Source organism: Flavobacterium algicola (genome assembly GCF_022399565.1).
GTDB classification, from domain to species: domain Bacteria; phylum Bacteroidota; class Bacteroidia; order Flavobacteriales; family Flavobacteriaceae; genus Flavobacterium; species Flavobacterium algicola.
Genome location: NZ_JAJTUT010000002.1, coordinates 922,744 through 980,414, shown reverse-complemented (window position 1 = coordinate 980,414; position 57,671 = coordinate 922,744). Strand labels below are relative to the sequence as shown.

The 57,671-nt window shown below is 33.1% G+C and carries 53 protein-coding genes (1 of these 53 running past the window's edge); 29 read left to right on the top strand and 24 right to left on the bottom strand.

What is annotated here, in order from left to right; genetic code table 11:
• The first annotated feature begins 26 nt into the window (after positions 1 to 26).
• From LXH21_RS10735 to blaOXA, 4 genes are all read left to right on the top strand, one after another.
• On the top strand, positions 27 to 935 hold the full coding sequence (locus tag LXH21_RS10735) for a hypothetical protein (RefSeq protein WP_239865606.1): 909 nt from the start codon (positions 27 to 29) through the stop codon (positions 933 to 935).
• 73 nt (positions 936 to 1,008) lie between these two features.
• A complete protein-coding gene (locus LXH21_RS10730) occupies positions 1,009 to 1,947 on the top strand; it encodes a hypothetical protein (protein ID WP_239865604.1) in 939 nt (312 codons plus the stop codon).
• 450 nt (positions 1,948 to 2,397) lie between these two features.
• The gene (map, locus tag LXH21_RS10725) at positions 2,398 to 3,162 is read left to right on the top strand and encodes a type I methionyl aminopeptidase (RefSeq protein WP_239865602.1); all 765 of its coding nucleotides are present in this window, start codon (positions 2,398 to 2,400) and stop codon (positions 3,160 to 3,162) included.
• Positions 3,163 to 3,341: 179 nt separating this feature from the next.
• Positions 3,342 to 4,163, top strand: coding sequence for a class D beta-lactamase (gene blaOXA, locus LXH21_RS10720; protein ID WP_239865600.1), 822 nt, complete (start codon positions 3,342 to 3,344; stop codon positions 4,161 to 4,163).
• A 326-nt stretch (positions 4,164 to 4,489) separates the two neighbouring features.
• Here blaOXA and LXH21_RS10715 read toward each other — a convergent pair whose 3' ends face one another.
• Positions 4,490 to 6,091 carry an aryl-sulfate sulfotransferase gene (locus LXH21_RS10715; RefSeq protein ID WP_239865598.1) on the bottom strand — a complete coding sequence of 534 codons (1,602 nt, stop codon included), beginning with the start codon at positions 6,089 to 6,091 and terminating at the stop codon, positions 4,490 to 4,492.
• A 424-nt stretch (positions 6,092 to 6,515) separates the two neighbouring features.
• Here LXH21_RS10715 and LXH21_RS10710 point away from each other — a divergent pair, with 424 nt between their 5' ends.
• From LXH21_RS10710 to LXH21_RS10680, 7 genes are all read left to right on the top strand, one after another.
• A complete protein-coding gene (locus tag LXH21_RS10710; protein ID WP_239865595.1) occupies positions 6,516 to 7,313 on the top strand; it encodes a hypothetical protein in 798 nt (265 codons plus the stop codon).
• Between the two features lie 10 nt (positions 7,314 to 7,323).
• A complete protein-coding gene (locus tag LXH21_RS10705) occupies positions 7,324 to 7,887 on the top strand; it encodes a hypothetical protein (RefSeq protein WP_239865593.1) in 564 nt (187 codons plus the stop codon).
• A 296-nt stretch (positions 7,888 to 8,183) separates the two neighbouring features.
• Entirely contained in the window at positions 8,184 to 8,534 is a 351-nt protein-coding gene (locus LXH21_RS10700; protein WP_239865591.1) for a DUF5763 domain-containing protein, read from the top strand.
• A gap of 364 nt (positions 8,535 to 8,898) precedes the next feature.
• Positions 8,899 to 9,843, top strand: coding sequence for a sugar phosphate isomerase/epimerase family protein (locus LXH21_RS10695; RefSeq protein ID WP_239865589.1), 945 nt, complete (start codon positions 8,899 to 8,901; stop codon positions 9,841 to 9,843).
• A 36-nt stretch (positions 9,844 to 9,879) separates the two neighbouring features.
• Positions 9,880 to 12,132: a heparinase II/III family protein gene (locus tag LXH21_RS10690; protein ID WP_239865587.1), complete on the top strand. Its 2,253-nt coding sequence runs from the start codon at positions 9,880 to 9,882 to the stop codon at positions 12,130 to 12,132.
• The gene (gndA, locus tag LXH21_RS10685; RefSeq protein WP_239865585.1) at positions 12,119 to 14,002 is read left to right on the top strand and encodes an NADP-dependent phosphogluconate dehydrogenase; all 1,884 of its coding nucleotides are present in this window, start codon (positions 12,119 to 12,121) and stop codon (positions 14,000 to 14,002) included. Before LXH21_RS10690 ends, gndA begins: the two co-directional genes overlap by 14 nt.
• A gap of 35 nt (positions 14,003 to 14,037) precedes the next feature.
• Positions 14,038 to 15,312, top strand: coding sequence for an Nramp family divalent metal transporter (locus tag LXH21_RS10680; RefSeq protein ID WP_239865583.1), 1,275 nt, complete (start codon positions 14,038 to 14,040; stop codon positions 15,310 to 15,312).
• A gap of 179 nt (positions 15,313 to 15,491) precedes the next feature.
• On the opposite strand, the gene LXH21_RS10675 is transcribed toward LXH21_RS10680, so the two are convergent.
• Both LXH21_RS10675 and LXH21_RS10670 read right to left on the bottom strand, forming a co-directional pair.
• Positions 15,492 to 16,586, bottom strand: a complete 1,095-nt coding sequence (locus LXH21_RS10675) for a S41 family peptidase (protein ID WP_262916198.1) — start codon at positions 16,584 to 16,586, stop codon at positions 15,492 to 15,494.
• Between the two features lies 1 nt (position 16,587).
• Positions 16,588 to 17,025 (bottom strand): MarR family winged helix-turn-helix transcriptional regulator, encoded by a 438-nt coding sequence (locus LXH21_RS10670; RefSeq protein ID WP_239865579.1) that lies wholly within the window; start codon positions 17,023 to 17,025, stop codon positions 16,588 to 16,590.
• 360 nt (positions 17,026 to 17,385) lie between these two features.
• Between LXH21_RS10670 and LXH21_RS10665 the strand changes: the two genes are divergently transcribed.
• On the top strand, positions 17,386 to 18,756 hold the full coding sequence (locus LXH21_RS10665; protein ID WP_239865578.1) for an aldehyde dehydrogenase: 1,371 nt from the start codon (positions 17,386 to 17,388) through the stop codon (positions 18,754 to 18,756).
• Positions 18,757 to 18,878: 122 nt separating this feature from the next.
• Here LXH21_RS10665 and LXH21_RS10660 read toward each other — a convergent pair whose 3' ends face one another.
• On the bottom strand, positions 18,879 to 19,922 hold the full coding sequence (locus LXH21_RS10660) for a YHYH protein (RefSeq protein WP_239865577.1): 1,044 nt from the start codon (positions 19,920 to 19,922) through the stop codon (positions 18,879 to 18,881).
• A 488-nt stretch (positions 19,923 to 20,410) separates the two neighbouring features.
• On the opposite strand from LXH21_RS10660, the gene LXH21_RS10655 reads away from it, so the two are divergent.
• Positions 20,411 to 21,187: an SPFH domain-containing protein gene (locus tag LXH21_RS10655; RefSeq protein ID WP_239865576.1), complete on the top strand. Its 777-nt coding sequence runs from the start codon at positions 20,411 to 20,413 to the stop codon at positions 21,185 to 21,187.
• A 147-nt stretch (positions 21,188 to 21,334) separates the two neighbouring features.
• Here LXH21_RS10655 and LXH21_RS10650 read toward each other — a convergent pair whose 3' ends face one another.
• The 6 genes from LXH21_RS10650 to LXH21_RS10625 all read right to left on the bottom strand — a co-directional run bounded on the left by LXH21_RS10650 (position 21,335) and on the right by LXH21_RS10625 (position 25,962).
• Positions 21,335 to 22,780 carry an amidohydrolase gene (locus tag LXH21_RS10650; protein WP_239865574.1) on the bottom strand — a complete coding sequence of 482 codons (1,446 nt, stop codon included), beginning with the start codon at positions 22,778 to 22,780 and terminating at the stop codon, positions 21,335 to 21,337.
• Positions 22,781 to 23,462: 682 nt separating this feature from the next.
• On the bottom strand, positions 23,463 to 24,014 hold the full coding sequence (locus LXH21_RS10645; RefSeq protein WP_239865572.1) for a DinB family protein: 552 nt from the start codon (positions 24,012 to 24,014) through the stop codon (positions 23,463 to 23,465).
• 51 nt (positions 24,015 to 24,065) lie between these two features.
• Entirely contained in the window at positions 24,066 to 24,572 is a 507-nt protein-coding gene (locus tag LXH21_RS10640; RefSeq protein WP_239865570.1) for a Crp/Fnr family transcriptional regulator, read from the bottom strand.
• Between the two features lie 175 nt (positions 24,573 to 24,747).
• Positions 24,748 to 25,353, bottom strand: coding sequence for an LbetaH domain-containing protein (locus LXH21_RS10635; protein WP_239865568.1), 606 nt, complete (start codon positions 25,351 to 25,353; stop codon positions 24,748 to 24,750).
• A gap of 13 nt (positions 25,354 to 25,366) precedes the next feature.
• Positions 25,367 to 25,546 carry a DUF2071 domain-containing protein gene (locus LXH21_RS10630; protein ID WP_239865566.1) on the bottom strand — a complete coding sequence of 60 codons (180 nt, stop codon included), beginning with the start codon at positions 25,544 to 25,546 and terminating at the stop codon, positions 25,367 to 25,369.
• A gap of 92 nt (positions 25,547 to 25,638) precedes the next feature.
• Positions 25,639 to 25,962: a DUF2071 domain-containing protein gene (locus LXH21_RS10625; protein WP_239865564.1), complete on the bottom strand. Its 324-nt coding sequence runs from the start codon at positions 25,960 to 25,962 to the stop codon at positions 25,639 to 25,641.
• Between the two features lie 733 nt (positions 25,963 to 26,695).
• Here LXH21_RS10625 and LXH21_RS10620 point away from each other — a divergent pair.
• The 5 genes from LXH21_RS10620 (at position 26,696) to LXH21_RS10600 (ending at position 31,557) form a co-directional block, all read left to right on the top strand.
• On the top strand, positions 26,696 to 27,502 hold the full coding sequence (locus LXH21_RS10620; protein ID WP_239865562.1) for an enoyl-ACP reductase FabI: 807 nt from the start codon (positions 26,696 to 26,698) through the stop codon (positions 27,500 to 27,502).
• A gap of 109 nt (positions 27,503 to 27,611) precedes the next feature.
• Positions 27,612 to 28,616, top strand: a complete 1,005-nt coding sequence (locus LXH21_RS10615; protein WP_239865561.1) for a glycosyltransferase — start codon at positions 27,612 to 27,614, stop codon at positions 28,614 to 28,616.
• On the top strand, positions 28,613 to 29,209 hold the full coding sequence (coaE, locus tag LXH21_RS10610; protein WP_239865558.1) for a dephospho-CoA kinase: 597 nt from the start codon (positions 28,613 to 28,615) through the stop codon (positions 29,207 to 29,209). Before LXH21_RS10615 ends, coaE begins: the two co-directional genes overlap by 4 nt.
• Before the next feature lie 59 nt (positions 29,210 to 29,268).
• A complete protein-coding gene (locus LXH21_RS10605; protein ID WP_239865556.1) occupies positions 29,269 to 30,849 on the top strand; it encodes a sensor histidine kinase in 1,581 nt (526 codons plus the stop codon).
• A gap of 3 nt (positions 30,850 to 30,852) precedes the next feature.
• Positions 30,853 to 31,557, top strand: a complete 705-nt coding sequence (locus LXH21_RS10600) for a response regulator transcription factor (RefSeq protein WP_239865555.1) — start codon at positions 30,853 to 30,855, stop codon at positions 31,555 to 31,557.
• Between the two features lie 383 nt (positions 31,558 to 31,940).
• Here LXH21_RS10600 and LXH21_RS10595 read toward each other — a convergent pair whose 3' ends face one another.
• The 9 genes from LXH21_RS10595 to LXH21_RS10555 form a co-directional block, all read right to left on the bottom strand.
• The gene (locus tag LXH21_RS10595) at positions 31,941 to 32,444 is read right to left on the bottom strand and encodes a MepB family protein (protein ID WP_239865554.1); all 504 of its coding nucleotides are present in this window, start codon (positions 32,442 to 32,444) and stop codon (positions 31,941 to 31,943) included.
• 17 nt (positions 32,445 to 32,461) lie between these two features.
• Positions 32,462 to 33,199 carry an acyl-[acyl-carrier-protein] thioesterase gene (locus LXH21_RS10590; RefSeq protein ID WP_239865553.1) on the bottom strand — a complete coding sequence of 246 codons (738 nt, stop codon included), beginning with the start codon at positions 33,197 to 33,199 and terminating at the stop codon, positions 32,462 to 32,464.
• A gap of 374 nt (positions 33,200 to 33,573) precedes the next feature.
• The gene (gene miaA / locus LXH21_RS10585; protein WP_239865552.1) at positions 33,574 to 34,497 is read right to left on the bottom strand and encodes a tRNA (adenosine(37)-N6)-dimethylallyltransferase MiaA; all 924 of its coding nucleotides are present in this window, start codon (positions 34,495 to 34,497) and stop codon (positions 33,574 to 33,576) included.
• 162 nt (positions 34,498 to 34,659) lie between these two features.
• Positions 34,660 to 35,493, bottom strand: a complete 834-nt coding sequence (locus LXH21_RS10580) for an ion transporter (protein WP_239865551.1) — start codon at positions 35,491 to 35,493, stop codon at positions 34,660 to 34,662.
• Between the two features lie 3 nt (positions 35,494 to 35,496).
• Positions 35,497 to 36,858 (bottom strand): exonuclease domain-containing protein, encoded by a 1,362-nt coding sequence (locus tag LXH21_RS10575; RefSeq protein WP_239865550.1) that lies wholly within the window; start codon positions 36,856 to 36,858, stop codon positions 35,497 to 35,499.
• A gap of 186 nt (positions 36,859 to 37,044) precedes the next feature.
• Positions 37,045 to 37,704: a YggS family pyridoxal phosphate-dependent enzyme gene (locus tag LXH21_RS10570; protein WP_239865548.1), complete on the bottom strand. Its 660-nt coding sequence runs from the start codon at positions 37,702 to 37,704 to the stop codon at positions 37,045 to 37,047.
• Between the two features lie 233 nt (positions 37,705 to 37,937).
• On the bottom strand, positions 37,938 to 38,828 hold the full coding sequence (locus tag LXH21_RS10565; RefSeq protein WP_239865546.1) for a 3-hydroxyacyl-CoA dehydrogenase family protein: 891 nt from the start codon (positions 38,826 to 38,828) through the stop codon (positions 37,938 to 37,940).
• Between the two features lie 3 nt (positions 38,829 to 38,831).
• Complete coding sequence (locus tag LXH21_RS10560; RefSeq protein WP_239865544.1) at positions 38,832 to 39,428, bottom strand: hypothetical protein; 597 nt, start codon at positions 39,426 to 39,428, stop codon at positions 38,832 to 38,834.
• Between the two features lie 2 nt (positions 39,429 to 39,430).
• Complete coding sequence (locus tag LXH21_RS10555) at positions 39,431 to 40,396, bottom strand: Gfo/Idh/MocA family protein (RefSeq protein WP_239865542.1); 966 nt, start codon at positions 40,394 to 40,396, stop codon at positions 39,431 to 39,433.
• Between the two features lie 389 nt (positions 40,397 to 40,785).
• On the opposite strand from LXH21_RS10555, the gene LXH21_RS10550 reads away from it, so the two are divergent.
• Complete coding sequence (locus LXH21_RS10550; RefSeq protein ID WP_239865540.1) at positions 40,786 to 41,427, top strand: protein-L-isoaspartate(D-aspartate) O-methyltransferase; 642 nt, start codon at positions 40,786 to 40,788, stop codon at positions 41,425 to 41,427.
• 125 nt (positions 41,428 to 41,552) lie between these two features.
• On the opposite strand, the gene LXH21_RS10545 is transcribed toward LXH21_RS10550, so the two are convergent.
• Entirely contained in the window at positions 41,553 to 42,620 is a 1,068-nt protein-coding gene (locus tag LXH21_RS10545) for a Fic family protein (protein ID WP_239865538.1), read from the bottom strand.
• Between the two features lie 121 nt (positions 42,621 to 42,741).
• On the bottom strand, positions 42,742 to 43,197 hold the full coding sequence (smpB, locus tag LXH21_RS10540) for an SsrA-binding protein SmpB (RefSeq protein WP_239865536.1): 456 nt from the start codon (positions 43,195 to 43,197) through the stop codon (positions 42,742 to 42,744).
• Positions 43,198 to 43,267: 70 nt separating this feature from the next.
• On the opposite strand from smpB, the gene LXH21_RS10535 reads away from it, so the two are divergent.
• On the top strand, positions 43,268 to 43,492 hold the full coding sequence (locus LXH21_RS10535; RefSeq protein ID WP_239865534.1) for a VF530 family protein: 225 nt from the start codon (positions 43,268 to 43,270) through the stop codon (positions 43,490 to 43,492).
• Here LXH21_RS10535 and LXH21_RS10530 read toward each other — a convergent pair.
• Positions 43,489 to 44,343 carry an aldose 1-epimerase family protein gene (locus tag LXH21_RS10530; protein WP_239865532.1) on the bottom strand — a complete coding sequence of 285 codons (855 nt, stop codon included), beginning with the start codon at positions 44,341 to 44,343 and terminating at the stop codon, positions 43,489 to 43,491. The genes LXH21_RS10535 and LXH21_RS10530 overlap by 4 nt on opposite strands.
• A 120-nt stretch (positions 44,344 to 44,463) precedes the next feature.
• Here LXH21_RS10530 and LXH21_RS10525 point away from each other — a divergent pair, with 120 nt between their 5' ends.
• Positions 44,464 to 46,716, top strand: a complete 2,253-nt coding sequence (locus LXH21_RS10525) for a M1 family metallopeptidase (protein WP_239865529.1) — start codon at positions 44,464 to 44,466, stop codon at positions 46,714 to 46,716.
• 58 nt (positions 46,717 to 46,774) lie between these two features.
• Here the strand turns inward: LXH21_RS10525 and LXH21_RS10520 are convergent, their stop codons facing one another.
• Positions 46,775 to 47,821, bottom strand: a complete 1,047-nt coding sequence (locus tag LXH21_RS10520) for an agmatine deiminase family protein (RefSeq protein WP_239865528.1) — start codon at positions 47,819 to 47,821, stop codon at positions 46,775 to 46,777.
• Between the two features lie 353 nt (positions 47,822 to 48,174).
• Here LXH21_RS10520 and tgt point away from each other — a divergent pair, with 353 nt between their 5' ends.
• The 8 genes from tgt to rplT all read left to right on the top strand — a co-directional run bounded on the left by tgt (position 48,175) and on the right by rplT (position 57,205).
• Positions 48,175 to 49,305 (top strand): tRNA guanosine(34) transglycosylase Tgt, encoded by a 1,131-nt coding sequence (gene tgt / locus LXH21_RS10515; RefSeq protein WP_239865527.1) that lies wholly within the window; start codon positions 48,175 to 48,177, stop codon positions 49,303 to 49,305.
• 21 nt (positions 49,306 to 49,326) lie between these two features.
• On the top strand, positions 49,327 to 50,415 hold the full coding sequence (locus LXH21_RS10510) for an LptF/LptG family permease (RefSeq protein ID WP_239865784.1): 1,089 nt from the start codon (positions 49,327 to 49,329) through the stop codon (positions 50,413 to 50,415).
• Complete coding sequence (locus LXH21_RS10505) at positions 50,402 to 51,319, top strand: DMT family transporter (protein WP_239865525.1); 918 nt, start codon at positions 50,402 to 50,404, stop codon at positions 51,317 to 51,319. The genes LXH21_RS10510 and LXH21_RS10505 overlap by 14 nt, the downstream gene beginning before the upstream one ends.
• A gap of 197 nt (positions 51,320 to 51,516) precedes the next feature.
• Positions 51,517 to 53,451, top strand: a complete 1,935-nt coding sequence (locus LXH21_RS10500) for an LTA synthase family protein (protein WP_239865524.1) — start codon at positions 51,517 to 51,519, stop codon at positions 53,449 to 53,451.
• Positions 53,452 to 53,847: 396 nt separating this feature from the next.
• A complete protein-coding gene (thrS, locus tag LXH21_RS10495) occupies positions 53,848 to 55,794 on the top strand; it encodes a threonine--tRNA ligase (protein ID WP_239865522.1) in 1,947 nt (648 codons plus the stop codon).
• Positions 55,795 to 55,810: 16 nt separating this feature from the next.
• A complete protein-coding gene (infC, locus tag LXH21_RS10490) occupies positions 55,811 to 56,368 on the top strand; it encodes a translation initiation factor IF-3 (protein WP_394799572.1) in 558 nt (185 codons plus the stop codon).
• 115 nt (positions 56,369 to 56,483) lie between these two features.
• Positions 56,484 to 56,681: a 50S ribosomal protein L35 gene (gene rpmI, locus LXH21_RS10485; protein ID WP_022827375.1), complete on the top strand. Its 198-nt coding sequence runs from the start codon at positions 56,484 to 56,486 to the stop codon at positions 56,679 to 56,681.
• 179 nt (positions 56,682 to 56,860) lie between these two features.
• Positions 56,861 to 57,205, top strand: coding sequence for a 50S ribosomal protein L20 (rplT, locus tag LXH21_RS10480; protein WP_108740913.1), 345 nt, complete (start codon positions 56,861 to 56,863; stop codon positions 57,203 to 57,205).
• A 250-nt stretch (positions 57,206 to 57,455) separates the two neighbouring features.
• On the opposite strand, the gene LXH21_RS10475 is transcribed toward rplT, so the two are convergent.
• Positions 57,456 to 57,671 carry the final stretch of an LTA synthase family protein gene (locus LXH21_RS10475; protein ID WP_239865521.1) on the bottom strand. It continues 1,878 nt past the right edge of the window, so only the last 216 of its 2,094 coding nucleotides appear in the window; its start codon lies off the right edge, out of view; it ends in the stop codon at positions 57,456 to 57,458.

Here is a 57,671-nt window from a genome sequence, read left to right as displayed (position 1 = left end):
TAAATTCATAATCAAAATAACAGGAAATGTCAGATGATTTAAGAAGGGTTGTTTATTATTCAAATGATGATTTAGGCAGTGGAATAAATTTAAAAAATGCAGAAAAAATAATTCAATTATTTGATAAGAACAATTCCTTTGTGATCAATGATTTATTAGAACTGTATAATATTCAGTTATACTTTAAAAACAATCTTCGATTACCTACGTGGTCCGATGAAAAATTCCAAAAATATAAAAATATAGCAGATGAGTTTTGGGAATTAATAAAGAACTTTTTTTTAACAATCGACAACTCAAATTTCATTAAAATTTTTAAAGAAATAAATTTTCAGTATACTCATAATTTTTGGGAATTATTCAACAAATTAAGTCTATTTAAAAAAATTGATTCTAGTCTGATGTCTACTTTATTGACATCCAAAAAATATATATTCCAAGACGTTTTATGTAATCAAGAATTAGTAAATTACTATTCAAAAGTAATTTTAGAGCATTTTGAGAAAAATCCCGAAACTGCTGAAATAATTTTATCTCACTACGAGGAAATTTCATTAAGTAAGAAGAAAAAAATTTACATACCTAAAATTTTTTCATCTGCTAAAATTGAATTATTGATTAATCGATATATTTCACTTTCGGAACCGAACTTAAATTACATTAATCTCATTGTAAATTCTCAAAATTTAAAACTGGATTATAAAACTAAATTTAGAGCTTCTAAAAAAGAGCGTGAAATTACAAAATCATTTTTCGAGAAGAACAATGGTATATCTTATGGTGTTGAAATAGGAATTTCTGGAGAACAAATAGAACTTAAAAGATTAGAATACAATGAAGTACAAAATAGATTAACCTATACTTATAGCGAAAATCATCTCAATAACACAACAGATTTTTTTTCTATATTTAAAAATTTCACTCTGTTATTTTGAATATGTCAATTTTCAAGGCTGTATGAATTTAGTGCATCGCAATTGCGAATTGGATACGATGGATAGAATTTTTATGCGTTCAAAAGGAGAATTTTTAAAATATATAAAATTTACTCAAAAAGAACTTCTCTCTAATGGACAATTTGCTTTATATAAGTATTACTTAAAAAATAAAAATATTGACATTGAAGATACCATTTCTTTTGTCGTTTTAGAAATTCTACAAAAAGTCTATGGTATTGAACAATTAAAAATATCAATACCTTCAAAAGAAACAGAATTTTATGAAAAAGTGCGTATTCTAGCACCTGAATTAGAATTTCTATTAAAACAATACCATACATTTATTGAAGACGGTGAAATAGATTTTGAATTGTTACGATTTAACTCTTCTCCTATATATTTTAGCAAACTAAAAAGCAAAGTAGCGATTAAATATGTATATCCTAAAGGCGAGAATATTAATCGCATAAAATATGGTTTATATTCGACACACTCATTTTTAACTTATATTGACCCATTTAAAAAAAAATATAATTTTCTGTATGAACTGCTTTCAAATGAAAATGTCACCTATGACATATTTGAAGGGTTTCAAAAACGTGAAATTGATTATTTATTAGAGAAGAAAATCATTTTTTTTGACATCAATAACTTTATTAGAGTTGACAGAATTATGTCTCTTATTTTTAGTTCATTTTACTATGAAGAGGTTATAAGTTTTTGGCATTTCCCTTTAGAAATACAAAAAATTTTAATTGAGTTAGAAAAGCAGAATGAAGTGGAATTTGAAAATTCTTTGTTTACTCGAGAAGAAATACGCTATTTAAATTATAATTTAAATAAGAAAGAATTTTCTAATGGTTTAGATTTACGAAATAAATATATTCACGGTTCAAACTCTGAATCAAAAGATGTTCAAGAAAATGATTATAATGTAATTTTGAAAATTTTTATATTAATTCTTCTGAAAATTGAAGACGATATATTATTAAGTAAGAGAGAAAACTAAATAAAAAAAACTGCAGGTATTAACCGTTCCTATGTAATGCATCGTCCCCAGTTCGCGCGAGCGTCCCGCTCGTGCTTACAAATTATAAAAATAAATATTAATAATTTGTCTCGTCCTAAAAATAAGTCTACCCCAAACCTATACTAGCGTTCCGCTAATGTATAAAAGCAGAAACCTAATCTAAATTTTTATGCTATAAGTCATGTGATTGTAGCCTAAATCTACTATTTTTACTCTCAAGTTAGTTAAATTAATGTAGGGTGTAGGTTGTAAGACGTACAGACATTAGCAGTCTTATAAAAAAAATAAGGAGCATGTATGTAAAAAACGATTTTATAATAGAAGAATTTGTACATATTTAAAAAAAAGCTCGGAACTTTATCCCAATCCTATTTTAATATAAGGAAATTTGAGTTAGAATTTAATTTAAAATTTAAAAAGTAAAATATTATGTCTATAACAAGTGAATTAGAATTAATTGGAATGAGAAAAGTAAGTGATGCTGTTGCTTACACTCTAAAAGAAATGAAAAAATTTGCGCAAGTTGGTATGACTACTAAAGAAATTGATGATTTTGGAGGAAGTATTTTAAAGGATTTGGGAGCCAATTCAGCACCTTTTGTGACTTATAAATTCCCTGGATTTACTTGTATAAGTGTAAATAACGAATTTTGTCACGGAATTCCATCGAACAAGAGAATACTTTGTGAAGGAGATTTGATAAATATAGATGTTTCAGCAGAACTTGATGGTTTTTGGTCTGATAATGGAAATTCATTTGTCCTCGGACAAGATATTCATCAGCACCAAAAGCTAGTTGATGCCTCTAAAGAGATCTTAAAGAAAACAATTGACAATATTAAAGGTGGAGTAAAAATTGCAGACATCGGTTTTCTGATGGAAAACGAAGCGAAGAAAAGAGGTTATAAAGTCATTAAAAATCTTGGTGGACACGGTATTGGAAGGAGTTTACACGAAGAGCCAGATGAATTATTAAATTACAGAAACCGATATGACCAACGACGATTTAAAAAAAACGCTGTTGTTGCCATAGAAACTTTCATTTCAACAACATCATCACAAGCTGTTGAACTAAATGACGGCTGGACAATGGTTGGTAATAAAGGTGGTTTTATGGCTCAACATGAACACACAATCGTTATTACCGATGGGAAGCCGATTATACTAACAGAAATGAATGGGGTTTGGAATTAAATAGAAACTCAAAATTCTAACCCATATTTGTAACAATTCCGACATTTACTGGAATTGCTGCTTGATATTAAGTTTTCGTCAAGTTCTAAGTTGAACGATCACAATTTTCCAGCTATTTCGAAATGGCAAAATATGCTGTTACAACTTAGAAAGAATCCTCAAAATAAATAAAATTAAAGATGCGAAAAATAGCTTTACTTTTAAATCTTCTACTATTAGTTAATTTTAGTGCAAACTGTCAAATAAAAAATCTAAAACCAAGTGAAATTAAAAAATCTGAATTTGGAAATGTTTTAGATAGTCTGAAGGTTACAGGAGCAATTTTAATTTACGATGTAGGAAATAAAAAGTATTATTCGAATGATTTTGCATGGACAAAAACAGGAATTATTCCTGCATCTACTTTTAAAATTCCAAATTCTATTATTGCATTAGAAACTGGAATAATTAAAAGTGATTCCACAGTTTTTAAATGGGATGGAGAAAAACGTAGATTTAAAAAATGGGAAGAAGATTTAACTTTCAAAGAAGCTTTTCAAGTTTCTTGTGTTCCTTGTTACCAAGAAATTGCTAGAAAGATTGGTGTAAAGAGAATGAAATCTTATTTGAAAAAGTTGAATTATAACGGAATGGTAGTAGATACTTTAACAATTGATGATTTTTGGTTACAAGGAAAATCAAAATTTTCGCAGATGCAACAAATTGACTTTTTAGAAAGATTATATTATTCAAAACTACCGATTTCAAAAAGAACAGAAAATATAATGAAAGACATAATGCAGATTGAAAAAACTGAAAATTATGTTTTAAGTGGAAAATCGGGTTGGGGTATGAGAGGTGAAATAAATAATGGTTGGTTAGTTGGATATTTAGAAACCAATAATTCTGTTTATTTTTTCGCCACTAATATCGAAAAACAAAATACAACTATGGACGAATTTCCAGCAATACGTCTAAGTGCAACTAAAGAAGCCTTTATAAAACTGAAAATTATTAATTAAAATCACAGCCATCGATAGTCATTTATACTGACTATGAATACAACAGACCTATTTACTGGGATGCGAAAAAAACTAAAGAATTTAATGATAGCATAACCTTTGACCCTAATAAAACCATTGTAAAAGAAGACCGCTACTATTTCCATAAAGAAAAACTCATCCGTTGGCTTGACAATAACAAAAAAGGAATTGATCTTTCAGTTGCAAAAAATTTTACTGTTGGAAAAGAACTAATAACAAATGCTCATAAGATGAAAGACGAACTAAAAAAGTGAGAAGCATCGCTATTAAAATATTTTTAGTAAAGTAGGGAACTGCACTATGAATTATTTCACTAAAATTTTTATTCGTTTGATGATTTTTTCTTTTTCGAATTCGATAATATATAGTCCTGATTTTACATTAAGTCGTATATGATCGTTAATAAAGTTTTTGGTTTTGAATACTTCTTTACCATTAACATCAATAATTTTTATCACATCCAGCTTGATATTTTGATTGAATCTTAAGATATTTTCAATAACGGGATTTATTATCTTAATAGTATTTATTTCGTTTTGAACTATGCTTAGCGTTGCACAAGTGTTTGAAATGGAATTTTCATTTTCAATAGTACCTTTAGGAGTCAAGTCTTTTCCTGAAAAACCTTTATAATTAATGGGATATTTTTCGGCTCTAAAGATGGAGTTAAAAAAAGGGGAAACACTTTCGAATTGATTAAAAAGGCTAGTTCCGGATGGATTTTTATAAGTCCAAACGTGTTTACCCGTTTTTGTAATTTCAGAAACCTGTCCCAATGAACTTTCGCAGATAATAAAGTTACCATTTGGAAGACTATGCGTTCCAGATTTTATTTCTTCGTACATGGTTTTTTCTAAAATTGTGCCACCCCAAGACCAGTTGAAATTTGATGGTATAAAAGTATTGTTTTCTTTGGTGTATGCATTGTTAGAAATTTCAGGTTCTATCAAGTGCACTGTACTGTAAGCCCTGATTTCGTATGCTCCATTGTTGAAAACAGATATTTTACCTTCATCCAAATATCCAGGTTCTACCCATTTAACATCATGCTGTTTAAATAATTTTTGATTTTCAGCTCCTCCTTGTTTGTAAACTCTTGGATTGCCCCATCTCCACAAAATAGCTCCGCCAAGATTAGAATTACCTCCAGTATCACTTGCAGCTTCGGCGGTTGTAGTACTGTGATCTATAATATAAATTTCATTTAGATTTCTTGCAGAGATAATAATTTGATCCAGCTTTGCATTATAATCAATACCATTCACGTGAGTGTAACTTCTCTCGAAACTTTCAATATCAGAATCAACATAGTTTAAATCGATACGTTCAGGATGATTTTGAATAGTACCAAAATTTGGTTTTGCATTGTCGTAATCTTGAATTAGGTGGTCTATAAATTTCCATTCCCAAACAATCTCAGCACTGTTAATCCCCACTGGTTTTAACTCAATTATTTTATCCAAATCAATTTCTTGATCTACATTAAGGGGATTTTTCCCTTTAGCAATAATGTTTGTGCTAGTATAACTATCTCTAATAATGCATAAAATATTTCCATTAGGAAGTGGTTCAATATCATGGTGTTGATTTAATCCATTTGCGTTCATCTCATAATTCCAAAGCACTGTATTATTCCAATCTCTAATTTCTAATTTATCTTTGCCTGCTCGTAGCAGAGTTCCATTTTCTAAAAGATAGCATGTTGCTCCCGGTAAGTCTGTAAATGTCCACTCATTTATCTTTTGACCACAATTGTTGATTAAATACACTGCATTATTTACTTCTGGTGAAAATAGCGTATAACCTTCAGAGACATCGTTATCTAAAAAAAGCAACCCAACTGTCGGAGTTTGTGACCTAACGACCGAAAAAGTTAGAAGAAAGAGGAGGGTAATTTTTCTTATCATGGTATTATTTTAAATAATTGATTTTCAGCGCGTAATATAAAAGAGGAAATCAAAAATAAAAAATTAATAATAGATATGCAAACGTTTGCAGAATAGTTTGATTTAGATATGAAATCTGCATTTGTACTAATTAAATTTTGGGTAAAATTTCTATTTTGGTAAACATTGGTGAGCAATTTTGAAATGCATTAATTTCGTCTTTGCATGACTAAATTTACAGAAAGAACATTTTTAAATTTTCCTTTTTGTTATATTTGGCCATTGTCTAACAATGCAGCAGCTTGTTAAAATTGCAGCATATGTAATTGATTCAAGGCTATCTTTTTTGTCAAATTTTCGATTGATTGAAAATTTAGTAATTGCGAATTTCTAGCAATATTTACTGTACAAAGCCTTGGTTAATATTAAAAAAATATTGAGAATAATGAGAAGAATATTGTTTTTAACATTGATAGTTTTATCAGCATCTTGCAATGACAAGAAACCGAAAAAAAATATCACGGCAAGAAAAACGGATATAGCCTACCAGAAAAAAATAATATCTGCAAAACATGATTTGAAAGTTGACAGTGTTAAAAAAGTTGAAATCGGTTACTATGACAACTTTGAAAAACTACCGAAGTTAAGTTTTGAAACTGTTACTGAAAGTGAATTTTTATCGATAGAACCGAAAAAATACATCGAAACTACAAAGCCAGTTCAAAACAATGATTTTTTTTATATCCAAACAGCTTTAAGAAAACATAAGTTTAAAAATTACCGTGATTATGGTGGTGAAGAAAGCTGGAGCGGATTTAAGTATCTAGGGTATTATTCGAACTTAAAACTTTTTGCTATTCAAGAAAATTCAACATCTGATAATTTAGGTTTTGAACAATTATTTTTACTGGATAGCGTGAATGATTATGAGTACCATATTATATCATTTGGAGATGGAGCAGTAAAATTACAAATACCATCTATTAACAACAGATATTTTGTTTATTTCTACAATTCCGTTTACGAACATAAAAACTGTGACATTGGAATTTTGAAAATTAACGATAGTAGTTCTCGAGAGAAATATTTAAGTGAGTATGCAAGTTATAGTTCACAAGACTTTGCAATCGATAAAATTGCATGGAAAACGGATAACATTTTTTATGTAAAAGGATATGAGGAAGTCAACGAAAATGGGGAATGGCTAAAAAAGTATACATATTATAAGACAGAATTTAAATAATAAATAACCTATGAACAAAACAATTTTGACTTTAGTAATGATCAGTTTATCATTAACTGCAAAGTCTCAAAATACAAGCGTTGAAAAAAGTGTCTCTGGTATTCAAATAGGACTACTTGGTATTTGGGCACACAATGAAGCTAAATTGTCTAATCAGATTGCACTACGCACCGAAATAGGGCTCGATAGCGGAATTTGGAGTGGAGATTATTACGACGGTACAGGTTTTTTGATGACTCCAGTTCTTACTGTTGAACCAAAATGGTATTATAACCTGAATAAAAGAGAGCGAAAATCAAGAAGAACTGACGGAAACAATGGGAATTTTGTTTCACTCAAATTAACATATCATCCAGACTGGTTTGTAATTTCTAATTACGACAATATTAATATCATCAATGATGTATCCATTATACCAACTTGGGGAATTAGAAGAAACATTGGAAATCACTTTAACTATGAAACAGGAATTGGAGTAGGTTATAGGTATGTTTTTGCAAAACAAGCAGGTTATTTAGAAAATGAAAGTGAGACAGCTGTAAATCTACATTTACGAATCGGTTACCGGTTTTAAAACCTGATGCATAAAAATCATCTAATAAGAGTAGAGTTTCATAGTAATTTCTCACTTATAACATAAATTCACTTCTTGCATCTTTCATTTGTTTGAAATAAATAAGCAACCTAGATAGAATCGCTATATTTGTATCGACTGCATTATCATAGATTTTAAGAGCAGTCGTTCACTACCTCCATAAATTGGTTATAAGTAACCTCAAATAGCTTTAACAACAATTGAAAATGATGATAAAGATCACTAAATCATGTAATTTATTATTGTTTATCACTAGCTAGAAAAGAAAATTAATCATGAAGTTTATAAAAATAGTTTTTCTTTTACTAGTTTCATTTGGAGTGAAAAGCCAAAGCGTTTATAAAACGCCTTCAGGTGCGAAATACCATTTGGCTAGCTGTAGAATGGTAAAAAATGTTTCCAAAGTAATGAATATAAGTAGTGCTGTCCAAATAGGATTGACAGCTTGTAAAATTTGTAAGCCACCAACAGCTTCAGTTTCTAACTTAGTATCAAAAAAAAGAGTAAGCGGACAATCTACCACTGTTCAATGTAGAGGAACTACAAAGGCCGGCTCCAGATGTAAGCATCAAACTAGTATAGCAAATGGATACTGTTTTCAGCACAACCCAGATAAAAACAAATAGATATTTGAATGGCTTATTTGATTTTTTAACTCTTTTATACTCTTTCTCTAGATTAGCAATTCACCAAAATTCAATGGGACTATAGCTTAGATTTTCTTGTAAGTTAGCTTCAGTTCCACCTTTATTAGAATCAGTTAAATTCTCCAGAACTCTTGACTCTACCCATTTTACTTAATATAGGCTAAAAAGATAGTTGTAGTGTTCACTTTCGTCTATAATTATAAAATTTCGCAAATATTAGGCAGAAACTGATTTTAAAGTTTTATTTCGAAAAATAACTTATATTTGGAAAACCAATTTGGTGCTCCAATTTGTTTAGGCTTTTTTAGCAGAGCAGATAAGTGCATTTTTAACCAGTAATACCATGTCTACACGAAGAGAATTTATTTCAAAATCAGCTTGTGCCGCTGGAATGCTACCGTTGTCAACATTTTCTTTTCCAAGCATATTTGATTTTGATGACCATGACGTACTTGATGTAAGCATATTTTCTAAGCATCTCCAATTTTTAGATTACAAGGCAACTGGAGAAATAGCAGCCGAAATGGGTTTCGCGGGTGTCGACTTAACGGTGCGTCCCAATGGTCACGTACTTCCTGAACGTGCAAAATTGGATTTACCATTAGCTATTGATGCGATTAGAAAGAGTAGTGTTCATTGTAAAATGATTACAACTACGGTCGAAAGTGTCAATAACCCGATTGATATTGAAGTGCTAGAAGCCGCAGCGGCAGCTAAAGTTAATTTCTACAGAACGAACTGGTTCAAATACAAGGATAATTTATCGATGCAAGATTCGCTTATTTTCTACCAAGAAGAAATAAGAAAGCTGGGCGACATCAATAAAAATTTGGGTCTTGTAGGATCGTATCAAAACGTTGATGGAGTAGTGGTAGGTTCCTCTTTTTGGGAAGTAAAGAAAATAATGGAAACGGTAAACCCCAATTACTTTGGCTCACAATTTGACATTCGACATGCTGTGGTCGAAGGAGGAAATTCATGGGAAAATGCTTTTCGACTTTTAAAGGAAGATATTAAAATCATTGTTCTTAAAGATTTTAAATGGGGAAAAGTAAACGGAAAATGGGAAGCCATTAATGTACCTATTGGCGAAGGTATGGTTGACTTTACAACCTACTTTAAATTACTAAAAAAGAACAATTTAAAACCACCGGTGTCCTTGCACATAGAATATGATCTAGGTGGAGCAGAACAAGGTATACGAACAATTACTGTTGATAAAAAAGTAGTTTTTGATGCTATTAAAAAAGATTTAAAAAGCATTCAGAAACTATGGAAAGAAGCATAATACAACTATAACTAACCAAATAATTATTGCTAAAAAATGAAAAGAATAGCCTCTTTATTACCACTATTTATCTTATTTCTATCCCACATTCCGCAAGATGTTTTTTCTCAAAAGATACCTGCAGAAAGTAGTATGGATACAAAAGAACTTTTTTCTTATTTAAAACCAGAAGTACAAAAAGAACTTGGCGGATCTAACGGTGTTACGCCAGCCAAGTTGGCCGAATATTTTAGAAATAAATTTTCGGAACGCTACTTTTATGATTGGAAAAATAATGATGCTCGTTTCAAGCAGTATGCTGCTACTTACCCAGAAGCAAAAAGCGGCCATGTTGAGAGAGCGCTAGATCATTTGACTAAATTTCCTGCAGTCGCACAGTGGAAATTACCATACCAATATCAAAATGGTGATCCTGTGAATGCGTATGCAATGCGTCATTTAGCTCGTCAGCACAAGATGGTAGATATTGCATTCTATTACAATTATCAAAACAAAGACGCGCAATATTTAAATTACTTCAAAAATCAATTGAAGTCGTTGAATACAGCATTAAATGCCAATAAATATGAGACGATCGAGGATGGTAACGGAATTTATGAAGCGTTTCGATCAGGATATCGCATTTTAAACTGGTTGGAAATTCATAACATGTTCTTGGGGGAAAAAGCCTATTCAGACGAAGACCAGCTGATTACCATTGCAACTTTATTGCAGCATGCTTCAAGTCTTTATGAAACCAACGGCGAATTTGTATCGGGTAATCACCAAACACGAGGAATGTCGGCACTTGCAATGTTATCTATTTTATTTAAAGATTTTAAAGATTCAGATCAATGGTATGATCATTCGATGGGAATGCTGAAACAGCATCTTACACAAGAAATCAATAAAGATGGTTTTCAGTTTGAACGCAGCGTTCATTACCACATTAGTGATATTGATACATACTATTTTGTTTACCAATTAGCAAAAAACAGTAATATCAAAGTAGATGAATTTTGGGAGAACAAACTAAAGTCATTGTTTGTAACACTTACAAAAATTGGATTCCCAGATAAATCAGCACCTGTTTTCTCTGATGATACTGATCAGCCTTGGGCAGAAAAAAACAATATTTCTGGAGCTTTGACGTTGGGTTACTTGTTATTCTCAGATCCTGCGATGGGGTATTTTGCTAATAATTTTGTGGCATCGGATATGTTTTGGTATCTCAACGACAACCAATTAAAAATGTTGGATAACATTAAATCCAAAGAACCGCAGTTCACTTCAGTCGCTTTTCCAGAAACGGGTTACTACTTTATGCGTGACGGTTGGAAAAAAGAAAATATGATGATGGCAATTTCCAACGGATTAGATCCTGAGAAACCTGATCATCAACATGGAGATATGTTGGGTATTCAAGCTATGGCAAATGGTCAAGTTATTTTGCCTAATTATCAAGTGCGATATTCACTTAAAGATTATGAGTTCTTTAAAAACTCAATGGTCAAAAATGTTGCTTTGGTTGATAACGAAATGCAAGGAAAAGAATATGGTGGTAACCAGGGAGGTAGTGGTTTCGGAAAGTTTAAAGTTTTACCAAATCCGAAGACGATTGGTTGGAAAGCTGGTGATGATGTCGATTTCTTTGCTGGTAGTCATGATGGTTTTGAGAATATAGGAGTACACTATTCAAGACAAGTAATTTATTTGAAAGGGGATCTATGGATTATAAAAGACAACTTTAAGTCTGATGCTCCTCATACATACAAGCAAGTTTGGCAGGGACATTATAGTTTAGAAAAAGCACCCAATTTATTGCGTTCTACTTTTAATGATGGCTCTGGAAGTGATATTTACCAATTGATCGCTACAGATAATGTGATTACAGATGGGAAGGATGGTAAAGAATGGTCAGTAATTTCGAAAGAGAAAAAGGAAAATTTTAGTTTTATCACTGCAATTGCTCCTTTTAAAAAGTTTGATGATCGAATTGATGAAGACAAAACGAATCCAGATGTAAGAGGTTGGGCTGTTAATAAGTCAAATTGGACGATGGAAGGAGAGGAGTCTGTATCTTTGACTAAAGAGAATGTAACTGCATTTTTCTCTGTGAAGAAAGTAGTTTCAAATGCAATTCAAATTCAGTTTTCTACACCTTCAGATGTTTATGTGAAAAATGAAAAGAATAAAATTACGATACAGTCGTTAAGTAAAACTGACGTACAGTTAAGCTATACCAATAAGAAAACCAAAAAAACTACACTACTTAAACCAGGAGAAACAATTGTTTATGAAATCAAATAAAATAATATATGTTATGGGTGTCTCTGGTGTTGGTAAAAGCACCATTGGAGAATTGCTATCTCAAAAATTAGGAATTCCCTATTTTGACGGTGACTATTATCATTCGAAAGCAAATGTGGACAAGATGACTGCTGCAATTCCTCTGAATGATGACGATAGGCAAGCTTGGTTAGAAACACTTAATAATTTAGCAAAAGAGCAATTAAAAACGAACAGTTGTATTATTGTTTGTTCTGCTTTAAAACAAAAATACAGAGTAATATTAAATGCTGGTATTGATGAACCGATTCATTGGGTTTATTTAAAAGGTTCCTATGAGCAAATCAAGCAGCGTATTGAAGCTCGCGATGACCATTATATGTCTTCAAAATTACTAGCATCGCAGTTTGAGATCTTAGAAGAACCCAAAGATTGCATTGCGATTGATATCACATTAAGTCCCACTGAAATTGTAGAAAAATTGAAAAAACAGCTGACCGAAAAAACAGAATTTGGATTATTTGGATTGGGAGTAATGGGAAAAAGTTTGGCTAGAAATCTAGCGCAAAAAGGATTCAGTATTTCCGTTTTCAATAGACATGTGGCAGGAATTGAAGAGAATGTAGCAGTGAACTTTAAAAATGAGTTTGAAGAACTTTCTGATTCGTTGGCTTTTGATGATTTGCAGTCTTTTGTAAATTCTATGGAGCGACCTAGAAAAATAATGTTAATGGTCAATGCAGGGAAAATTACCGATGCCGTGATTGGAGATTTATTACCTTATTTATCAGAAGGTGATATTTTGATCGATGGTGGGAATTCGAACTATAGAGATACCAAAGAAAGAGCAGATTATTTAAAATTAAAATATATTTACTTCGTAGGAGCAGGTGTTTCAGGTGGAGAAGAGGGAGCATTAAAAGGGCCATCGATTATGCCTGGAGGTGAACTAGCCGCCTACAAAAAAGTGCAACCTTATCTAGAAGCTATTGCTGCCAAAGACAAAAACGATTTACCGTGTTGTACTTACATAGGTGAAGAGGGAAGTGGTCATTTTGTAAAAATGGTGCACAACGGTATAGAGTATGTCGAAATGCAACTTTTGGGAGAAATATACAGTGTCCTTACTGCAATGGGTAATAATCCAGATGAGATTGCTGCTATTCTAGAAAGTTATAAATTGACTGCTAATAGCTACTTACTAGAAATCACAGAAGCTATCTTTCGAAAAAAAGAAGGCAACGATTGGCTTGTCAACAAAATCATGGACAAAGCAGGAAATAAAGGAACAGGAAATTGGACTACAATTACAACTGCCGAATTGGGAATTCCGAGTACATTGATTGCTTCTGCATTGTTTGCTAGGTACACTTCATTTTATAAAGAAGAACGAATTGAAGCACACTCTAATTTTGGATCCAATATACAGCCAGATTTAGATATCAAGGCAATTCTAGACGCTTATCAGTTTGCTAGGATTATAAATCATTATCAAGGTTTCAAATTAATTTCTGAGGCAGGAAAAGCACATAATTGGAATTTGAACTTGAGCGAGCTTGCCAGAATTTGGACAAATGGTTGCATTATCAAATCGGATCTTATGGTTGATTTGGTAGAAGTTCTTAAAGAATCAGATAACATATTGACCCATTCTAAAATAGTTGAGCTAGTAAAAACTTTGAAGCCTAGTGCAAATAAAGTAGTATCTGAATGTGTTTTGGCTGAATTACCAATTACGAGTTTAAGTGAAGCCTTGCAATTCTTAAACAGTTATGCAACTGCCAATTCTTCTGCAAACATTATACAGGCGCAGCGTGACTTTTTTGGCGCACATACGTACCAACGCATAGATGATGCCTCGGGTAAATTTCATCATACCAACTGGAAATAACCACCACTAACTAATCAAAAACAAACCAACAAACCATGGAAACTATTAAGACAAATAAGTCTATTACAAAAAAATTAATTGCGCTCATTCTCAGTTTTGGTCCCGGAATATTTGCCATTGGCTACACAATAGGTACAGGAAGTGTTACCTCGATGATTGTTGCAGGAAGTACTTATGGAATGCAATTATTATGGGTTTTATTATTGAGCTGCTTGTTTTCTGGAGTATTAATGTTTGCCTACGGGAACTATGCGCTAATCTCTGGAGAAACTGCACTTTATGGTTTTAAAAAACACATTAAAGGAGGCAAGTATTTGGCATTAATTATCATCATCGGTATATCATTTGGACAGTGGAATTCATTAATGGGAATCCTAGGAATTTCGGCCAATATCATCTATGAAATTCTGGCGATGAATTTTAAGGGTCTCATAGGATACAAATACGAAACAGTACTTGGTGTTGCAATTTTAATTATTGGTATTTTCTACGCGCTGATGCTAGTAGGGAAGTATGCTTTTTTTGAGAAGATACTGGTGATTTTTGTAACTTTTATGGGATTGTCGTTTATACTCTCTCTGTTTTTTGTATACCCTTTACCAGCTGATGTTGTTATGGGATTAATTCCGTCAATACCAACTGTTCCGGGAGGTAAAATGATGGTTGCCGCATTTGTGGGAACCACTATGGCGGCAGCTACATTTTTATCACGTCCTCTTTTTGTAAGAGGTAAAGGTTGGACAATTGCAAATCTCGACCAACAAAAGAAAGATTCTATCACAGCAAGTATTTTTATATTCTTGATAAGTGGTGCTGTAATGGCAGTTGCTTGTGGGGCACTATACCACCAAGGGCACCCTGTTACAAAAGTGCTAGATATGGCCAATACGTTAGAACCTGTAGCAGGTAATTTGGCAGTTTCTATTTTCTTTTTTGGCACATTGAGCGCAGGTTTGTCTTCTATTTTTCCTTGTTTATTGATTGCACCTTTATTGTTGGCTGATTATCAATCTGGAATCTTAGATACCGATTCACGCCAATTTAGAGTAGTAACATTTATTGCTTGTCTGGTTGCTTTGATTGTTCCGATTTTTGGAGCGAACCCAATTGAGATGCAAATTTTATCGCAAGTTTTTAATGTGTTTGTATTGCCAATCGTTGTTTTCGGAATTATATTAATGGTCAATAATAAAAAAGTAATGAAGGGATACAAAACAAGTTTGTTTGTAAATATCGGTTTATTTTCTGCACTGTTATTTTCACTAATCATATCCTACACAGGTATATTGGCTTTATTAGAATACTTTTGATTAACAGTCCTATAAATTAGTCCGCTTTGTGCGTGTAGTTAGTTTTTAAGAATGAAATGGTGTCCCATATGATTTTAGGGAAATTTGCTTTCATTCTTAAAAACAATTATTACAGTTCTTTTTGATTCGATACTTCTATTTTGGGTATGCAATAAATACTTTGGTAACCATAGGGAAAGCTATAAATCTTTCTCTAAACTTTTGATTAGTTCTCGAATTTCCTCTTCTTTTAATTCGGTTTTAGAGCTGTTTTTTAATAGTTCATTCAGCGCCATACAGTAAGTATTCGTGAATGCTTTTTCTTTACTTACAATTATATCTGGAGTTACACCCAATTGTTCCCAGCTGTTTTTCGTTAAGGTTGCAGTAATTTTTCCACTCGGAATTAAGACTAAAAATTGATTATCAATAATAAAATGATCAACGGGATTGGCAGCACCCCCAGTTTGCTCCCCGATTACCTTTGCCAAATTATAAGATTGTAGAAAGTAAGATAAGCCTTCTCCCGCTGAAAAGGTAGTTCCACTCGTTAATATGTAGATTGGTTTGTTTAGGTATTTCAATCCTAACACCTTATTTTTCGTCCAATCTTCAGTACTATGATCTGTATTTCGAAAGTAAGTATCATAAAGCTTTGTTTTTACTTTAAAAAAATAACTACAAAACTGAAGCAACGTATTTCCATCACCACCTTTGTTTTCTCTTAAGTCAATTATTAATGAATTGGTATTGGCTACAAAATTCATCGCAGCAGCCATTGCAATTTCGCTTGATTTTGGCTCAGCAAAGCCTTTGTAATTGATATAACCAATATTTCCTTCAAGACGTTTTACACTTTCAAAGCCATAATTTTCGAGACTATTCAAATAGTTATAGATCTTTTGCTGCTCTTTGTCATTTGGAACTTTAGAATTTACTTGAGTATTGCCAATGTATTTAATAAAAAAATGTTTGTCTTTGGTGACTGATTTCAAGTAAGTAGTGAGTTGTTTCGCAAAATCTTTATTGTCTAAAAGGGCAAATTTATCTTGAATATTTTTTTGTCTTAGTAAAGAATCCGTTTGAATCGCAATATCTTTAAATATATAATGATTTTTTACTTTTGCTGCTATTTGATTCATAATATGCAGTCTGTTTTTTTGAATGCTGTCTGTATTTTGACCAAAGGAGAAAGTCGTAATAAAACAGAATAGTATAATTAATGTGTGATGTATTTTGTTTTTACTGTAATCGTAGGGTATACAGATTAGCTTTTGTCGATTTAATTTTTTCATCTTAGTTCTTACAATTTATAATTATCTTATTCAAAATTTCATCAAGAGTTTCAATTTCGTTCAGCGATAAGCCTGCAAGAGCAGTTTGTCTGTTTTGGGTTATCACGGGGGATAGTAGTTCAATGGTTTTGGTTCCTTTTTCGGTTATTTCCAGCGTGTATTTTCTTCTGTCTAATTCGTTTATCTGTCTGGTTAGATAATTTTTTTTTACCATTAACTCGATAATTCGAGTAATCGAAGCATTGTCTTTAAATATTAATTTTGCTATTTCTTTCTGCGATAAAAAAGCATTTTTACTAAGAATAATTAATAGCAAGCACTGGTCTACAGTGATGTCTGTAACAACAGCAGCAATATTTTTTTGTGATAGTTTTCGGTACTCTTTAATTGTTTGCTCAATTGTATAGAGTACAGTTCCTGTTGGATTATTTGTTTTCATAATTTAATATTTGACACAAATATAATTGATATATCAATTACTTTTTAAAAAAGTGTACTATTTTATTTTTCAGCTATATTTAGTTAGGAGACTAATAGGCTAGTGGTGTCTCTTAGCTTTTCTTACTCATCAAATAAAATTCAGTGTTTAGTCAGTTTTTGGACGTAAAGGTGCAGTTTAATGCGATTGCATTCAAAATAGAATGGAAACCAATCTACTTATTGAATGTAGGGTCGTAGATTTGTTTGAAAGGATTATTGAAACGGAAGCGATAGTACAAGATTTAGCTAAAAGTCACTACATATTTTAGTTCTTTTTGTTGCTTCAAGATTCTCAAACACTAATCAAAAACAATTACAGATGGAAATTCAAGAAATACTGGCGAGTCAAAAAGCTTTTTTCAATTCAAATGCAACCAAGAGCATTGACTTTAGGATCGCTCAATTGACCAAAATTAAGAAGGTTTTAAAAGACAATGAAGCGTTACTTTACAAAGCGATTTACGATGATTTCGGAAAGTCAGAATTTGAAACCTATTTGACAGAACTATCGTTATTGTATCACGAAATAAACAATTCAATTGATAATATCGAAAAATGGAGTAAACGAAAAAAAGTTTCCACAGGATTTGTAAATTTTCCTGCCAAGAGCTATATCATTCCAGAACCTTTGGGTTCAACACTAATTATTGGAGCTTGGAATTATCCTTATCAACTATCCTTGGTACCAGCAATAACTTCACTAGCCGCTGGGAATACAGTCATCTTGAAACCAAGTGAACTTCCTGCTAGAACATCGGCAGTTATGGCCAAATTGATCAATGAGAATTTTGCCTCTGAATATTTTTGCGTGGTCGAAGGTGGGATTGAAGAAACTACAGAATTACTTAATCAGAAATTTGATAAAATATTTTTCACAGGTAGTACTACCGTTGGTAAAATCGTTTACCAAGCAGCTGCAAAGCATTTGACACCTGTTACATTAGAACTAGGAGGAAAGAGTCCCACTTTTGTACTTGCAGATACAGATATTAAAATGACAGCAAAGCGAATTGTTTGGGCAAAATTTTTAAATGCTGGACAGACTTGTATTGCACCAGATTACATTTTGGTCGACAAAGCAATTGAAAGTCGTTTTCTACAAGCATTAAAAGAGGAAATAAAAGCAAATTACAAAGAAAAAGACGTTAAAGCAGAAAACTATTTGCAGATTATCAATTCCAAAAATTTTGACCGCTTGATCAAACTACTAGACAGTAATAAAATATATCATGGCGGAACTACAAATGAAGTAGAGCGATTTATAAGTCCGACTATTATGCATAATATCACATTTGAAGACGAAGTCATGGAAGATGAAATTTTTGGTCCCTTGCTTCCTGTATTGTCATTTACCAATCTAGATGAAGCCATTAAAAAAGTCAAGAGTAGGCCAAAACCTTTATCGTGTTACATATACACGAAGAGCTCAAAAAGCGCTGATAAATTGTTGAGTGAAATATCATTTGGCGGCGGTGCTGTAAACGATAGTTTAATGCATTTGTCAAATAGTAAGCTGCCTTTTGGTGGTGTGGGCGGAAGCGGAATCGGGAACTACCATGGTAAAGCTGGTTTTGATTCATTTACCCACTTCAAAAGTATTTTAGATAAATCATTTTTGTTGGAACCCTCAATTAAATATGCTCCATATTCTGATATGAAAAAGAAAATTATCAAGTGGTTTTTAGAATAATAAAAAAATCCCGACTCCTGCATAAAATAGCAATAGTCGGGATTTTCTTTATACGATTAATAATCGAAGATATTATAGCAATTAAGCTAAAGAAAAGTGATTAGGAGTAATCATACTTGAACCTACTCAGCAAATTCACCGCGTAATCCATTTATAAAATTATTATTTCCTGCTTTGTCTACGTGGTAGTGATATCCTCTCACTGAATCGTAGTGACCTCTTAAGGCATCTAGATCTTTGTAATCTGTTCCCTTGCTATCTGTATTTTCATACAATCCGTATCCATCCATGGCGTACCCTATCATGGCTGCATGCTGATCTGTTTGTGCGATTCTTGTCGAAAGACCAGTTGCTGCATGATAATGATAACCAGCATTCAAATTAATATGTCCACCAGCATCATCAAAAGGAGCCAAAGTGTAGGCGCCTAGAATACGATCAGTTGGTGCAGGAGCATCAAAAACAATTCCGTTAAAAGCCAACCCACGGGTAGACGGTGTACTATCATGAGATGGTTTAGGGCCCCTTTCGCCATCAGGCTTTGGATGACCTTCTGGCCCGTCAGGTCCGCCTGGTCCTCCGGGACCTTTTGAAAATTCATAAGGCTTAGCAGCTGCTTTTGGACGTACAGGAATATAATAAGTATGGGATAGATTGGCTACGTAAGAAGGCAAACATTCTACACAATAATTTTTATATTCTTCCCCTACATTAGGATTGGCAGCCTCGCGGCAATCCGCTTCCGTTTTGGTCTTAGTAATGGCTCCAGTGGCTTTGTTATACATAGCCCAAGTAGAATCTTTATAAAACTGCGCTAAGTTTTTTACAAAAGCTCCATCTACATCATAAACTTTACCGTTTTCTAACCAAATACCACCAGCAGAAGCATCATCAGAAATATTGGTAGGGCACCAAGGTCCCATGGCGTGATCAGTTGGCGTACTTTTAACTACAATTTTATAGCAATCGGCACTTGATCCATCTGATAGTGTCCTGGTTTCGATAGTAATAGGTTCTGCTAATCCTCCATTCAAAAACTTAGCCTTGTCAACGGGAATTACAAGCTTATCTTGTGGAGCAGCTGTAGTCGTGTTTTTACAAGAGAAGGTAAGTAGGCTAGTGGCAAGAATGCAAAAACCTATTGTGATTATTTTTCTATTCATCATGATAATTTTTTAAGGGCTTTATTTCTTTAAGAAGGCAATTTCTTACAATCTATGTAATGAAACCTGAGTCTCTTACAAGATACAAATAATTGACAAAAGAATGTTTTTTTTAATGTATTAGAGCATTTCTATTTCTTCTAAAGTGATAGTTGACACTTTTGTGGAGATAAATTTCAGCTTGCAAGGAATAAATAAATATTTTAGATTTTAAAAAAATAGTAATTGAACTCGTAAATTTAATATATCTTACAAATGTATTTAAGCTCTTGCTAAAATGATCACAATTATTGAAAATAAATTAGAATGAAAAACACAATTTTGAAAGTATTAATTTTTATAGTTTTTCTGATTGCACTCTTAAAATTAAACCAAATTGCATTTAGAAGTGAGACTCCAAGCCTTACCATCATTACATTAATAGGGAGTGTTATAGCACTAACACTTTTCCCATACAATAAATTTTTTAACCGCAAAAAGCAAAATTAATTATGAAAAAATTTCTACTTATCGGACTCGCAATTGTGAGTCTTACCTCTTGTAACCGCCCCGAGCCCAACTACGAGGGGGTATTAATGACAGATTACGGAAGAAATGGATTAGAAAGCTTTAAAACAGTTACGGGAGCACAAGGCCCATTAGGTCCAGGTTCTGAATTGTATCAAGTACCAATGTTTGAACAAAAAGCAGACTGTGATGCGATTAGTGTTTCGGCTCGCGATGCCGGATTATTCACTATTGACCCATCTTATACTTACCAAGCAACAAGGGGGCAGGCGCCATCAATCGTGCTTAATTACAAGCACCTAGGTACAGGAGAGGAATTTCTAGACAATGTAGAAAACAACACCTTAAATAAGTTAGTCACAGACTCATATCGTGAAGAAGCACGTAATTACACGACCGATTCTTTAATGAATAATTTAGGTAGTTTTGAAAAATCAGTAGAAGTAGTGCTGGCCAAAAAATTTAAGGATAAAGGTTTTTCACTAAACACACTTACGTCTGGATTAACGCCGCCAAAATCTATGGCAAACGCAATTGAGCAGCGAAATAATGCTGTGCAGCAGGCCAATCAAGTAAAAAATGAACTCGAAACATCTAAAATGTATTTGGAAAAAGCTAAAATTGATGCAGAGACCAACCGAATGAAATCTAGTGGTTTGACAAAAGAAGTTTTACAACAGCAATACATCGAAGCACTACGAAACACACAAAACAAAGTGATCATAACCGATGGTAGAACACCTTTGATTTTAAATCCATAAACAAATAAGCCGCGTAGTAATACGCGGCTTTTGTTTTTTTAAGACTTGTTTAAAATTTCGAATACCAAGAATAGCAATTGTTTTTTGTCGAATAGCAATCTACTGTATCCGAGCAAAATAATTAAATACTGAGAAGAAATTATCTATTTAATCTCTGTAATTTAAAGCTGGTTCCCGGTCACCAAGTAATGCTTTGTATTGATAATCGCCTTTAGCTTCAATAAATTCTTCCTTTGCTTTTTTAATTAAGTCAGGATTAGTAAATAAATCAATTGCAGTAAATGCCAATGTTTTGGAGGCTACCATCATTCCTTTAATTCCAATTTCAGTACCACCAGAAGCAACAGCTTGCCAACTATGAGCGCTTGTACCAGCAACCCAAGTGGCAGCTCTAAGTCCTACTGTTGGAATAGCATAACTTACATCACCAACATCTGTAGACCCAAGTGTTTTTGCTATGCTAATAGGTTTTACAGTCGCGACAGAATTAATTGGAGCATACTTATCTGTAAAGGTTGCTTGCATTTTCTTTGCATAAGCAACTTCGTCGTCTGTGTAAGTAACACCGCCTACTTTTTCTAAATTTATTTGCATGTTGGCCACCAAAGTTTTGTTTATTAGTAAGTCATGGGCACCACCAATGATTTCAAAATCCATTTTGGTTTCTGTACCCAAGGCAGCACCTTCTGCAGCTTTTTTAATTCGCTCAAATGTGGAGACTACTTCTGTTTTGGCTGGATTTCTCACATAGTAATACACTTCGGCAAAATCGGGTACAACATTAGGTGCTTTACCACCGCTTGTGATTACGTAATGTATACGAGTTTCTTGCGGTACGTGTTCTCTCATCATATTGACCATATGATCCATTGCTTCGACTGCATCTAGAGCAGAGCGTCCTTTTTCTGGCGAACCAGCAGCATGAGAGGCAATACCATGAAATCTAAATTTAGCCGATATGTTTGCCAGTGAACTTGAATTGGTAACCAAGTTATCATCGCTTGGATGCCAGTGTAATGCTACATCTACGTTATCAAACAAACCTTCACGTACCATATATACTTTTCCGCTTCCACCTTCTTCGGCAGGGCAACCAAATATTTTAATTGTTCCTTTTAATTTTCCTGTTTTCAATAATTTTTTGACAGCAATACCTGCCGCAACCGATCCTGTACCAAACAAATTATGTCCACAAGCATGTCCACTTGTATGATTGGCACTTGCTGTTTTGGTAGGAGAATTATCTTGTGATAAACCGGGTAAAGCGTCGTACTCTGCCAAAATTCCAATTACGGGTGAGCCGCTCCCATAAGTTGCTACAAATGCAGTCGGTATTCCAGCTACACCTGCTTCAACGGTAAAACCATTATCTTTTAAAGTATTCTGCAACAATGCAGCACTTTTTTCTTCCTTAAATCCTAATTCAGCATAATCCCAAATAGTTAGGGCGATCTTTTTATACTCGCCATAATTAGATTGCATAGAGGCCGCAGTTTCTTTTTTTAACGCATCAGTTGCTTTATTATTTTTGCTTTGAGCAATACAACCAAATCCAATTGTCAGTGAGACAATAGAAGTAAGAATTAATTTCATATTATTTTTTTAATGATGATTTATTTTAATAATGATGTACTGAGAAATAGAAATCCATTAGTCCGTCATTTAAGAATAGGATTAAAGTAAAAATGTATCTTCTCGGTTTTACGAAAATACAATATTACCACTAGACATCAGCCATAACAAGGTAATTAGCAAGTAATTTTTCTTGGGTCTGTCATCAATATGGTTTTTTTACAAAAATATCTTTGCAATAAAACAGGAAATGGAATCAATTGAATTGTTTTGAATGGTAAAATTTAATGAGGTTTTTTTATCAACGGGAAAATTAAAGCACTTTCAATGTTATAAATAGTCATACTAGAATCGAAAACTACAGCCTAAATAGCGAAAAAAAGAGGCAGAATTGCCTCTAATTTTTTTTTAAGTTTTCAATGATAAAAGATTGAGTTGTGAAATTAGTAACAGCTCTGATCAATAAGGTTTCATCGTTCAGAAACGAACGAGGTGAAGCTTTCACATTTAGCAGATGTATTAATTTACGTTGTATAAATATTATATAATAGACAGGCTTTTAGCAATAGATAAAAAATTTTTCACATTAAATAGTCTGCAGACAAAGATCAAGTTATAATACACAAATCTTCATGTAATTTTTTGATACACAGATCAGATTAGTATGCATTTACAATAAAAATAATAATAAAACTGCCGTTTTTCAATGAATTATAATCATGCTTTGTATTCTCTCGATTTGTATAAAATGTCTAATGATATGATTTATAAAAAATTGAAATGTGTCACCTAAATTTATTTTAATTAAACTAGAAATTGAGGTTTCAATTTTTATTTTTTTTAAACTAACGTGTCTTGAACATTCTAACAACTGTAAAAGCTTAATTTGCTGATTTATAAATGTATCTATAACAGATGTATTAAGGTTTACATTTATAGGGTCTTTACTTTTAAACGTCTTTATTTTATTGATTTTTTTTTGAGGTAACATACTTTTTGCAAAATAACTACCTAAAATTCCGCTTGTAAATTCTAGTTCAGGTCTAGTTTTAGAATCATTTATTTTAGTTTCCATTTGCTGCAAATAGAAATTACCATATAAATTCAAATGTTCTAGACATTCTAAAATATTCCAAGATGTCTCACATTTTCTCCAAGTCAGTGTGTTTAAATCAGAATATTTTAATTTTTCTGCCTTCTTTAAAACTTGAAGAGTATATTCTAAATGTATTTCGATAAATTGTTTGGATTGCATATTTTTTTTATACAAAGTTCTCAAAACATATTGCAAAATTCTTGATGAAGGTCAAGATTTTTTTAATCTAGATAAAGTTTCGGCACTCATTCTTAAATAATTTGCAATATATCTGTTTGGTATTTCTTGAAATAGTAATGGACTTCGCTTTAAAACTCTTTTATATCTTTCTTTTGGGGAACTAGTTAAAACGTCAATTTCACGTTCCATTTGTTGAAGAGCTAAATTTTCTAAAATTTTGGTCCACTCTTCTCTGTTACTTTCAAGTTCCAGAAATTTGTCGATTTGTATTCTGTTCACAACTTTTACTACTGTTTTTTTAATTGCTTGAATTAATAAATCAGAAGGTTGTCTCGTTAGAAATGAATCTAATGAAACAATTAAATTTTCTTTGTAACCAAATCGAATTGTTTGCTCGACATGATCATCTAAAAAATAAACTCTTAAACTTCCACTTACGATATAATATAAATTTGTATCAACACTACCTTTTATTTTTAAGTATTCGTTTCTCTCAATTACAATTTCTTTATTTGAAAGTTCTATAATTTCATCCATTATTTGTTATGTTATTAAAATTTTGAATTTGTCGTAATTCTGTTTTAATGCGACTTTAAAGATAAAAGATAATAATTTCTAATTTTAATTTACGCACTGTATGTAGTTAAGTGCTAAGTCCATTTTCTAAATCAGTTATTTACAATTATTTTTCCCCAAAGTATATTTCTAGAGATTATTTTACTTGCTCAATTAATTCAAGACGCTTTACAACAGCATACTTATCTAAAATTGTTCCTGGAGATAAAACTGCATTTGCTCCAATTTTTGAAAAATCACCAATCAATGAGCCGAACTTTTCGAGTTTAGTGTCAATAATTTTATCATTATGTTTTACAAAAATTCTTTTGTCTTGTCTTTCATTGAAGTGATTGGCACAGATTGAACCCGCTTCAAAATTTGTATTATGTCCAATAATACTATTTCCTATATAGTTGAAATGGGCAACTGCAGTATAATCAAATATTATAGACTGCTTTATTTCTGAACTTGGTCCGATTTTTACAGAGTTACTTAAAAATATAGGTCCTCTCAAATAAGCGTTTGCACCAACAAAGCAATTCTCAGAAATGATAATTGTTCCTTTCAAAATCACACCTTGTTCAATAGTTGCCGTATTGTGTATGGCAATATTATTTTCAATTTTGTAGTTACTATCCAAGACTTGAATTCTCTGTGATAAAATATCTTCTAAATTGTCAATTATTTCCCAAGGCTGTAAGTCTTCAGTATGTGGGAACTTTGTTTTTATATTTTCGATGTAATTTTCAAGCTTTAACATAATACTTAAATTATTATTTTCTTTGGTTATGTTTTCCCCAAGCAATTATTTTAACACCTTTTGAGTACTGAATTATGTTGGGTTCTTCTTTAATTAGTTTACTAAATCTTGGATAATTGAATTCTAATTTTTTTACTTCAATTTGACTAATGGGCCATTCTAAATGGTGAATTTCAACTTCGTTAATAGCCATTTATTTATCTTGGAAAAGTACGTATCTTTCAGTAAGCCACTTTTCCAATAACGTTTTCTTCGAAATTTCATTTCCAATCTCAAAATGAATATCTAAATTATCATTAAATTCTGAGTTAGTGGATTCGAATTGATTTGCAGTTCGTTTGATTTTGAAAATCGATAGGGAAGATTAGATATTCCTTTTGCAATTTTGCAAGACAAACTTTCTCCTCCCTCAATGCTTAAAACGTACACACCAGTTTTATACTTTGATTTTACATATGTTCGAATATTAATTTCATCAAAATCTGAAATTGGAGGAAAAGCAGGTAAGTTTTTTGGCCTTATTTTTTCCATTGTACAAGCTCCGACCGAAATCCAGGCTTTGCCATCAATAAGATCGATTTCTAATTCTTTTGGGACAAATTTTTCCAACTCGGATAATTCAACTTGCCAATGCAGAAATATGGCATTATTCCATTCTTGATATAATTTTCAACTTCCCGTTGGCATTTTCCACGGCCTGTGGTCGGTGGTGTTTAAAATTTCTTTAATTGTCATTTTTAAATTTGGATGTAACATTTTGATGCTATGAAACGGCTGGAAGTATTTAATAACTCAAATTTGCACATAACAAAAATTTGATGCGAAACGGTAAATCCATTAAACTCCATATAGCTCAAAACATCTATGTAAAAGTATAATTTTTAGTGTATTAAAACTAAGTTTATACAATAACAAGATGCCTTTTATAATTAAAAGATATTCACTGGTGTAGATATTCATAAAAAAAACTTGAACAGTTTTATTCAATAAAGCTTATTCTTTTAATCTAATATTATTCTGTAGAATTTTATATAATTCAAATTTGAGTAAATATATTAATCTCTAGAATGTGTAATAGCGGAGAGTCCTTATAGTGTTCAGGACTAATTTTGAGGAGCAACTTGCAGCTATTTGGTTATTTGATTGAAACACCTAATTTATTATGAGCCCCGATAGAAACGGCATCCTGTTGTGTTGCTATTGCAAAAACAACAGATACAGTGTATAGCGGGACCAATGGTGTGCTGAAAAACGAATTTTTTGCTCCTTAAAAAAAAGCGAAGAATAATTTCATCAACTCTGACGATTGTGTATTTTTGGGCTCTCACAAAAAAAGACTAACATGTACAATTTATTGAAAGGTAAAAGAGGAATTATTTTTGGCGCTTTGGACGAAAGTTCGATTGCCTGGAAAACGGCAGAACGCGTACATGAAGAGGGGGGCGTTTTTGTTCTCACCAATGCTCCGGCCTCGATACGATTGGGAAATATTAATGCTTTGGCAGAACAAACGAATTCGCAAGTGATTGCTGCAGATGCTACTTCGGTTACTGATCTGGAAAATCTTGTGGATCAAGCGGTAGAGATACTGGGCGGTAAGATCGATTTCGTTTTACACTCTATCGGAATGTCGGTCAATGTGCGCAAAGGCAATCATTATACCAACCAAAACTATGAGTTTACAGAGAAAGGTTGGAATGTTTCGGCAGTTTCTTTTCATAAAGTAATGCAGGTTTTGTACAAGAAAGATGCTATGAACGAGTGGGGGAGTATTGTAGCTTTGTCGTATATGGCCGCGCAACGTGTGTTTCCTGATTACAACGATATGGCCGATAATAAAGCATTTTTGGAATCGATAGCCCGCAGTTTTGGTTACTTTTTTGGACGTGATAAAAAGGTAAGAGTCAACACCATTTCACAATCACCTACAGCTACTCGTGCAGGTACGGGTGTAAAAGGTTTTGATGGATTTATCGCCTTTGCCGAAAAGATGTCTCCACTAGGGAACGCGACAGCAGACGACTGTGCCAATTATGCCTTGACACTTTTCTCTGATTTGACCAAGAAGGTAACCCTTCAGAATCTATTGCACGACGGTGGATTCTCGAATATGGGTGTGAGTCAAGAGGTGATGGAGATGTTTGAATAATACACTAGCTTGCAAATTACTAAAAAACACAAAAATAGAGTCGATTATCATTGGCAAGGTCTATATTTGCGCCTTGCTATAAATTCTGTTTAATCCCAATTGCACTGTTATGCTATTTTCATTAATTATACCGGTCTATAATCGTCCTGATGAAGTCGATGAACTTTTGGAAAGTTTGGCCAAATCAACTTATCAACATGACTTTGAAGTGGTATTGGTTGAAGATGGTTCAGCGCTTCCGTGTCTTGAAGTTGCCAATAAGTATGTGGGTCAGTTGAATATTTCGTACTTTTTTAAAGAGAATTCAGGACCTGGTGATTCAAGAAATTACGGAATGAGAAAAGCGAAAGGTGATTATTTTATCATCTTTGATTCTGATTGCATTATTCCAGCTCAGTATCTGAATGAGGTCGAAAAAGCATTAAACAAAGATTTTGTAGATTGTTTTGGTGGTCCAGATGCTGCGCTTGATAGTTTTTCGAGTGTTCAGAAAGCTATTAATTTTACTATGACTTCCTTTTTAACTACAGGCGGAATACGTGGTGGTTCTGAAAAAATCGGAAAGTTCCAACCTCGTAGTTTCAATATGGGGTTGTCGCGCAAAGCATTTGAAGCATCAAAAGGTTTCGGAAACATTCATCCCGGTGAAGATCCCGATTTATCCATTCGATTATGGAAAATGGGTTTTGAAACACGATTGTTTACTGAGGCTTATGTGTACCACAAACGCCGAATAGATTGGGATAAATTTACAGTGCAAGTGAGTAAATTTGGAAAAGCGAGACCGATATTAAATAGTTGGTATCCTAAATATACCAAATTGACTTTTTTATTTCCTTCCTTATTTGTGATAGGTTTTTTTACTGCTGTAATTCTATTACTTTTTAACAATGATTATTTTTTATTACTATATTTAGTATATTTCGTTTTAATATTCCTGGTGTCAACTATCAAAAATAAAAGTGTTTTAATTGGTTACTTATCTGTAATAGCGGCTTGGAAACAATTTTTTGGCTATGGTTTGGGTTTTATAAAATCCTATTACAAAGTCATACTATTAAAACAAAAACCAGAAGTGGCTTTCCCAGAATTATTCTTTAAAAAACACATATGACAAAAACAATTGGATTGACAGGTGGTATAGGTAGCGGCAAGACAACAATTGCACACTATTTTCAATCCAAGGGGATTCCGATTTACATCGCAGATGATGAGGCACGAATAATTATGCAATCAGAAGCGATAATTGAGGCAATCAAAAATAGTTTTGGAAAAGATCTTTTTGAGAATAATGTACTGAATAGACAAAAATTGGCAGAAATTGTGTTTAACGATGCTGACCAATTAAAGCGCCTTAATGGCATTGTTCATCCCGCAGTAAAAAATCATTTTAAAGAATGGTTACAAACAAAAAGCCATTGTCAATTTATTATTTATGAGTCGGCCGTTCTTTTTGAAAATGATAGTTATAAAAATTTTGACTATATTATTGCTGTTACAGCACCTCTAGAGGAGCGTATACAGCGTGTCATTGCTCGTGACGCTACTACAAGAGAGCAAATACAACAACGCATCGTCGCGCAATGGACAGATGAACAACGCGTTTCTAAAAGTGATTATGTGATCGAAAACTCTAATCTCGAGACTGCAAAACGTAAAGTTGACGAAATTCTTAAAATTTTAGAGATTAAACAAAAAGAGTCTTAAATGTTAATCTTTGGTTAATGCATATTTAACTATACTGTTAAAATCTTAATTTTGATGCGATGAATAAAATGTTTTTTAGATTATTGGTTTTAATGATGAGTATGTCCTTAATTGGGATAATACTTGTACAAGTGTATTGGTTTAATACCTCATTTAAGAACAACGATGAGCAATTTAAATTCCACGTAAAGCAAGTTTTGGGTAATGTAGCCGATAAATTGCAAAAACAAGAAGCATATAGTTTTTATGCAAAATACAATCAATACAAAGATAGTACAGGTAAAATTCCTGAAAAAGATGACTTATTAGAGTTTTCATACATTCAGAGGAATCCAAAAACGAATGAAACCATTATTTATACAAATAGCTTAGTATCTGAAGATTATAATATTTCAGCTTCAATATTTGATAAAAAATTTAATACCGATAAGTTTAAAAACTTTAGCAGTCGCAGAACAACTGAGGTTTACAATCAAAACGGAATTGATAAGTCGGGTTTACAACAAAGCTTAACACCAGATGTAAAAATACAGAAGAGTGGTAATCTAGATATTTTAGACAATGCCCAATTTGAAATATTTTTTAAAGACATTGCCTCGGTAATGCCAATAAATGAAAGAATTTCTGGAGATAAGCTAGAAAAATTAATCAAAAAGGAATTAGAGCAATATGGAGTTAATACCAAATTTGAATATTCGATATTCAATAATGGTGTTCAAACAAAAATATTGTCAAAAGGATTTTCACATAAAGAGGAGGGATATTCTATTCCGATTTTTACAGATAATGAAGGAAACGAAAAGTATAAGTTATTTATAACATTTCCTTACAAAAAGAAGTTCTTATTATCAGAGTTGGTAAGTATCACAATTCTTTCGATCATATTTACGTTAATCATCGTAATTGCTTACAGCAGTGCTTTGAATCAATTAATAAGACAACGTCAAATTTCGGAAATCAAAACCGATTTTATTAATAATATGACGCACGAGTTCAAAACACCTATCGCTACAATTAATCTAGCGTTAGATGCCATACGAAACCCGAAGATCATTGACGATAAAGAAAAGGTATTCAAGTACTTGCAAATGATACGTGATGAGAACAAGCGTATGCATGCTCAAGTAGAGAATGTGTTGCGAATCTCAAAACTAGAGAAGAAAGAATTAGATATAGAAAAAGAATCTACTAACATAGATGAAGTAATTGAAGATGCAATTGAGCATGTAAGCTTGATTCTTGAAGATAGAGAAGGGTCGATTACTAGTCACCTAGATGCAAATCGCAACTGCGTATTGGTAAACGAAGGGCATTTTACAAATGTTATTGTAAACATTTTAGAAAATGCAATTAAATACTCTCCTGAAGCTCCTGTTATTGATATTTACACAGAAAATATCAAAGACATGATTTTGATAAAAATTCAAGATAAAGGTTTAGGAATGAGTAAAGTGGCTCAAAAAAGAGTCTTTGAAAAGTTTTATAGAGAACATACGGGTGATATCCACAATGTAAAAGGCCACGGTCTAGGATTAGCGTATGTGAAAAGAATAGTTGAAGACCATAATGGTCAAGTTTATGTAGAAAGTGAAAAGGGAAAAGGAAGTACCTTTATAATAAAAATACCCCTAATAAATTAAGATATGGAAAGTGTAAATAAAAGAATACTCTTGGTGGAGGACGATTTGAATTTTGGAGCCGTTCTAAAAGATTATTTAATGCTAAATGACTTTGATGTTACCTTAGCTAAAAATGGTATGGAAGGTTTTGAAAAATTTAAGAAAGACGCGTATGATTTGTGTATTCTTGATGTTATGATGCCTTACAAAGATGGTTATACATTGGCAAAGGAAATTAGAGAAAAAAATAGCGAAGTGCCTATTATTTTCTTGACAGCTAAGTCAATGAAAGAAGATGTATTGAAAGGGTACAAAGCAGGAGCAGATGATTACTTAAATAAGCCATTTGATTCTGAAGTGTTGTTGATGAAAATCAAAGCAATCATTCAAAGAAAATCTTCAGATGTAAAACCAGAACAAGTACAGTTTGAGTTTAATGTTGGTAAATTCCACTTGAATTCAAAACTTCGTTTCTTGAATATAGAAGGGCAAGAGCAAATCAAATTATCTCCAAAAGAGAACGAGTTGTTAAAAATGTTGATTCTTCACGAAAATGACTTAATGCCGAGAGAATTGGCCTTGACAAAAATTTGGAGAGATGATAATTACTTTACTTCTCGTAGTATGGATGTTTACATCGCAAAATTACGTAAATATTTAAAATTAGACGAAAATGTTGAAATCCTAAACATTCACGGTGAAGGATTTAGATTAGTAGTTAAAAAATAATACGCAGTGCATTTATCTGCACAAAGAAGCTTCGAGAAATCGAGGCTTTTTTTATGGAAACTATTTCCTGCTTTCCGCTGCAAGATTTCTCATAAAAGCGTCCATTTCTATTAGTGTAGCAAGAGCTTCCGTTGGTCGCTTTCCTACACTAAGAAATGGGCGCTTTTATTTCAAAACGCTTTCCACTTCAATCAGGGTTAGGAGTTAGGAATTTAAGAATGATAATTTATATAGTGAAGAGGGATTTTTTTATAGGTTCGTGCAAACAACCACAATTGTCTTTATTAGATTGAATTGATTTGCATTAATATTATCTTCAAAATTACTAATAGCAACATCTGCTGATTTTGAAACAATTAATTTAAATAGACAGCTATAAGGTATTATAAATCAATTTGTAATAACTTATTTAATTTATCTGTATCGATACGATTATCATGAGGTAAACTAATAAAAAAATGGGATTGCCACAGCTGAGTTTTCTGTGCTTGATTATTGGTAATTGTACTCCAAGGTGGATATATTCTAAAACCTCGTTTACCATCTCTAAAATCATCAGATAAAATTTTGTTATGATGCAAGACAGTTTTAGGGAATATAAAAACACCGAAATTGCTCCCTTCTCTAGTAGCTATTAAACAGTAGTCGAATTTATCTGAAAGTTCGTATGCTGCAGTTATTCCGCTTACATTACGTTTCCACAATGTAACAAACTGCCCTGTTTTGGTTGGAGTAATTTTTGCGGTTCTAAATTTTACTGTAAAATTACCAAGTTCAAAAGAATGTGCAGAGTATGCTTTACTCTCTGATTCTGCTACGACATGCGAAAGCTCCAATCCAATAGATTTGAATAGTAAATCTTTAATGATTTGGAGCTCCTGATGCATAAGATAATTATTTAGAATTACAGGTTGAGTTGTAATGCAAAACAGTTTTTATTTTCTTTTGTTATACTAAAAACAATTGATTCGTCAGAGATATTTTCGTGTATCATTACAAGATCACGCAGAGAAAGTTCTTTCATGAAATTCATTTCAAAACTCTTAATTTTCTGATTCAAAATAATTTTCTCATCTACGACGTCCATACACCATTCTAGGTACTTCACGTGATTCACATGATTTACAATATCCAAATCAGATAAAATTACCTTCTTTTCAAAAACTTCTTCTTTTTCGGGGTCAATTACGATTTTAGAAAAACTTTCTTCGGTAGCTTTCATCTCTGGAAACAGCTCAAAGTGTTCGTGATCCAAAGCTAGTGCTTCAGGACGACGTTTTACCGTATTGAAAACGGCCCAAAAAGTTTCACCTCCGATAATTTTCTCTCCGTTAAGGTAAATTTCTAACGCTCGAATCGAACGAGAGTTTTCTAAGGTGTTAATCCAAGTCTTTACAACTACTTTATCCTTCCACCTTGGCAATGCTTTAATTTCGATGCGCATGCGGCTTAAAACCCATGCTTGATTGAACTCTTGCATGTCTGTAAAGCTTATTCCGCCTAAATCAGCATGAGTAGAAGCTGTTAGTTGTAAGAGATTGCATAATTCGGTATATTTCAAATGCCCAGAAGGTAGGCATTGTGTAAAATTGATTTCGTATTCTTTTTCTAATATAGAAGAAAAGTTAGGTTCTAGTGGCATTTCTGAGTGCTATTCGGTTTTTGATTGATAAAGTAAATCTGTACTTATATCGCATTAGGTTCATATTATTGCTGTCTGCAAAAATAGTGAAAACAAATCATTTTGACTGATTTTCTTTCACAGATTTAATAGAAAATCTTTATTCTGTTAAATTATTCGAACCATATTGTAGTATATAATGGTTTAAATTTAAAAAAAAATATATATCGAGAGGGATTGTATGGATGAATTTTTGAAGATTTATAATAGCTACCAGCTGCACCAACTTATGCAAATACTGAATTGAGTACTTTGAATAAATTTTTAATAAAATTGAGACATGTAAATTATCGCAATTACTATCATGATTGCAATTGCTTCATAATACTTAATTTCTATTCTTTCATTTGACTAGTTATATAACTGATGATTACTGGTACTGGCGTTTCAAAATCGAACCATTTCGTATTTTCATCTCGCTTAAACCAAGTGAGTTGCCTTTTTGCAAATCGACGTGTATTTTTCTTAATTTCTTCTACAGCAAAATCCAAAGTAATCTCTTTAACAAAGTATTGAAATAACTCTCTGTAACCGACAGTCTGCAAAGCATTTAAGTCCTTTTTTGGAAATAATGTTTTGGCTTCATTTAAGAGACCTTCGTTCATCATAATATCAACGCGCTGGTTGATACGGTTGTACATTACAGATCGTTCTGCTTCAAGTCCAATGAGTAGAGGAGTAAAAGAACGTTGGTTCTTTTTTTGATTTAAAAAAGAGGAGTATGGCTTTTGGGAACCTATACAAACCTCGATAAAGCGCATCATGCGCTGTGGGTTCATCAATGTTTGTGGGTTCTCTTTGCTGAGGATTTCAAAATAATTAGGATCTAAAATTTTTAACTGTTCTTGCAAATAGCCAATTCCAAGCTTTTCATACTTGTCATTAATAGCAGTTCGTACTGCGCCATCAATTTCAGGAAAGGAGTCAAAGCCTTTTAAAATTGCATTTACATACAAGCCTGAGCCACCAACGAGCACAACATAATCATTTGTTTGAAACAGTTCCTCTATTTTTGCAATCGCTTCCTTTTCGTAATCACCTACGGTATAATTTTCCAAAATAGATTTATTTTGAATAAAATGATGATTTGCTGCGGTTAGTTCTTTTTCATTTGGTACTGCGGTACCTATTGTCATCTCTTTAAAAAACTGACGGCTATCGCAAGATACTATGTCGCACTTAAAATGTTGTGCAAAATGTATGCTCAAGGCAGTTTTGCCGATTGCTGTTGGGCCGATAATAGTGATTAGGTACTTCATGCTTTTTGTTTTAGCCCAGATAGAAACGAAAACCCCGGACGGCTGCAAGTTAGTATTTCTTGACATAAAAGAGCGCCTTTATAAGCTCCTTTTATGGCTTAGAAATACAAGTTGTAGCAGGAGGAGTTGTAGTGTATAGCTGGAAATAGCTCTAAATATATCTTAAATGTCTAGAGTATGCCCACATTTGTGACAAAAGTTAGCGTTTTGTGGGTAATCATCTGTTCCGCAACCCGGACAAGGTGTTTCGGGATGTGCGCTAGTTTTTTGATGTGATTTAGCAATTTCAGCAGTTACGATTCCGGTAGGTACTGCAATGATTCCGTACCCTAAAATCATAACAAAAGAAGCGATAAACTGACCGAAAGGTGTGATAGGAGAGATGTCTCCATAACCAACTGTAGTTAGGGTTACAATTGTCCAGTAAATACCAGCAGGAATACTTGTAAAGCCGCTCTCGCTGCCTTCAACTACGTACATGATTGATCCAATGATGATGGTTATGATCAGAACGAAGTAGATAAATACTATAATTTTACCGCGACTAGCGTTGATAGCACGCTTTAATTGCACCGATTGACTATTAAATTGTGGGTGATTTAGAATTTTGAATAATCGCAAAAGACGCAATGCACGAACAACGGTAAAAACATTTGATCCTACAAGTACCAAACTTAAATACATGGGGAATATGGATAAAAAATCTATGATTCCGTAGAAACTAAAGATATATTTCCAGGGTTTACTAATACTGATAATTCGCATTAGGTATTCGATTGTAAAGAAGACCGTAATAATCCATTCTAGAGTTATAAGCTGAGAATGGTATTTAAAATTAAATTCTGCCACGGTTTCCATCATTACCAGAAGCACGCTTAACAGAATCAAGCCGAGTAAAACCAGATCAAATAAGCGTCCCGCCTTGGTGCTAGTACCATAAATGATGATATAAGTACGCTGTTTGAGTAGAGCAAATTTTGATTTAATATCTGGCATCCTCTAGAATTTTTTTATTTTGTGAGTTTTACTTTTCTTGAGATAGGATTGTAATGTGTGTTTTGTGTCCCGATTGTTTGGCATCGGAATTAAGATGTTTTTTAAAATATCAATATTGGTGATTTGGTAATTTAAGTCATAAAAAGCATATCCTTTTAATTGTCCGTTTTCGATTAATATAGCAGAGCGTTCGCTTACTGATCTTCCACGGTCGATAATCACCATATTAGTGTTGTCAAAATTATTTTTTTCGATGAACTTCTTTACTCGTTCGTTGTATTCAACTGCTGTAACTTCCCCTATGCAAGCACCATCACATTCCTTAATCTTATGCTTGAAGCAAGCTGCTTTAGTTGCATATAAACCAGTGAATTTTTGGCACAATTGATAATCATCTGTGATGCGAAAAAGAGCATTCTTACCATCGGTTTCGTTATTATAAGAACTAACTTCTTTTTTACGTCCGTCTGTTTTTCTAAGTTTTAAATTTAGGTATCCGTTATTGTCTTTTTCCGAGTAAATAGACCAGGGCAACGTATTGCGACGCGGAATACGATTGTAAACCGGACGATTGGTTTTTACTGCCTCTGTCTCTTTTAGTGTTGCTATTAATTCGTTTCCAGTTTCCTCAAAAGTGACTTCAAAAACCTCTTTTTGTATTTTCTTTGCTGTATTGGTAATACCAGTGAATACTTGATTAACGCGTTTTTTTATGTTTCGGCTTTTACCTATGTTGATAATGTTTCCTTCTTTGTTATGTATGTAGAAAATTCCAGTTTTAGCAGGTAGCTTATTTATTATGTCTTGAAGTTTGGGTGCAATTCCTTTTTCGATCTCCATTTTAATAAAATCTTTGACAATTTTTTTCTCCACATCCTTTTCAAGTAACATCTTAAAAAGTTTGACTGTCGCCAGTGCATCACCACTCGCACGATGCCTGTCGGTTACGGGGATGCCTAATGCTCGCACTAGTTTGCCAAGACTGTACGAAGGTTGGTCTGGAATAAGGTTTTTGGCCAATTCTACCGTGCAAATAGTTTTAGATTGAAAATCATATCCTAGGCGACGAAATTCTGTACGAAGGATGCGGTAGTCAAAACTAGCATTATGAGCCACTACAACGCAGCCTTCGGTTATTTCTACGATGCGTTTGGCTACCTCGTGAAACTTAGGAGCCGATTTTAGCATGGCGTTATTGATTCCGGTAAGCTGAACCACAAAAGGCTGAATCGGAATTTCAGGATTAACAAGACTTATAAATTGATCCACGACCTCGTGACCGTCAAATTTATAAATTGCGATTTCTGTAATTCCTTCTTCATTGAACTGTCCTCCAGTTGTTTCTATGTCAAGTATTGCGTACAAAATAGGTGTTCTGTTATAAATAAATTAATTATGCAATTTCAATGGGTTCAATTTTAACATCAAATAATCAATATCAAATTTCAATAAAGCCATTTGCAATGTAGCGAAGCGTTTTCACCACCATTGTTACTTTTTTATGGAAATTTTATATTGCCCCCTATCATTGTATTTTTGAAATTGTACTAGTTACCTGCCGCCAAAGATACTACTTCCGATTCGAACCATATTGCTACCGCATTCGATAGCTAACGGGTAATCGCCCGACATTCCCATAGAAATTGTTTTGAAGTTGCTATGTGCAGGATTTAAAGCTTTTAAGTTCTCAAATATTGATTTTAAATGTGTGAATTCCTTTTTTACCTGATTTTGATTATCAGTAAATGTGGCCATTCCCATAACACCTAATATTTGTACATTCTTAAGTGCAGCAAAATCGTTTGAAGTTAGTAATTCAATACCTTCTTTTTCATCAAGACCAAATTTTGTTTCTTCCTCAGCAATATGAAATTGCAAAAGACAATCGATTACTCTGTTATTTTTTTCAGCTTGTTTGTCGATTTCTTTTAAAAGTTTAAAGCTATCAACTCCATGAATCAAGCTAACAAATGGCGCCATGTATTTGACTTTATTTGTTTGCACGTGACCAATCATGTGCCACTGAATATCCTTTGGCATTTCTTCCCACTTATCCGCCATTTCTTGGATTTTATTCTCTCCAAAAATACGTTGACCTGCATTGTATGCTACTGTTAAGTCGCTTACAGGTTTAGTTTTAGATACTGCAACCAAAGTAACAGTTTTAGGTAATGTAGTTGTTATGTTTTGTAAATTGTCTGCTATGTTCATAGGTCTAAATTATATTTTCTATGCCGTTAAATGGAAAGAAGTTTTACAATTGAAAGCTTTTTACTTCAATTATAGAATGTTCAGTTTCTGTGCTTCCTTCGTAAAAATAGGAATAGAAAAGGAGATAAACGAATTATTACGAATTAAGATAAAAACAATTTCTATCGGTGCTTTTCCCGCAGCAAAATTTTATAGTATTTAGTGTCTGTAACAGTAAATAATAAGATTCTATACTATTTAGAAAATTGTTTCGAAACTATTTCTGCTTTTTTACTGCTCTTGTAATCATAGAAACCTTCTCCAGATTTCACACCCAATTTCTTTGCATTGACCATATTGACAAGTAGGGGGCAAGGAGCATATTTTGGATTTTTAAATCCATCATGCATGACATTTAAAATCGAAAGACATACATCGAGACCAATAAAATCTGCCAATTGTAGCGGGCCCATAGGATGGCTCATACCAAGTTTCATCACTGCATCAATTTCTAAAACGCCTGCGACTTGATTGTAAAGCGTTTCTATAGCCTCATTGATCATCGGCATCAAAATTCGGTTGGCTACAAATCCTGGATAATCTTGAACTGTTACAGGTGATTTTTGTAGTTTTTTGGCCAACGCCAATGTGATATCAACCACTTCATTACTAGTATCGTACCCTTTAATAATTTCGATCAAAGGCATTAGCGGTACAGGGTTCATAAAATGCATTCCGATTACACGATCGGGATGCGCAACTACGGCTGCAATTTGCGTTATTGAGATAGAAGAAGTATTTGTTGCAAAAATGGTGTTATGAGGACATAGATCATTTAATTGTTTAAAAATTTTCAGCTTTAAATCTAGGTTTTCAGTTGCTGCTTCAATGACAAAATCAACTCCTGTAACACCGTCCTTCATATCGGTATAGGTAATAATATTGGTAATTGTTTTAGCAAAATCATCAGCGCTGATAGTTCCTTTGGTAATCATTCGATTCAGATTATTGGCAATAGTGTCCATAGCTTGGTCCAATGCTTTCTCTGATACATCAATTAATTTGACTACAAAACCATTTTGCGCAAATGTATGTGCAATACCATTGCCCATCGTTCCTGCGCCAATTACTGCTACTGTTTTCATAACTTATATTCTGGGGTTAAAATTGGTATATCGATCCAGATCATCCTTAAATACTTCATATTCAGATTCAGTAATGTATTTACTGGTATACAACCATAAAATTCTTTCTTCTTGAACATATGTAGGAATAATTGGGTCGATTTTTAAATATTTATTTTTAAAAAACTGATTACGATGCTTGAAAATTGACTTAATAAACAACTCAATTTGATCTGCATTTTGCTTGGTTTTTATAAAATATAAAATTTTACTCGAGGCAATATGCTTTTCTTCGTAACCTTTATTGACTTCATTAAATACTAAAAATAGAGGTAATGATAATGAGAGTACAATCAAATAAAAATAAATTAAATTATAGGAGTAGTATTCAAAAAAGATGCAAAGTGCAAATATAATATTGAAAAAAAAGGAGATATAAAGCAGTGCTACATTTTTATCTCCTTTTACTCGAATAGTATAGGTTTCATCTTTGATTTCCTCAAATGGAATTTTATACTCTAATTTATGTTGCGTCGTATTTAGAATAGCAAGAATCCCGTCTTCTACCAATTCAAAATTCTGTGATTGACCTTTGAATTTAATATCCAGTCGATTAGACATCTTTATTTTTTAAAGCAATCAATGATTTGATACGCTATTCGCAACGCTTCTGTAGCTTGTTCAAGTGTAACTACTGGCTCTGTATCATTTACAACTGCATCTGCAAAACTCTCCAATTCATCCAAAATTGCGTTGTTTTGATTCACATCAGGATTAGAAAAATAGATTTGTTTTTTAACACCTTCGGCATTTTGTAAAATCATATCAAAATCACCAGGATTTTCTGGTGCGTCTTTCATTTTTACCACTTCACATTTTTTCTCCAAGAAATCTACAGAGATGTATGCATCTTTTTGAAAAAAGCGACTTTTACGCATGTTCTTCAATGAAATACGACTTGCCGTTAAGTTAGCAACACATCCATTTTCAAATTCTAAACGTGCGTTGGCAATATCTGGAGTTTCACTTATGACAGATATTCCACTAGCAGAGATATTCTTAACAGGTGAATTTACAACACTCAAAATAGCATCAATATCATGAATCATCAAATCCAAAACTACGGGAACATCAGTTCCACGAGGATTAAATTCCGCCAAACGATGTGTTTCTATAAACATCGGGTTTTCGATCATATTTTTCGTTGCGATAAAGGCAGGGTTAAAGCGCTCAACATGACCAACTTGCCCTTTAACGTTGTATTCTTTTGCAAGTGCAATAATTTCTTCAGCTTCAGCAACCGTATTTGAAATTGGTTTTTCGATAAAAACATGCTTACCTGATTTAATTGCTGCACGTGCGCACTTGTAATGCGATAGTGTAGGGGTAACAATATCAATCACATCCACTGCGTGAATTAATTTGGCAATGGTCTCAAAATGCTTGTATCCAAATTCCTTTGAAATCTTCTCCGCATTTTCTTGATTAGGGTCATAAAAACCCACCAATTCATATTTCTCAGATTGTTGTAATAATCGCAAATGTATTTTTCCTAAGTGACCAGCACCCAATACTCCAATTTTCAGCATAATGATGTAATTTCTACAAAAATAAGAATTATAAACTAACATCAAAGGGCAAATCATGACAAATATTGACTGTAATTGTTTTCATTTCTTAATTATATTGGGCGTGCCACCAACCATAAAAAAGAGCCAACTTTCTAGGCGCTTATGAGCTCTTTTTTATAGTTGCTGTCGTGCTATCCGCGCTACTTCGGTAGCTAGCTTCTATCACTCACGCGGGCTACTTACAATAGCAGTTTTTATTGACTGACTTAAAGTTTATATATCTCAATGAATCCCAATCGCTTATATCTCACCTGAAAAATATCTGCCAATTGTTCAAAACGACTTTCAATTGGAGTCCATAAATTAGAAATTGTTTTCTATTTTTGCCAAAATATAAATACCTCACATTGAAAGACACTGCCAAACATCAAGGACTTAGAAATCAATTAGTAAACGTTTTACAAGAAAAAGGAATTACAGATAAAAATGTTCTGGAAGCAATCAAAAAGATTCCAAGACATTTATTTTTAAATTCTAGTTTTGAAGATTACGCTTATCAAGACAAAGCATTTCCTATTGCTGCGGGGCAAACAATTTCGCAACCTTATACGGTTGCTTTTCAGTCACAATTATTAGAAATTAAAAAAGATCATAAAATTTTAGAAATTGGTACAGGTTCAGGTTATCAAACTGCTGTACTGTGTTTGATGGGAGCTAAGGTTTTTAGTGTAGAACGACAAAATGAATTATTCAGACAAACTTCTACTTTATTACCTAAATTAGGTATTCGTCCCAAGCATCTAACCTTTGGTGACGGATACAAGGGTTTACCAGGATTTGCGCCCTTTGATAGTATTATTGTAACTGCAGGAGCACCTTTTATACCACAGCCATTAATGGCACAATTAAAAATAGGAGGAAGGTTGGTCATTCCGCTAGGAGATACAGTGCAAATAATGACATTACTCATCCGAATCAATGAGACTCAGTTTGAGCGACACGAATTGGGAGAATGCAAATTTGTACCTTTGTTAGAAGATAAAAATTAAAGAGTAATTCTCAAACACGCAAATCAAAGAATTAGACAAGTAATCTTCTGATAATAGTAGATAATTTTATAATCTAGAAATGATTGTATAAAACAAGAAAACCATTCGTGTAGCGAATGGTTTTCTTATTTTGTGACATTTGCAATATAATGTTCCAAGGAATTTTTTTCAACCTCTGCAATAAAGAGCTGAAAGTCTTCATCGTCTTTGGTTGCTAATGCTTTTTCTATGGCTTTGTAATAATTCGCTTTAGTCGCATCATCTCCTTTAATAGTAGCAATAGTATATCCATGCTGTACTAAAATCGAATTCATTATCAAGCGAATAGTTTTTCCATTTCCGTCAGCAAATGGGTGTATATGCGACAAACGCTCATGTATCTTAGCCGCCAAAAGTACGGGGTGCAGTTTGCTTTTATTCATTTCATACCAAATCAAACATTCCTCCATATCTTTGGCGATTTCTTGAGGAGCTGAAGTTGAATAGCTATTTGCTTCGTTAACTAGAATTTCTTTCCTATAAGAACCAGCCACGGACGGATTGATACCCCGCAAAATCAAATTATGAATCGTTAATACTTCTTTTTCATTCAAAGAAGTTTTGTCTTCTAAATTTTTCAAGTGTGCAATTGCTTCTTGATGATTGATAGCCTCAAGATGTTCTCGCATACTTTTACCCGAGATAGTCATACCTTTTGTAATAACCATTTCTGTTTCACTTTGGGTCAGTGTATTGCCATCCAAGCGATTGCTTTCAAAAGTGTAATTAATTTCGATAGCTTTCCTTACCATTGCAACATCCGATGGCAGAAGATTGTCTCGTTTTTGTTTTAAAATATCAATCTCATTTAGTAACTGTTGCAGTGCTCTCGAAATAGTGGTAGTGCTTGCATTTCTTAAATATTTAATTTCATCTTCAGCTTCTTTTATGGCTTTTAAAGCTAAAGGTTCATCTCCAATTTCATATAAAATTTTTTCTTTTAACCAGGCCACCATTAAGGTATCATAGTTAATTTCTAATAAAGTAGAGAGTTTTAAAATTTGTTCTTTGGTAGGCTTTCGAGCGCCACTTTCAAATTTGCTAATCAAAGCTTGGTCAATGCTTGCCAATTGCGCCAGCTCTCTAGTTTTTATACCACGCTGCTCTCTAGCAATCTTAAGTAGATTTTTCATTTTTATTATAAAAGTTGTCATGACATTTTAAGTCATGCTATTTCGACAAAAAAAAAACATTGTTTAAAATACTTAAACAATGTTTTATTATACTATTTCGATATTACATATCAATTAATACCAGCAATTTAGTGGTAATAACTTATTTATGTATCTTTTTTATTCTATCTAAATCTCTTTTAGTGTCTTGCTCTTTTAATGACTCTCTTTTATCATAAGTTTTTTTTCCGCGACAAAGTCCGATTTCCAACTTGGCCAATCCCTTATCATTTGTGTACAATTTTAAAGGGACAACAGTAAGCCCTTTTGATTGAACGGCACGTGCTAAAGTTTTTAATTCTCTTTTCTTCAAAAGAAGTTTTCTTTCGCTACGAGCTTTGTGATTAAACTGGTTTCCAAAAGTATATTCTTCAATATAGGTATTTATAGCAAAAAGCTCTGTACCGCTAAATTCGCAAAAACTTTCGGTTATATTGGCTTTACCCAAACGGATGGATTTTATTTCTGTTCCTGCCAAAACAATTCCAGCAGAATATTTCTCGATTATTTCATAATCAAATCGAGCACGTTTATTAAGGATGTTAACTGTTTTTAGCATAGGTTTGCAAATGTAGGGACATTTAGTAAAAGTCCATAACTTTTTAACGAAATTGAATTAAATTTGTAAAATGGAAAAGCAAGCATCAAAAGATCCACTGCACGGAATCACTTTAAAAGTAATCGTAGAACAACTTGAGGCATTTTACGGATTTGACACCTTGAGCGAGTTAATTAATATAAAATGCTTTAAAAGTAATCCTAGTGTGAAATCATCTCTTACTTTTTTGCGTAAAACCGACTGGGCACGTCAAAAGGTAGAAGAACTGTACATTAAAACATTACCAAAATTTTAAATAATTTCGATCGTATATTTGGAATGAAATTGCTCGTTAGGTTGTACAACTAAAATACCTTCTTTTTCAAATATATTTCCAGTACAGTTTACAGTATCTGCGTAGCCCAACCAAGGTTCAATACATAGAAATGGTGCATTTGGCATTGTCCAGATTCCTAAACTTGGAAAATCTTCATAATGTACACGTACTATTTCCCTTTTTCCTTCAAGAATGCTTACTGTTTTTGATTGTAAATTTTTAAAGATCAATGCATCATTTTCAAATAGGGAATACTCAAGTGCAATTGAGTTACTATAATCTAATGGTAATTCTTTGGTGGTATCGGCAATTAAATTATTTTCTAATATGTTATAGTGCAGCTGTTCCTTTTCGCTGAACTGTAATGAATATTCTTCAAATTCTTTTGGTAAAGCGAATGCAGGATGTGCACCGATTGAAAATGGCATGTCGTAAGCATTTTTGTTGACTACCTGATATTCAATTTGAATATTGTTTTTTACCAGTGTATAAATAATTTGTAATTCAAATTCAAAAGGATATTTTAGTAAAGTGTCGGCATTAGAAGCGATAGCGAAAATAGCTTTTGTAGCTGAATTTTCGATCAGATTAAATTCCATTTCTCTAGCAAAACCATGTCTTGATAATTGGTAATTTTTTCCGTTATATTGATAGGTGTCATTTTTTAACGCACCTACAATAGGAAACAGAACGGGAGAGTGTTTGCCCCAAAACTTAGGGTTTCCTTCCCACATGTATTCGGTATTTTTTTTATCTTTTATAGAGATTAATTCGGCACCCATACTATTGATTTGTACGGTTAAATATGCATTATCTAGTGTTGTTTTCAATATAATGGTATTAATTGTTGCGAAAAATTTAATGAATAGGACTAAATCCACTATTTTAGATTCAAATATAAGTTATCTGTTCAATTTTTTTTCATTAATTTGTAATTTAAATTTAATTATATGAGTAGAATAAAATGTACAGGCTTATTTTATGCCGCATTATTTATAGCGAGTTCAGCATCTTGGGGGCAGGAAGCTTCAAGTACAACATCCAGTTACAATTATAACGAAGCATTTTCTTCTGATTTTTATACCAATCGTGGTTCTATTTATCGTTCAGCAAGTGGGCAACCAGGTGTTGCCTATTGGCAAAACCGTGCAGACTACAAATTATCTGCTGTTTTAAACGATCAAAGCAATGAAATTACCGGAAGTGCGGTTATTGATTATACCAATAATAGTCCTGATAAATTGGGGTTCCTATGGTTGCATTTGGATCAAAATTTATTTAAAGCAGATTCTAGGGGAGAAGCTTTGGTACCGCTAACAGGAAGCCGCAATGGTTCGCGCGGTCAAGTATTTGACGGTGGGCATAAAATTAAATCTGTAAAAGCAGTTAGTACTGTAAAAGGAAAGCTTTCTGAAACTGAAGTAAAATATTTAATTACAGACACACGCATGCAGGTTTTTCTTCCTTCTGAACTTAGTTCAAAGGGTGGTACTGTGAAGTTAAAAATTGATTTCTCATATATTTGTCCAGACGAAGGATCTGACAGAACTGGAGTTGTTACGACCAAGAATGGTAAAATCTTTACCATTGCACAGTGGTACCCACGTATGTGTGTGTATGATGATGTGCGCGGTTGGAATACGAATCCTTATTTGGGAGCGTCAGAGTTTTATTTAGAATACGGTAATTTTGATATAAACATTACAGCTCCTGCAAATCACTTTGTAGTTTGTTCGGGAGAATTATTAAATGCAAGCCAAGTTTACTCTGCAGCTGAACTTAGTCGCTTGGCACAAGCAAAAGCGAGTGATAAAACAGTAATGATACGTACTGCTGAAGAAGTAGAAAAAAATGTAAAAACAGCTAGTACGACTACAAAAACATGGCATTTTGCTATCAAAAATTCCCGCGATGTATCTTGGGCCTCTTCTACTGCTTTTATTGTAGATGGTGCTAAGATCAATTTACCAAGTGGAAAGAAATCATTAGCAATGTCTACTTACCCAGTAGAAAGCGAAGGTGACCTGGCTTGGGGAAGATCGACAGAATATACAAAAGCAGCTATCGAAAATTATTCAAAAAGATGGTTTGAATATCCTTACCCTGCAGCAATAAACGTTGCTGGTAATGAAGGTGGAATGGAGTATCCTGGTATTGTTTTTTGTAAATATGAATCAAAAGGAAAACGTTTATGGGGGGTTACAGATCATGAATTTGGTCATGCTTGGTTCCCTATGATAGTGGGCTCAAACGAACGTTTGTTTGGATGGATGGATGAGGGTTTGAATACTTTTATAAACTCACTAAGTGAAACCGATTTCAATAACGGAGAATACAAGGAACCTGCAGAGGACTTGCAGAAAAGAGCTGAGTACTACACAGGTTCAGGTTTAGAGCCCGTAATGAGTTCACCCGATAATATGAAAGAAAGTAATATTGGTAAATTACTATATGCCAAACCAAGTACTGCCTTGATAGTATTAAGAGAACAGATTTTAGGGGCAGAACGATTTGATTATGCTTTTAAAACATACGTTGATCGCTGGGCTTTTAAACACCCAACACCAGATGACTTTTTTAGAACTATGGAGAATGTTGCAGGTGAAGACTTAGGTTGGTTTTGGAGAGGTTGGTTTAAAAATAACTGGCGTTTTGATCAATCAGTCAACGCTGTTAAATATGTAAAAAATGATCCTGCTCAAGGTGTCGTTATTACAATCGAAAATAAAGATAAAATGGTTTTACCTGTAATTATGGATATTAAAACCAAATCTGGAATTACCAAGCGCGTAAAATTACCATTTGAAGTATGGCAGAAAAACAATACATGGTCTTTTAGCCCTGATATCAATGAAGAAATTGAAAGTATTACGTTAGATCCTGAACATGTTTTTCCAGATTATGATACTGATAATAATTTATGGACAGCAGTAACTGGAAAATTAGAAAAAGATGTTATTCTGGATGGATACTTAGGGGTTTTTGGGAATAGTAAAATAGGAACTAAAATTGAAATTAGCGAGAAGTCGAATGCGCTTAATGTAGAGATTTCAGGATATCCACAATTCTCAGTAGTATTGATTGGAGAAAATGAATTTGAATCGAAGGCTGCTGGTCTAAAATTTAAATACAATGACAAGCAATCTGGATTTGACATGATTATGAGTGATGGAAGTAAAATACCGTTTACAAGAGAGAAATAAGTTTTTAAAAATAACAACAAAAAAAATACCAGCGAAAGCTGGTATTTTTTTTATATATCTATTTAGAAGCCGGAATCTGCTGACTTAAACAATGTAAAGTTCCAAATCCCCATATAAAATCGATAGTGCTAATTCCGATGATTTCTCGATCCGGAAAACATTCCGCTAATATATTAAGTGCTTTTCTATCGTTAACATCGTTAAAAGTGGGTACCAAGACACACTTATTCAAAATCAAAAAGTTGGCATAACTAGCGGGTAAGCGTAAATCTTCAAAATCAACTCGTTTTGGCATTGGCAGTGTTACAATTACAGGCGACGCACCGTTTTCTAATTTAGCATTTTGCAAACGTTTTAAGTTATCTTGCAAAGGTTCATAATTAGAATCTTTGGTATCCATTTCAACAATAGTGACAATTGTATCATCATTAATAAAACGTGCTAAATCGTCAATATGACCATGAGTATCATCTCCTTCAACTCCGTTGCCGAGCCATATTACGTTGGTCACACCGAGATATTCTTTAAAAACAGCTTCGTAATCTTCTTTTGTGAATCCTTCGTTTCGTACCTGAATAGTAGGATGCATTAAGCACTCTTCAGATGTAATTAAAGTTCCGCGTCCATTTACATCAATCGCACCACCTTCTACAATAACGGGTTTACCTTTATACATTACCTGAGTTAAAGGAATATCTAAAAAGTCGGTTACTTTTTTAGGTACTTCTTTGTCTAGCTGATAATTTTTATATTTTGCCCAACCATTAAAGTTGAAGTTTAATCCTTCTCTTTTTCCATCATCATAAACAACAATAGGTCCAGAGTCGCGCATCCAGCTGCGGTTTGTTTTGTGAATGATATAATTCACTTGCTCAACATTCACTCGAGCACGCTCAAGCATATCTGCGACTTTAAGTTTTAATTTTTCATCGGCTACAACAAGAAAAACTTTTTCGTAGCAAGCTACTTTTTTGATAAATTCTACAAATGCCCATTGTACCGCCTCGTACTTACCTGGCCAATCGTTTCCGTTGTGTGGAAAGCAAAGTAAAACACCGTCTTGTTTTTCCCATTCTGCAGGGAAACGTCTATTTGTAGTTGTCATAAAAAGGATACTTATATTTGTGTGCAAAGATAAACATTCGCAAGGATTATAAAAATGAACATAATAGAATTTTGGATGCTATTTTTGCTAATCACTTCCTATTATCTCAATAAGTTTTTTTATTAATTTTTATTCTACCATAGCAAATTTGAAGTGTCTTTGTAAAATCAGTAGTTAATTTATAAAGCAAATATTAGATAGAATTTAGAACTAAAATAGAGGTAAGGCAATAGATAGTTGTTGATTTTGTCTAAATTGTAATTTTTATGATAGACTTTAGGATTTAAAGTAAGGTTACTTTTTCTAAATTAAACTATCTTTGCCCGCCGAACAATCGGTACAAAACACGTAGTATGAAGTTTGATTTATTAAAGAAAGATCCGCAATCGAAAGCGAGAGCAGGAAGCATTACCACTGATCATGGTGTTATAGAAACTCCAATTTTTATGCCTGTTGGTACGGTAGCATCTGTTAAAGGAGTGCATCAGAGGGAATTAAGAGAAGATATTAATCCTGATATAATTTTAGGAAACACCTATCATTTGTATTTGCGACCTAAGACAGAGATTCTTGAAAAAGCAGGTGGATTGCATAAATTTATGAACTGGGATCGTCCAATTTTGACCGATTCTGGAGGTTATCAAGTATACTCATTATCTTCAAATCGTAAGATAAAAGAAGAAGGTGTGAAATTTAAATCTCACATTGATGGTTCTTACCATGTGTTTACACCAGAAAATGTAATGGAAATTCAGCGCACTATTGGTGCTGATATTATTATGGCATTTGATGAATGTACACCTTATCCTTGTGATTATCATTATGCTCGTCGCTCGATGAACATGACACACCGTTGGTTGGATCGTTGTATTACTCATTTGGATAAACTCCCAATGAAATATGGCTATCAACAACATTTTTTTCCAATTATTCAAGGAAGTGTTTATAAAGATTTAAGAGAAAAATCAGCAGAATATATTGCCAATGCAAATCAAGTAGGGAATGCTATTGGTGGATTGTCTGTAGGGGAACCTGCGGAGGAAATGTATGCAATGACTGAAGTGGTTACTGCTATATTACCGGAAGATAAACCACGTTATTTGATGGGAGTAGGTACTCCAATCAATATTTTGGAAAATATTGCATTAGGTATCGACATGTTTGACTGCGTAATGCCGACGCGTAATGCGAGAAATGGAATGTTGTTTACTGCAAATGGTACTATAAATATCAAAAACAAAAAGTGGGAAGATGACTTTTCGCCAATTGACGAAATGGCAATTACCTATGTTGATACAGAATATACAAAAGCCTATTTGCGTCACCTTTTTGCTGCCAATGAATACTTAGGAAAACAAATTGCTACAATACATAACCTTGGTTTTTATATGTGGTTGGTGCGCGAGGCTAGAAAACATATTATTGCAGGTGATTTTAGAACTTGGAAAGATATGATGGTGAAGAATATGAGCCAAAGGCTTTAAAATTTTAAACTGATAATGGCAATTTTAACAATACTAGACAAGTACATTTTAAAGAGATATTTAGCCACTTTTGTGTCTATGTTGGCGATGTTCGTTCCTATCGGAATCATCGTTGATGTGTCAGAGAAGATTAATTTCATGATTGAAAACAAGGTGCCCTTTCTTAAAATTGCGGTGTATTATTACCATTTCACAGTTTATTTTGCCAATGCACTTTTTCCGATATTTTTGTTTTTATCTATCATATGGTTTACATCTAAATTAGCTAACAATACAGAAATTATCGCAATTTTGAGTTCTGGAATATCATTTACCCGATTTTTAAGACCTTATATCATAGGGGCGACCATCGTATCGGTATTTGTTCTTATAATGGGATTCTTTGTCGTTCCTGTTTCTAGTGAAGGTTTTAATAATTTTAGGTACACTTATCTTAAGACCAACGGGAAGCAACTTATGCGTGGTGAAAACACTGATGTGTATAGGCAGATTAATGACAATGAGTTTTTGTATGTCAACAGCTTTAATTCTTACTCAAAAACAGCTTTCAATTTTTCTATTGAAAAATTCGATAAAGAAAAAATGGTTTCGAAGATTACTGCTAGCAGAATTCAGTGGAATGCTGCCGATAGTACTTATACTATGTATGACTACAAAAAGAGAACAATAGGAGAGTTTGGGGATATCATAGAAAAAGCTCCAGATAAAAAAGCAAAGTTGAGTTTCGATTTAGAGGATTTAACACCGGTTGTTTATATAGCCGAAACGTTAACTTTGGATAAGTTGAACACTTTTATTGACAAGGAAAAGGCAAAAGGTTCGTCAAATATCAATACCTATATGGTTGTATTGTATAAAAAATACAGTGTGCCCACATCGGCATTTATATTGACAATAATAGCTGTTTCTGTTTCTGCAATGAAGAGAAGAGGAGGAATGGGAATGAATTTAACTATAGGAATTGCAATTGCATTTGGATTTGTGTTTTTTGATAAAGTCTTTGGAGTAATAGCAGAGAAAACTACTTTTTCACCATTTATTGCCGTATGGTTTCCAAATTTTGTTTTTGGATTCTTAGGTATATTTTTATTACGTAATGCAAAGCGATAGTCTTAAAAGTTATGTAACACTCCATTTTATTGTATTTATTTGGGGTTTTACCGCTGTATTAGGTGCTTTATTAAGCATTGAGTCTGGTGCTATCGTATGGTATAGAATGTTGATGGCTTCGGCTTTTTTGGGCCTTTATATTATCTACAAAAAGAAGTCATTCAAGATTTCCCTAGGCTTATTTTTGAAACTGGTACTAGTAGGTTTATTGATAGCCATACATTGGATATTATTCTTTCATGCTATACAGATCTCAAACGTTTCGATAACACTCTCTATATTTTCTTTGGGCGCTTTTTTAGCATCTCTAATGGAGCCTTTATTCTACGGAAGAAAAATAATTGGCTACGAAGTTTTTTTTGGGCTAGTTACCATTTTGGGTTTAGGTCTTATAATGAATGTAGAAGTCAATTATCTTGAGGGGATGTTATACGCATTTATTTCAATTGTGGTAGGTGTGCTGTTTACGGTATTTAACGGTAAGTTGATTCAAAATGAAGATGCTGCTGTAATTACCTTTTATGAGTTTTTAGCGGGTGTATTTTTTATCAGTTTATATTATTTGGCACAGCAAAAATTTAGTATTGCATTTTTTACAATGAGCGCTACCGATTGGTCTTTGTTATTAGTATTATCGTCAATTTGTACTGCTTATGCCTTTACTGCTTCTGTAAAAGTAATGGAGCAATTATCTCCTTATACCGTGATGCTAACAACCAATTTAGAACCTGTTTATGGTATTCTATTGGCTTATTTTATTTTGGGTGATAAAGAAAAAATGAGCTTTTCTTTTTATATGGGAGCATTACTGATTTTTATCATGGTTGTGATGAATGGAATTTACAAGCATCGAAAGACACGCAAAAATAAGTTAGAAAGTGTGAGTCCAAATACACTTTCATAAATAAAGGTTTAGAAGAAAATTATAGAGAACTGTTCTGTGAGTATACAGTTTTTATTAGTGAGATTTTAGAAATTATCTGAACTTCATCAAGATAACATACTATCATAAAATTACTGTTTCCAACAGTTTACCATTATTTTGGTTTAAAATTATTAATTACGAAAGCTGAGAAAGGTTTCAAAAAACAGAATTATAGAATGCTACAAAACTTGCGCTTAAACGAATATAAAATTTTATTTTACAGAGTTACACTAGGATACCTTTTTTACTTTATCTCTCGTGTACTCTTCTATTTGTACAACTCGGAATTATTAAGAGTAGAATCTATCACAGATTTTCTATCCTTATGTTATTATGGATTAGCCTTTGATACTACGGCAATTCTATATGTAAATATACTTTTTATCCTTTTCTCTATTGTACCGATTATAAAGAACACTACAGAACGATATCAAAAGTTTTTATTCTACCTTTATTTTTCTACCAATTTATTTGCCTACGCTACTAATTTTGTAGATTTTGTGTATTACAGGTATACATTTGCGCGAACTACAGCTGTAGTTTGGCAAATATTAGAACATGAAACGAATAAAAAGACACTACTTTTTAGCTTCATATTTGATTATTGGGATTTACCACTTTTATTTATTGTTTGTGCTGCGCTTTGGATTTACTTGTACAAAAAAGTTACTATTAAATTTACTACTCCAACCAAATTAATTCCATATTTTGGCTTTTCAATCATCGGGATCTTAGTGGTTTTTGCACTAGTGATTGGTGGTATTCGTGGGGGAGATTTTAAAAAATCTACTAGGCCAATCAACTTACTCGATGCAAGTCGTCATGTGAAAAACATTGTACATTCTGATATTGTATTGAATACTCCATTTGCAATTATTAGAACATTGTTCTCAAATACTTTTATCAAGCAAGATTACGCTGGTGTAACTCCAGAAGTGATCAATGAATTAATTCAACCAATTAAAGAGTATCACAATAATCCAAAGACAAAACCCAATGTGGTTGTATTTATATTAGAAAGTTATGGTAGAGAGTACATAGGTGCTTTTAACAAAGATGTAAACATACCAAATTACAAAAGTCATGCACCTTTTATAGACTCGCTGGCTCAACACAGTTTAATTTTTAATAATGCTTTTGCAAACGGACGTCAATCCATTCACGGTATGTCTTCTGTATTGTCTGGAATTCCATCGTTTAAGGATGCGTTTACATCTTCACCTTATCCAAAACAAAAAATAGAATCGATAGTTTCAGTTCTTGAGGGAGAGGGTTATGATACTTCATTTTTTCATGGTGCAGCAAATGGCTCAATGGGTTTTCTTGGTTTTAGTAACATTCTGGGCATCGATCATTATTACGGACGTACAGAGTTTAATGATGATTCGCAATTTGATGGATTTTGGGGAATTTGGGATGAACCATTTTTACAATTTATGAAAAAGACATTGGATACCAGAAAAACACCATTTTTTGCGTCTGTATTCACAGTTTCGTCTCATGAGCCTTATGTTATTCCAGACAAATATAAAGATCGATTTAAAGAAGGTGGAGTGCCAATTCATAAATGCGCAGAATATACAGACTATGCTTTAAAACGTTTCTTTGAGGAAGCTAAAAAAGAAGAGTGGTTTGCTAATACTATTTTTGTTATGGTCGCTGATCATTGTAATCAAATTTATTACGATGAATTTAAAAAACCAATAAATCGTTATGCTGTTCCTATTTTGATTTATCAACCAGGGAGTAAGTATGTTGGTGTTGATACAGATTTTGCACAGCAAATCGATATTTATCCAACGATATTGGATATGATTGGGTATGAGAAACCTTTTAGAAGTTGGGGGAGAAGTTTAATTGACAAGAAAACTACCGAACCATTTGTAATGAATTCCACAGGGAATATTTATCAATTTTCAAAAGGGAATTATATTTGCACGTTTGATGGCACAAAATCATTAGGATTTTATCATAAAGAAGACACCGCTTTAAAAAATAATTTGATCAAAAATAGAAATGCTGAGATGGATGCAATAGAGTTGCAATGCAAAGCTTTTATTCAAGATTATTATGATAGGGTGGTAGACAAACGATTAGAAACTGTTCGATAAATTTTCTTTCTAATTGTTTGAATAATTGGTTCATAGATTATATGCAGCCGATATTTGACTACGGCTTTATCGGTCTTCTCTTATGAAATGCAATCGTGATTATTAGCCCCGATAGAAGCGATATCCTTTGCTTTTTTTCTTTAAAAAAGCAAAGATAAAGTGTATAGCGGGACAAGTTGTATCTGTATCTCAGAGCTTGCTGCTCCTTAGAATTATATTAATAAGACAACGGTTTAATGTAGTATTGCAACTGCAGTATTTATTGCAATTGAGCTGCTATTTTTTGATTTAATTATAATTTACTGTAAAGTTTTACAAATCACTAAAACTAACGGTGATATATATTGTATGTATTTTTGTAATGCCATATATTTGCAGTCTTAAATTTAATAAACAATGATTAAGATTACTTTACCCGATGGGTCAGTTAGAGAGTACGCGGAAAACGTGACTCCTATGGATGTAGCTAAAAGTATTAGCGAAGGTTTTGCTCGAAATGTAATTTCGGCATCATTTAATGGTACTACCATTGAGACCGCAACTCCTTTGACCACTGACGGAAGTCTTGTTCTTTATACCTGGAATGATGAAGGTGGGAAGAAAGCTTTTTGGCATTCTACTTCTCACGTGATGGCACAAGTCCTAGAGGAAATGTACCCAGGAATTAAATTGACATTAGGGCCTGCAATTGCTAATGGTTTCTACTATGATGTTGATTTTGAAGATCATAAAATTACTGAAGCTGATTTTAAGAAAATTGAAGATCGTGTACTTGAAATTTCAAGAGGCAAACATGAATTTAAATTACGTCCTGTAACGAAAGCAGAAGCTTTAAAATTGTACAAAGACAACGTCTACAAAACAGAGATGATTACTAATCTTGAAGATGGTACTATTACGTTTTGTGATCATGATACTTTTACCGATTTGTGTCGTGGAGGTCATATTCCAAATACTGGAATTATCAAAGCGATGAAAGTAATGAGTGTTGCTGGTGCTTACTGGCGTGGTGATGAGAAAAACAAACAGTTAACTCGTGTTTATGGTACATCGTTTCCTAAACAAAAAGATTTAACAGAATATCTTGCTTTGCTAGAAGAAGCTAAGCGCAGAGATCATAGAAAGCTAGGTAAAGAATTAGAATTATTTGCTTTTTCGCAAAAGGTAGGAGCTGGTTTACCATTATGGTTGCCAAAAGGCGCTGCCTTGAAAGAGCGCTTAGAGCAATTTTTAAAGAAAGCACAGAAAAAAGCAGGTTATGAGCAAGTAGCTACTCCGCATATTGGTCAAAAGGAGTTATATGTAACTTCGGGACATTATGCAAAATATGGAGCAGATAGTTTTCAGCCAATTAGCACTCCTCATGAAGGTGAAGAGTTTTTGTTGAAGCCGATGAACTGCCCGCATCACTGTGAGATTTATAACGTACGTCCTTGGTCTTATAAAGATTTACCAAAACGTTATGCTGAATTTGGAACAGTTTACCGTTACGAGCAAAGTGGAGAGCTTCATGGTTTGACACGTGTACGCGGGTTTACTCAGGATGATGCCCATATCTTTTGTACGCCTGAGCAATTAGATGGCGAATTTAAGAAAGTTATTGACTTAGTACTTTATGTGTTTGGATCTTTAGGTTTTGAAGACTTTACAGCTCAAATTTCATTAAGAGACAAAGAAAATAGAGAAAAGTATATTGGTTCTGACGAAAATTGGGAAAAAGCCGAAAACGCAATCATTAATGCAGCTGCAGACAAAGGTTTGAAAACAGTCGTAGAATATGGTGAAGCAGCTTTCTACGGTCCTAAATTGGATTTCATGGTTAAGGATGCTTTGGGTAGACAATGGCAATTAGGAACGATTCAAGTAGATTACAATTTACCAGAACGTTTTGAATTAACTTACAAAGGTTCTGACAATGAATTGCACAGACCTGTAATGATTCACAGAGCTCCATTTGGCTCTATGGAACGTTTCATTGCTATCTTATTAGAACACACAGCAGGAAATTTCCCACTATGGTTGATGCCAGAACAGGCTATTATCTTGTCTTTGAGTGAGAAATATGAAATATATGCCAAAAAAGTTTTAGATTTGCTAGAAAATCACGAAATTCGCGCCCAGATTGATAACAGAAATGAGACAATTGGTAAGAAAATTAGGGATGCAGAGATGCAAAAGATTCCTTTTATGCTGATTGTAGGTGAGGAAGAGGAGAAAAACGGTACAATTTCGATCCGTCGTCATGGTCAAGAAGGAAAAGGAAATATCACGATAACAATAGAAGATTTTGCTGCTATTGTTGACGAGGAAATAAAAAAGACATTAAAAACATTTACAGTTTAACTTAAATTATAAAGCCATAGCAATAAGAAGCAATAGAGGTTACCAACCTCGCGTAGAAAAGAAGGATGCTCACAGAATAAATCAACATATTCGTGGGTTGCAAGAAGTGAGACTTGTTGGTGAAAATATAGAGCCAGGAGTTTTTAAACTAGCGGAAGCATTGAGATTAGCTGACCAATTTGAATTGGATTTAGTTGAAATTTCTCCAAATGCAGAGCCACCGGTTTGCAAGATTATGGATTACAAAAAATTTGTTTACGAACAAAAGAAACGTGATAAGGTCTTAAAAGCAAAATCGACTCAGGTTACTGTAAAAGAAATTCGTTTTGGTCCTCAAACTGATGAGCATGATTACGAGTTTAAAAGAAAGAATGCTGAGAAATTCTTAAAAGAAGGTTCTAAGTTAAAAGCATTTGTATTCTTTAAAGGACGTTCGATTATTTATAAGGATCAAGGTCAGATCTTATTATTGAGATTAGCTACAGATTTGGAAGAATTCGGTAAAGTAGAAGCGATGCCAGTTCTTGAAGGAAAGAGAATGATTATGTTCATTGCTCCTAAAAAGAAAAAATAAATACGTCATAAAGTTATAAAGTCGAAATGTAGTAATTGAAATTAAAACATGAGACGATGTAACATTAAGATTGAAAAGATAAGTAAGTAGGAATAAATTAAAATACTAGGAAAAAATGCCTAAAATGAAAACCAAATCTAGCGCCAAGAAACGTTTTAAAGTTACTGGTTCTGGAAAGATTAAAAGAAAGCATGCTTTTAAAAGTCACATCTTGACTAAAAAATCTAAAAAACGTAAATTAGCTTTGACACACTCAGCGTTAGTTCACAAAACAGATATGAAAAGTATCAAACAACAATTAAGAATTATCTAATAAGTTAAACGTTAGAAATCTTAAAATTTTGAAGTCTATTGGACTTTATGATAGTATAGATTTCGACATTTGACTAAAGAGATTCTTTAGGTTAAAACAATTTAAAATAACCTTGGAGTATGGCTTTTAAGTTCTCTTGATTTAATTCGGGACGCCTGCTACAAAAACACATAAAAATTATGCCAAGATCGGTAAATTCAGTTGCTAAAAGAGCAAGAAGAAAAAAAATAATGAAGCAAGCCAAAGGTTTCTTTGGAAGACGTAAAAACGTTTGGACAGTTGCTAAAAATGCGGTAGAGAAAGCAATGTGCTACGCTTACCGTGATAGAAAAGTGAACAAAAGAAATTTCCGTGCATTATGGATTCAACGTATCAACGCTGGAGCTAGATTGGAAGGAATGTCATATTCACAATTTATGGGGAAAGTAAAAAAGAACAATATCGAATTGAACCGTAAAGTTCTTGCAGATTTGGCTATGAACCACCCTGAAGCATTCAAAGCTGTACTTAATAAAGTAAAATAAACGTTTTATCAACTCAATTTAAGTCTACTTACTTACTATAAAAACCTCAATCTCTTGATTGAGGTTTTTTTATGTCCTATGCTTTTAATCTATACTTGATTTTAGCTATTTGTAACTACAGCAATCGTGTTTGTATTTTAAAATTTAATTGTCGACAATTATGGAAAGTAATGTTGTTGTTGGTCAAAACATTATGATAAGTAAAAAACTACTTTTCGTTCTTAGAATAGCCTTACAGAATGATGTGAAATTATTTATTATATAGTTTTTTCTTCAACATATCAGAAGCGGTTTGATAATATGAAATGGTTTCATCAACGAGATCAGGTCGTTCTTTTGATAAAAGTTTTTCGTTATAATGAATTTGAAAGTTGCTTTCTAAACCCGACTCTGGTATTAATGTCAATTGATATTGTTTATATGATTGCTTGGGTGATAATATTGTCAAAACATTGTCCTTGATCAA

Excerpts from the sequence above, each read along its gene's own strand:
- LXH21_RS10500 (WP_239865524.1), top strand. The coding sequence starts at position 51,517 with ATGCTACAAAACTTGCGCTTAAACGAATATAAAATTTTATTTTACAGA.
- LXH21_RS10620 (WP_239865562.1), top strand. The coding sequence starts at position 26,696 with ATGTACAATTTATTGAAAGGTAAAAGAGGAATTATTTTTGGCGCTTTG.
- LXH21_RS10555 (WP_239865542.1), bottom strand. The coding sequence starts at position 40,396 with ATGCTGAAAATTGGAGTATTGGGTGCTGGTCACTTAGGAAAAATACAT.
- LXH21_RS10545 (WP_239865538.1), bottom strand. The coding sequence starts at position 42,620 with ATGACAACTTTTATAATAAAAATGAAAAATCTACTTAAGATTGCTAGA.
- LXH21_RS10640 (WP_239865570.1), bottom strand. The coding sequence starts at position 24,572 with ATGGATGAAATTATAGAACTTTCAAATAAAGAAATTGTAATTGAGAGA.
- LXH21_RS10535 (WP_239865534.1), top strand. The coding sequence starts at position 43,268 with ATGGAAAAGCAAGCATCAAAAGATCCACTGCACGGAATCACTTTAAAA.
- smpB (WP_239865536.1), bottom strand. The coding sequence starts at position 43,197 with ATGCTAAAAACAGTTAACATCCTTAATAAACGTGCTCGATTTGATTAT.
- rplT (WP_108740913.1), top strand. The coding sequence starts at position 56,861 with ATGCCAAGATCGGTAAATTCAGTTGCTAAAAGAGCAAGAAGAAAAAAA.
- coaE (WP_239865558.1), top strand. The coding sequence starts at position 28,613 with ATGACAAAAACAATTGGATTGACAGGTGGTATAGGTAGCGGCAAGACA.
- LXH21_RS10670 (WP_239865579.1), bottom strand. The coding sequence starts at position 17,025 with ATGAAAACAAATAATCCAACAGGAACTGTACTCTATACAATTGAGCAA.
- LXH21_RS10735 (WP_239865606.1), top strand. The coding sequence starts at position 27 with ATGTCAGATGATTTAAGAAGGGTTGTTTATTATTCAAATGATGATTTA.
- blaOXA (WP_239865600.1), top strand. The coding sequence starts at position 3,342 with ATGCGAAAAATAGCTTTACTTTTAAATCTTCTACTATTAGTTAATTTT.
- LXH21_RS10660 (WP_239865577.1), bottom strand. The coding sequence starts at position 19,922 with ATGATGAATAGAAAAATAATCACAATAGGTTTTTGCATTCTTGCCACT.
- LXH21_RS10690 (WP_239865587.1), top strand. The coding sequence starts at position 9,880 with ATGAAAAGAATAGCCTCTTTATTACCACTATTTATCTTATTTCTATCC.
- gndA (WP_239865585.1), top strand. The coding sequence starts at position 12,119 with ATGAAATCAAATAAAATAATATATGTTATGGGTGTCTCTGGTGTTGGT.
- LXH21_RS10680 (WP_239865583.1), top strand. The coding sequence starts at position 14,038 with ATGGAAACTATTAAGACAAATAAGTCTATTACAAAAAAATTAATTGCG.
- LXH21_RS10590 (WP_239865553.1), bottom strand. The coding sequence starts at position 33,199 with ATGCCACTAGAACCTAACTTTTCTTCTATATTAGAAAAAGAATACGAA.
- LXH21_RS10650 (WP_239865574.1), bottom strand. The coding sequence starts at position 22,780 with ATGAAATTAATTCTTACTTCTATTGTCTCACTGACAATTGGATTTGGT.
- LXH21_RS10615 (WP_239865561.1), top strand. The coding sequence starts at position 27,612 with ATGCTATTTTCATTAATTATACCGGTCTATAATCGTCCTGATGAAGTC.
- LXH21_RS10675 (WP_262916198.1), bottom strand. The coding sequence starts at position 16,586 with ATGAAAAAATTAAATCGACAAAAGCTAATCTGTATACCCTACGATTAC.
- LXH21_RS10630 (WP_239865566.1), bottom strand. The coding sequence starts at position 25,546 with ATGGCTATTAACGAAGTTGAAATTCACCATTTAGAATGGCCCATTAGT.
- LXH21_RS10600 (WP_239865555.1), top strand. The coding sequence starts at position 30,853 with ATGGAAAGTGTAAATAAAAGAATACTCTTGGTGGAGGACGATTTGAAT.
- LXH21_RS10605 (WP_239865556.1), top strand. The coding sequence starts at position 29,269 with ATGAATAAAATGTTTTTTAGATTATTGGTTTTAATGATGAGTATGTCC.
- LXH21_RS10505 (WP_239865525.1), top strand. The coding sequence starts at position 50,402 with ATGCAAAGCGATAGTCTTAAAAGTTATGTAACACTCCATTTTATTGTA.
- map (WP_239865602.1), top strand. The coding sequence starts at position 2,398 with ATGTCTATAACAAGTGAATTAGAATTAATTGGAATGAGAAAAGTAAGT.
- LXH21_RS10580 (WP_239865551.1), bottom strand. The coding sequence starts at position 35,493 with ATGCCAGATATTAAATCAAAATTTGCTCTACTCAAACAGCGTACTTAT.
- LXH21_RS10665 (WP_239865578.1), top strand. The coding sequence starts at position 17,386 with ATGGAAATTCAAGAAATACTGGCGAGTCAAAAAGCTTTTTTCAATTCA.
- rpmI (WP_022827375.1), top strand. The coding sequence starts at position 56,484 with ATGCCTAAAATGAAAACCAAATCTAGCGCCAAGAAACGTTTTAAAGTT.
- LXH21_RS10570 (WP_239865548.1), bottom strand. The coding sequence starts at position 37,704 with ATGAACATAGCAGACAATTTACAAAACATAACAACTACATTACCTAAA.
- LXH21_RS10705 (WP_239865593.1), top strand. The coding sequence starts at position 7,324 with ATGAACAAAACAATTTTGACTTTAGTAATGATCAGTTTATCATTAACT.
- LXH21_RS10700 (WP_239865591.1), top strand. The coding sequence starts at position 8,184 with ATGAAGTTTATAAAAATAGTTTTTCTTTTACTAGTTTCATTTGGAGTG.
- LXH21_RS10635 (WP_239865568.1), bottom strand. The coding sequence starts at position 25,353 with ATGTTAAAGCTTGAAAATTACATCGAAAATATAAAAACAAAGTTCCCA.
- LXH21_RS10730 (WP_239865604.1), top strand. The coding sequence starts at position 1,009 with ATGCGTTCAAAAGGAGAATTTTTAAAATATATAAAATTTACTCAAAAA.
- miaA (WP_239865552.1), bottom strand. The coding sequence starts at position 34,497 with ATGAAGTACCTAATCACTATTATCGGCCCAACAGCAATCGGCAAAACT.
- LXH21_RS10715 (WP_239865598.1), bottom strand. The coding sequence starts at position 6,091 with ATGATAAGAAAAATTACCCTCCTCTTTCTTCTAACTTTTTCGGTCGTT.
- LXH21_RS10525 (WP_239865529.1), top strand. The coding sequence starts at position 44,464 with ATGAGTAGAATAAAATGTACAGGCTTATTTTATGCCGCATTATTTATA.
- thrS (WP_239865522.1), top strand. The coding sequence starts at position 53,848 with ATGATTAAGATTACTTTACCCGATGGGTCAGTTAGAGAGTACGCGGAA.
- LXH21_RS10595 (WP_239865554.1), bottom strand. The coding sequence starts at position 32,444 with ATGCATCAGGAGCTCCAAATCATTAAAGATTTACTATTCAAATCTATT.
- LXH21_RS10695 (WP_239865589.1), top strand. The coding sequence starts at position 8,899 with ATGTCTACACGAAGAGAATTTATTTCAAAATCAGCTTGTGCCGCTGGA.
- tgt (WP_239865527.1), top strand. The coding sequence starts at position 48,175 with ATGAAGTTTGATTTATTAAAGAAAGATCCGCAATCGAAAGCGAGAGCA.
- LXH21_RS10520 (WP_239865528.1), bottom strand. The coding sequence starts at position 47,821 with ATGACAACTACAAATAGACGTTTCCCTGCAGAATGGGAAAAACAAGAC.
- LXH21_RS10655 (WP_239865576.1), top strand. The coding sequence starts at position 20,411 with ATGAAAAAATTTCTACTTATCGGACTCGCAATTGTGAGTCTTACCTCT.
- LXH21_RS10645 (WP_239865572.1), bottom strand. The coding sequence starts at position 24,014 with ATGCAATCCAAACAATTTATCGAAATACATTTAGAATATACTCTTCAA.
- LXH21_RS10560 (WP_239865544.1), bottom strand. The coding sequence starts at position 39,428 with ATGTCTAATCGACTGGATATTAAATTCAAAGGTCAATCACAGAATTTT.
- LXH21_RS10565 (WP_239865546.1), bottom strand. The coding sequence starts at position 38,828 with ATGAAAACAGTAGCAGTAATTGGCGCAGGAACGATGGGCAATGGTATT.
- LXH21_RS10710 (WP_239865595.1), top strand. The coding sequence starts at position 6,516 with ATGAGAAGAATATTGTTTTTAACATTGATAGTTTTATCAGCATCTTGC.